The sequence below is a fragment of the Candidatus Leptovillus gracilis genome (assembly GCA_016716065.1).
In the GTDB taxonomy this organism is placed as follows: Bacteria; Chloroflexota; Anaerolineae; order Promineifilales; family Promineifilaceae; genus Leptovillus; species Leptovillus gracilis.
Genome location: JADJXA010000001.1, coordinates 1 through 57671 on the forward strand (window position 1 = coordinate 1; position 57671 = coordinate 57671).

The window sequence follows — 57671 nt, forward strand, 5'->3', positions numbered from 1 at the left end:
AAGCCGACTTCCGCTGTATAAAATGGACGTTGATAACCGAGATCACAACTTGAATTGAAGCCAAGTCAGAAAAAATTCGGTCAACTCTAAGCTGTAATCACGCCAACCCATTGCCCGATAACAAAGGTAACTTCCTGATCAGGGTCACGACGAGCGTGCCGCTAGTGGCGAAATCACGAAGGCGAGGGAACCAGGTTCCAGGGCGGGTTATGGCCGTTGGGGCCATGTAACACCAATGGATAGGGCTGTTTCAAAGTATCAAAGCCCCATGGTATCCAGGGCTTTGTATGGGTCAGCAGAAAAAGCATCAATCGATTCAGTAACCGAATCGAAGCCGGACAACCGGACGAGACTAATCGCTATGTTGCGACAGGCCGCCCGCACTTGTGGTGCACCCGGTTGACGAGTAATGGAAGCATCCTCGCCCATAACAACATCCCTGACCCAGTGGAGACCATTCTCAATCGCCGCCCAATGGTCGCGGGTTATCTCGATAATTTCATCCGGTGATGCCTCAGCCGCTGACAACGACGTGACCCCATAGACAATAGTTTCCGTGGTTTTGTTGGGTTTTACTTCCTGTCGGGTGCGTTTCAGACAAAAGACTTGGGCGACATCCGGCCAGTCAAGGTAACCATTCAGGTTCGTCGAAACCCAGATTTCCCGTATTTCAATCCGACCATGTCCTTTTTTGACCTGCCGGGCATGGTCAAACGGGGCTACGCCAGGGCGGCGGGGTGGCGTAAACAGTTGGACCAGTGCCTGAAGCATTTTGGGCCGATTGCCTTTGACATACATCACATAATGCCCCCCTGCTCGCCGAATCTGGGTAGCAATCTGTTGTTGCGTTAACAGGGCATCGACGGTTATAACCAGCCCTTTGAGCAACAAATGTTCCAGCAAGGTAGGGACACAGGTGATTTCGTTTGTTTTGTCAGCCACAGCCACCTGGTTGAGGACAAAACGCAGTTGGTGACAAACAGCCGCCACTAAAAGGCATTGGGACTACCCAAGGAAGCAGCCCGACGAATGCTTTTGCCGTCCACGGCTACCCACGAACCAGGCCGGCCAGGACAAGTTGTTGATGCACCTGGGTGGCCCACTCTCTGATTCTCGTTTCAGTACCGTCGCTTCTATGTGCCAGAAAACACGACATAACATAGCTGGTGAAGGGTGGCGCTCCAGTTCGATACCTAACCGCTTTTTCACGCCTGCCGGAAGGTGTTTTCCCCAGCGAGACGCAGCCCGGGCGCTGTTCTTCCCGCACAAGATAGCCAAAACGATGAACTCGATCAAATTCTTCAAGCCGTACCTTTTCCCTTTTGCCTTGCGCCAATCAGGAATTGAGTCGAAAAATAGTGTACACAGGTGGAATTTCGATTCGCATGTTTCCTCGCTTTTGTAGAATTTAGGAAACTTTGCATCAATTCCACCTTGTACGCCACTTTTTACTTTGAAACAGCCCTAGGCGCGATGCCTCGGACGGCTACCGTTTTGGTGAATGGCAAAGGCGTTGGTCAACCGCGCCAGCGCACCTTACGGCGGCGTTAGGGCGGGCTTGCCTAACGAAACAAATATTTAGTTATCAGTATTAACCCTTGACGATAATATCCCAAAAGGTTTACAATCTCTTTCATGATCAGAACGTTCAAGGATAAAGAAACTCGCAAAGTATTCGATGGACGTTTCTCGAAAAAACTACCCCACGATATTCAACCTATCGCCGAACGGAAGCTAATCATGCTTCATCGCTCTTTCAATCTGAACGATCTCCGTATACCACCGTCGAACCGGTTAGAAGCTTTGAAGGGCAATAGACACGGGCAACACAGCATTCGCATCAATGACCAGTGGCGGATTTGTTTTGAATGGCGTGAAGATGGTGTTTATGATGTCGAAATTACTGACTATCATTAAGGTGTGATTATGAGAGATTATCCCCCTATTCATCCTGGTGAGATACTGCAAGAAGAATTTCTAAAACCAATGGGAATTAGTCAGTACCGTCTCGCCCAAGATATTGGCGTACCTGCAATGAGAATTAGCAAAATCATTCGTGGTGAGCGAGGCATCAGCGCCGATACAGCCCTTCGGCTTGCTCGCTATTTTGGGATGTCAATTGAGTTTTGGACAGGTATTCAGACACATTATGAGATTGAAAAAGCAAAAATGGGTTTGGGCAACCGTTTAGAAACAGAAGTCAAGGTTTTTACGTCGGCGTAAACTAAAGTAATGTCTTTACTACAAGGTGTTGGGAATTGTTGCTCATAAAGGCAAAGAGACCTAACAACCCTTCCACTTGACGCTGGCGCGAGTCCTGAATGGGCCAGCGTTTTGGCTGCGGTTGAGGCTCTGGGCGACCGCGCCAGCGCAAGTGAAGGTGGCGTTAGGGCGGGCCGCTACGAGGCGATTTTTTAAGGTTTTTGGTCGTAGTTCTATTCTAAAGTGATGGCCGGTTCTCGTGGTGCAGGTTGGGCGAGGTTTTGCAGAGTGGCAAAAGGTTTGGAGAGGAAACGGCCGTGCGCCTTTTCACTATTTTCTCGTGGCGTAGGTTTTGGTCGGAAACGGCCGTTCACTTCATCGTCAATTTCTGGAAATTGTGAGTCTGGCTGCTATTTAGACAAAGCGGCGCAAAGTTGAGGCCGGTTGACCGGCCAGGTTGAACATTGAGAAAAGAAGTTGGTGGGCGAGAACGGCCGTTTTGTTTCCCCTACCACTGGCAAAATGAGTGCATGGTCTCGGCAAAGCGACCTGGCTGCGGCAGAGGTTTGCGGTTCTTGAGTGGCAGGCTGGTCGTTGAAGTTGTTGGGAATGGCGTAGGGGTTGGATGGGAGACGGCCGTCTCGCTCAGCAAAAGTTGTGGACGTGAAACGCTGCCGGCTGGTTAAGGTTTTGGGAAATCACGAGATGTTGGGTGGGAACGGCCGGTTGTGATGGCAAAAGTGGTGGAAGGGAAACGGCCGTTTTCTGTTAAAATGATTTCCACTAGTCAGCAACTTTGTCAGCAAAGCCAGTCCATTATGGCTTAACGCATTAACGATTTTCGGTTAGATCAGTCAGTCAAGTCCTTGGTCAGGCAGCCCGCCTAACACGCCGTCAAGCTGACGCTGGCGCGATGCCTCGGACGGCTTGCTATTTGGTGATTGGCAAAGGCGTTGGAAACCCGCGCCAGCGCAGCTTACGGTGGCGTTAGGGCGGGGCCGCTATCCAGTCATTTTTGCAGGTTTTTGGTCGTAGTTCTTTGCCAAAATGCTGCCCGGTTCTCGTGGTGCAGATTTGGCAAGATTTTGGAAAGTGGCAAAAGGTTTGGAAGAGAAACGGCCGTGCGCTTTTTTACTATTTTCTCGTAGCGTAGATTCTGGTGGGAAACGGCCGTTCACTTCCTCGTTGATTTCTGGAATTTGTAAGTCTGGCTGCCGTTTAGACGAAGCAGCGCAAAGTTGAGGCCGGTTGACCGGCCAGTTTGTACGTTGAGAAAAAAGTTGGTGGGTGAGAACGGCCGTTTTGCCCCCACCCGCCTGGCAAAATGAGTTCAAGGTCTCGGCAAAGTGGTCTGACTGCGATAGAGGTTTGGGGTTTTGAGCGGCAGGCTGGTTGTGGAAGTTGTTGGGAGTGGCGCAAGTTTGGAGCAGGGAACGGCCGTCCGGCAAGACAAAAATGGTGGACATGAAACGCCACAGGCTGTTGTAAGTTTTACGGAATGAAGAGATATTGGGTGGGAACGGCCGGTTTGGATAGCAAAAGTGGTGGATAGGAAACGGCCGTTTTCTGTTAAAATTCTCGGCAATAGCCAGCGCCCTAAACTGCCAAATCAGTCGGCTTCGGCACAGGTTTTAACAATTTTCGCTCAGGCACAAAGGCCAGCGTCAGGCGGGCAGCCCGCCTAACATTCCATCCTGAGAAACTTCCCATGAGTTAGCCCGGGGCCAGGGCCTTGACCCAGCGAGTTGGCGCTGCCAAACGCGGCCCAAAGCATCTCGACCGCACAATTTCGTCAAAACATCTTCGGAATGACCCAAAAATGGGATTCCAGGCACGGCAAGCACAGGTCCATTCGAAACGCCTTAACAACCCGCCGATTTAGCCGCCGCCAACGGCGATTAAGCCGCCAGTTCGACCGCCGGTTCCACCACCGTGAACCCCAGTTTGGCCGCTTTCCGTTTCAGCGCCGCTACTTCCCGCTCGCGCTGCTGCATTTCATACGTCGCTGCGTCAATTCACGATATGGCGTTTTGTACCTGAGCATATGGTAGACAGTACGGGAAATCTTGCTGGGCCGTGGCGCAATGCTTGCATCTTGCCCAACTGTCCCCGTTTGCGCCGATAGAACGCGCCATAAGCAGAATCAGACGCGCCACCGCCGCCGCGGCCTGACGGAAGGCCTGCCCGGCTCGACTGTCGGTCTTGAGTGTGTAGGACCGCAGCACTTTGCCGCCCGAAATATCGTTGTGCAGCGCCAACCCCAGCCACGAGCAAATGCTTTTCCGTCGGAAAACGACTCATGTCCGTCCCCACTTCCGACACAATTGTCTGCGCCATGCTGACGCTTAAGCCCATAACAGCGCAAATCCACCCCGTGATCCGGTACAATTCCTGCCGCGTGCTTTCCGGTGGTTTGTTCTTGGACCGCGACCCCTGCTTGACCGGTGGCAAAGCGGGCAACTCTTCCAGTGCGTCCCAACGGGGTTTCATCATCGCATACTGCTGCTCAACTACTCGGTCGCAATCGGCAATCTGCGCCGTCGTGGTCGTCGTGGGGATTGCAGCGATTGTTGCAGGACAAAGAGGTGTTCCGCCTGCCAGGTTCCGGTCAGGGCGCGGACGATGGTGGCCTCGTCGGCCTTACAGGTTCGCTGGCGAAAGGCAGCCAGAACCTTCAGGGTCGCGTTGGCCGGCGACGATGGCGCGTAGAATGCCCATGCCCGTGACGCCAGTGATGTCTGACAGGACGTGATGTAGTTGCAGGTTCATATGCTGCATTGCCTTCTGCATATGCAAAATATGCGGGGCGCGGTGTTCGATAAGTTGTTGGCGATGACGCAGATAGGTGCGCAAGGTACGCATTTCAGCGTCGGGACGAAATGAGGCGTTGAGCAGGCCGAGGGTATGCAGTTTTTGCAGCCATTGGCAATCCACCAGGTCGGACTTGCGACCAGGCTTTATGCGATATGGCGGGCATTGACCGGAAACAGACAATGCCGCGCGCTTCCAGGAGTTCAAAGATGGGGATCCAGTAGACGCCGGTCGATTCCATGGCCACGGTGGTGACGCCGTAGCTGAGCAACCACTCGACCAACGCTTCCAGGTCCAGGGTGAAGGTGGCGAAGCAGCGGACTGTCTCGCCCTCATGATGAGGCGAGACGGCGGCTAAATCTCGCGGGCGCCGATGTCTGAGTCCCGGCTGCATGGGGGTTGACCACGACCAGACTTCCGGGTTCGGCGACCGACTTGATACGGCGGGGCTGGGTGGGAGTGGTACGGGACTTGTTTTGTTTACGCATGATAACCTCCGGGGTAAAGTTGTAATGTCACGCCAACCCATTGCCCGATAACAAAGGTAACTTCCTGATCAGGGTCACGACGGAGGCGTGCCGCTAGTGGTGAAATCCAAGAGCAAGGGAACCAGGTTGCAAGGGCGGGTTATGGTCATTGGGACCATGTAACACCAATGGAATGTACGGTCTTGCTTTTTGGCGTGATGGGCATAGGATACCCGTTGATGGCTGGCGTGGCGAGGAGGTTTCTCTGGTGGGGGAATGCCCCGCCAGGCATGGGAGGTTCCAGGTGACGCTGGCGCGAGTCCTGAATGGGCCAGCGTTTTGGCTGCGGTCGAGGCTCTGGACGACCGCGCCAGCGCACCTGATGGCGGCGTTAGGAGAGCAAACTTAAGCATTGACAACCGTCACGTGACAGGGTACAGTTAGCATATGATTAAGTCATTTGCGGATCGACGCACCCAGGAATTGTATGCTACAGGCAAAGCGAAAAGATTCCCACCAGATGTCGCAAAACGAGCAGCGCGCAAACTTGAGTACGTAGACCTGGCAACCAAATTAGATGATCTGAGAGTTCCGCCAGGAAATCGGCTTCACGCTTTAGAAGGGGACCGAAAGGGACAGTATTCCATCTCCATTAACGACCAATGGCGCATCTGTTTTCGGTTTGTTGATGGTGACGCCTATGATGTTGAAGTTTGCGACTACCATTAAGATGAGGTGTAACATATGAGTATTCCTAACACAACCGGATTAAAGCGCAAGCCAACACACCCAGGGGAGATGTTGCGTGAAGATTTTCTACCAGATTATGGTCTAACGGTTTCCAGTCTAGCAGCCGCGATTGGTGTTTCTCGCCAATCCATCAACGAAATACTACGGGAACGCCGAAGTGTCAGCCCGGAAATGGCCCTGCGGCTGGCGCGTTTGTTTGGGAACTCGCCAGAGTTTTGGCTAAATGCACAGCGGGCGGTTGATTTGTGGGAAGCCACGCAAGTGACTGAAAGCGACGTGGCGCGTATTCAGCCGCTTGTGGTAGCTTGACAACGATCTGAACAAGTAGGCGGTTTGCTTTCTGCAACAAGTCCAGTCATAGCAAAAGGTGTTGGAAATTGCTGCTCAGAAAAGAAAAAGTCCTAACAACCCATGCAGCCGACGCTGGCGCGATGCCTCGGACGGCCAGCGTTTGGGCTGCGGTCAAGTCATTGGTGACCCGCGCCAGCGCGGCTGATGGTGGCGTTAGCCCGCCATTTCGGAGAGCCACTGTGATTTACTTGGTAGGTGGAGCGCCCAGAGCTGGAAAGAGTCTCGTTGGTCAGCAAATCGCGTCTGACCTGAAAATTGGTTGGGTCTCGACGGACTTTCTGGTTGAACTCCTGCGGGTCAAAAACGAGCAGGACGTAAAAACAGAATGGAATGCGGCGCCGGAAGCTATCCTGGCTGACGCCGAATGGTTTCTGCCCTATCTGGAAAGATTTATCTGGGGCGTTAGCTCCCAAGCTGAAAATTATCTGATCGAAGGCGTCGATTTTCTTCCGGCGCAGGTGATGGAACTCTCCAAGAAGTATCAGATCCGCTCAGTATTCCTGGGGTGCTCTCACATGACCTTGGAAAAGCTGGATCAATATCCAGGACGCTCACCGGGTTACGGCGATTTGCCTGAAGCGTTGCGCCGACAGATAGCGCAGGACGTTCCGCGATGGAGTAGGCTTATTCAAGCCGAGTGTGAGCGTTTGGGGTATCCGTACATTGATATGGCGGATGACTTTTCGGAACGTCTGCGTCAAACTGCCAAGACGCTGACAAACCAGGCATGACAAAGCGGCGCGAATAAGACCCATGTGTAGAATACACGCCTAGACACTTACAATGGGGCAGGCTAACAACACGGCTCCTGAGAACATACCCGCTAATTGGGGCAAAACACTCCTTCAAAGGACGGGTAGGTTCTCCGGTGGGGGAATGACCCGCCGGGCATGGGAGGTTGCAGGCGACTCCGCTGCGCTCGCGGTGTTCGCTGCGCGGAGCGCCTGAAGCCCACCGTTAGCCTGCTTCAACTCCACCTGTGCTAACCCAAAATGCACGACTTATGATATAGATGGTACTGTTAAGTCAATACGTTTGGAACAAGAGTTAGTCATGAACATAGCCAGTCAATCACGCTTTGCACTTGCTAAAAACCTCGCCCCTATCTACGCTTCTAACCCTCGCGTTGCTGCTGTTCTGGTTGGCGGTTCAACTGCTCGTGGACATGCGGACCGGTTTTCCGATATTGAGCTTGGTGTGTTCTGGCATCACCCACCAACCGACGCTGACCGCGAGATAGCGGCACGCCAAATCCAGGCTGATTTCGTTCGGCTCCATCCCTACGACCCGACAGAAGAAGTATGGTGTGATGATTACTTACTTGGTCGCCATGCTGATCAACCGAAAACCGGCCTTCTGGTGGAGGTCGTCCACTACACAACCGACTTCCTCAGTCGCACCTTCCACGATGTTCTGGAGCTACACAATCCTGACCTTGCAAAACAAAACCTGATTGCAGGTGTACTCAGTAGTATCCCACTGTACCAGATCGAGACAGTTGAGGAGTGGAAAAGTCGCGCCTCTCCTTATCCTGACCCGCTCGCCGTTGCGATGATCAAACGCCATGCCCAGATTGACCATTTCTGGCGGTGGCAAATGTGGATCGAGCGAAGTAACAACCTGATGCAATTGTATCAATCGTACACTCAAGTACAGCAGCAACTCTTGCATGTGCTGCTAGGTGTCAATCGGGTCTATTACTTCGGCTTCAAGTGGCTTGATGTGGTGGTTAAGCAGTTGGAACACAGGCCAGATGATCTGTTACGACGGCTCAGGCAGGTGTATGAAGTTGCGCCCGCGGAGGGCGCACAAGAGCTATCAGCGTTAGTAGAAGAAACATATATAATAATTGAACAACAGTTCCCTCAAGTGGATGTGAAGTGGCTACGGAATGTCTTTTATCATCAACGTTCCCTATGGAATGAAGCACCAACGTGGTTTAAGGAAAGCATGTTGTGACAGTTCGGACCGGAAGGCGGGCTAACAAAGCCTTATACCTGTGCAAATTCTGCCCACTTTGTGCTGCGTTGTGTCTGCGCCAGTTCGCCGCACAGCGATCTGGTTTTGGCGCAGGTTTTCGCGGTTTTGGCGTAGGTTGGTGGTTGAGGCTTTTGGAAATGGCGAGTGGTTTAGGTTGGAAACGGCCGTCTTGCAAAATGAAGGTGGTAGAAGGTTAACGCTGCCGGCTGGTTGAGGTTTTGGGGAATCACGAGAGGTTGGGTAAGAACGGCCGTTTGCGTTGGCATAAAGATGTGGAAGGGAAACGGCCGTTTGCCAGCAAATTTTCGGCCAACAGCAAGCGCCCTACCCAGCCAAGTCAGGCGGCTTCGGCGCAGGTTTTAACAAATTTTACTCTGGCAAGAAGGCCAGCGTCAGGCGGGCAGCCCGCCTAACATTCCGTCAAGCTGACGCTGGCGCGAGTCCTCGGAAGGCTGGCGCTTTGGCTGCGGTTGAGGCTCTGGCTAACCGCGCCAGCGCGGCTGATGGTGGCGTTAGGGGCGTCAAATCGTCCAAGAATTTGGCTTCGTCCTTTTCTGTTTTTCAGGCTGACCGAGGTCTATGGTCAGAAGGTTGGAAGAGATGGAAACAATTGAAATGAGCCAGGATATCCCCGCTTGGGCAAAGCGACGAGTCCTCCCAGATGATCCCGATTTTTTAGAAGCACGCCAGTTGCATCGTCAAGGTAGAACGCAAATCCAGTTACCCAACCTTAAAGAGCTAAAAGGCTGGGCTAAGTCTCATGGCTGGCCGACACCCATGTTTGGTTTTAAGGAATTATTTATCACCAAGCTGTTCGAAAGTAATGAGACCTTTTCACTGGCGCTCAGGGAAAGCGGCATCAACATTCATATTCCCATCAAAGAACACATCCTTACGATTGAAACGCTCAAGGAATTGGATGCGTTGTATGAGGAAAGGGAAGACAGTGGGCCCCTTGGAGGACGTCCTACTGGCTGGGGAACCCTGGTCAGTAAGCTGCGGGAGATACGTCACCTTGTCGAAGCGGGCGTTAAGGTGAACGTTGAAGGAACCCAGACGGTTCTGACCACGTGGCAGAGCTTCTACGACTGGGCGCACGGCCGTTACCATATGCTTGAAGATGGTTACGACAGTTGGATAGGTGATGACGTGTCGTAAAGGCCAGAGGGATAACTCAAACCTTAGGCGCAGTTATTTCCCAATAGCAACAGCCCGCGCCATAGCCAACAAACTCAACCCGCTTGGGCGCAAGGCGTTAACAACGTTGACTCAGGCAAGTCGGCCAAGGCGTTGGTCAGGCGTCCCGCCTAACACGTGTTGGTGCGACCTGAAAGTCACTTGTTTAGCTGTTGCACTTTCAAAACTGAATGATGCAACCCGATGTTCTGCCATCGGTACTCTAGTGGAGCGTGCGTCGCTGGTAACGGCGGGGTGCGAGGCTTCCACGACAATGCGTCCTCATCACACAAGGGAGGTCACGAAGGCGTGAGCCGGAGTGACGACTACCAGCCTCAAGGTGGTCAAGGGGTTAGAGTTCCGTGGCACGGTGAACAGGTGTGAATCGTCGTAAGCGTTCGTGAGTTAGAACAAGCGGAAGGGGCTATTGTCGCAGGACAAAACGCTTGGACCAAAAGGTATGGGGCCAGGAACAGGCACTCAAGCTATGCCTGTCGCAGATGATGTGCCCTCGGCGTAGAGACGACATGCTTCGGCAGCCTTAGCACAGGCTCTAAACCACGTGGGTAAACAAGCGGAACAGGGTAAGCCCGATGCGCTCCCCCTGGGTAGGGCGGTCGCAAGACCAACCGAAGGCGCAGCGGGTAAAGGCATGTCCTGAGCTTGCCGAAGGGATGCTGGAGAAAGCGAAGGCCGCGCTGTAATGGCGGGGATACGGGTTCAAGATTTGCCCGGCACGAAAGCGAGCAGACTTCCGGCAGGTCTTTCATCACAAGAGCGTTTGAGAAATCGTTGGAGGCAGGAAAGCAGATGGCGGTCATGAAACAATTGGCGATAACGAGAGCCAGCCTCGAATCCCAATCATGGACTGGTGCGCCTGCCCGCAGCGCGGACGGTTGGCATGACATCGCGTGGCACAAAGTCACCCGCGCCGTGAAACGACTGCAAACTCGTATTGTGAAGGCCATTCAGGAAAGGAGATGGGGAAAGGCGAAAGCCCTGCAACGTCTCCTGACCCGCTCGTTTAGCGGCAAAGCACTGGCCGTGCGACGAGTGACCGAAAACCAGGGCAAACGTACCGCTGGCGTGGATGGTGTCTTATGGTCAACGCCAGAAAGTAAGAGAAAAGCGATTGAGACATTGCAACAACGCGGCTACTACGCCCAACCACTGCGGCGAGTGTACATCCCCAAGAAAAACGGTAAACAGCGCCCATTGAGTATTCCGAAGGTGCAAGGACACGGTTTTGAACCATGCCCTTTTTTCTTTCCCCTCACATGGTCAAACTCCAACACGGTAGGATCCGACTCGCCACAGTCAACACAAGGATGACTGGAAAGATAATCCCAAACATATTGCCGGGCTTCTAAAATCATCCGTTGTTTGGTTTCTCTAGTGTTGGCAATATGGGTTTCTTTGTTCCGCTCACACCAGTCATGGAGCTGTGTTTTGACATTCTTTGCATGTTCCCCATCGTTTTCCCTGAGATTGATCGCGCCAATAGTATTCAGATTCCGGTTTAAACTCCCCACAAGTAGCACACTTTTTCATGTAAACCAACCTTAAAGCCCAATTAACTGCCACCCATTTGCTACCCTTTGATTTTTAAGAACAAAAACAATGGAAAAGCAAAAGTCCCAAACCAGAAGATTTGGGACTTGGTTAGGGATTTACCCCTACATATTCTGGTGGGTCATGAAAGATTCGAACTTTCGACCAATGGATTAAAAGTCCACTGCTCTGCCAGCTGAGCTAATGACCCAACGCGAGGGGGATTATAGCCCTCCCACTGATGCTGTGCAAGAAAGTTACCTCTTAAGCCTGGCATCTTATAATTTGATGATAGAGCTACACCTTGTTTGCAACACCTATGTCGCTCGTCTATAATTCGTGCAAAATCAGGGGTTTGCATACCCGCTCAGGTTAATTCTTTATGGCCGTTGTAGAATCTGGCGCTCCAACACCACATCCGCTACCAGACCAAATTTCCGAAGTTGCGCTGCGCCAACCGACGCAGCTAGTCATCCGCGAAATTATCGAAACGCTGCTGCTCACCTTTTTCATTTTTTGGCTGGTGAACAGCCTGGTAGGTCGCTACCGCATTGATGGCAGCAGCATGAATCCCACTCTGCAAAACGGGCAATATCTCATCATCAACAATATCAGCTATTACCTGAATGAACCGAAACATGGCGATGTCATCGTCTTTCACCATCCGCGCAGCGACCTCAATCTGATCAAGCGCGTGATTGGTTTACCGGGTGACCAAATTGACATCGGCAATCAGCAGGTTCGGGTAAACGGCGTGGTATTAGACGAACCGTACATTTCGGAAGAACCCCAATATACCTTCAGCGGGGTCGTGCCGGAGAATCAATACTTTGTGCTGGGTGATAACCGCAATAATTCGAGTGACTCTCATTCATGGTCATTTTTGCCGCGCGAAAATATTGTGGGAAAGGCCATGGTTATCTACTGGCCGCCTGGTGATTGGGAAGCCGTGCCACATTATGGATTCCAAAACGACAACTGAGACACCCATCGAGTCATGTGAGCAATGTCGTATTGGTCATTGTTTGCCAACAACAGCGCCGTACATTTATTGGATTGGTAAGCGGGTGTTGGTAATGCCCAAGGCGCCGGCTAATTGCTGCGATATCTGCGGTCAATTACAGTTTGACGGCCGTTTTCTGAACATGATTGAGCTGCTTTTGGACGAATGGGAGTTTGAAATGATGCCCGAAAAGCAACCCCAAAGAATCGTAAAATCGGAACAGCCAGCACAATGGCCTCCGTCGCGAAGCCGCTAACACCCTATCATCCTCAATCTTCATAAAAGTCGCCCGATGAAGGTTGTGGGTAACCACTCAGACCTTACAGTTCTTAAAACGTCTAATGGGCAAGCCTGGTGGCAAAACTGTCAGGTCTGAAGAGTTACTTTTCTGCTATCATAGAAGCGTGGGCCAATTGTTGGCGCAAAGGAGTCAAACATGGGCGGTACGCACTTTGGTCGTAATCAACTCATCAGTGTAGACCTGTTTACCGATGCTTATCGTGTCACCGGGCGCGTATTGGTGGCAACTGGCGGTATCCATGCGGAATTGGCAAACCCCAATTCAGATTTTCTGGAGCTGCAAGATGCTTACGTCTCACGAATTCATTTGCCAGGGGAGATCATTTCGCATTACAAAGCAGCCGCTTTCCGTAAGGACAACATCAACTTCATTGTACTGCAAGACCGGCGCGAGGGGATTCCTGTGGGCACGCAGCACGGCCGTTCCGTGTTCACCCGCGGCCGTTCCCTAACCATTTTCCTCACCGTACCCTCCTTTGAAATCGTCGGCGAAATTATGCATGATGGCAAAATTGCCCCCAGAGAGATATTGGTGCAATCTATCGGCCGTTTTTTGTTGGTGTTTTCGGCCAAAGCATCGGCCTCGCTCTATCCCGATATTTCATACAGCGGCGACCTGATTCTGATTCACAAAGAGAGGATTGGCCTCTTCTGTCTGGGAGCCTGAATCCGCCAACTTATTCAATTGGAAGCGCATAAGGCCAAAAACCGGTCAGGTCTCCAGCGGGACTAAACGCTTACCTTATTCCCACACACAGATAACTGTGTTATGATGCACATACACTGAAAAACCTGAGCAACACTTTTTCGAGGAGTCTATTAGGGTGGCGCGAATCTATGTGATTGACGACGACGAGCAGTTGTTACGAATGGTCGGCTTAATGCTGGATCGTGGCGGTCATACAACAACGCTCATCAACGATCCTATTGGTGGCCTGGAACAACTAAAAAACGATAAACCAGACCTGCTGGTCCTCGATGTGATGATGCCAGACATGAGCGGACACGACATTGCCCGCCAGATTCGTGCGTACAAAGGCCTGGAGAACCTGCCTATTCTTATCCTCACGGCGCGCTCTCAGGAAGTGGACCGGGCGACGGCCATTAAGAGCGGGGCCGACGATTATTTGAGCAAACCAGTCACGTCGCAAGAACTCATTGAACGAGTGGATAATTTACTGCACAAACGAGACAACCGCACCGCCCCGGAAAAAGGCATTTTGATTGCCCTGTTTGGGATGCGCGGCGGTGTGGGGCAAACAACATTGGCCGTTAACCTGGCCAGCGCGCTGCGCCGCCTGTCTCAGGAAGAGGTGTGCCTGGTAGATTTATCACCCGCTGGCGGGCAAGCGGCGATGCACCTACGGCTGCAAACCCGCACCACGTGGGCCGATTTACCAACCGCCAACGACCTGGAATGGTCGGAGTTTAAGGAGCGGTTAACCATTCATCCATCTGGTTTGCGACTGTTGGCGGCGCCGGTTGTGCCGCAGTCGGCTACCGAGCCATCACCGGAGTTGACTGAGGCGCTTGTATCGCTGCTGCGCAGCCAGATGACGTTTACTGTTGTAGACATGCCGCGGGTGTTTGGCCCAACGTTTACGGCCGTCTTAGAAGCCTCAGACATCGCCCTACACGTTTTGGCGGCGGACGTGGTTTCAGTACAAACGGCCGTCCAAGTAGACCGCCTGATTAGCAAAACCGGCGTTACCCTGCGGCAAAAAAGCTACGTCCTCAACCACATCCAGCCGGAAACAGAACTCCCCCAATCAACCGTCGAACGCGGCCTCAATGCCCGCGTTGCCTCCAAAATCAACTTCGACCCCAACCAGTCCCGCGCTCTGTCCCAGGGCGTCCCCCTCACCCTGACCTCCGCCAAATCCCCCTTGCCCACCATGATGAACCGCATGGCCGAAGTAATTTACCAGCGCGTCGTCCAGGCGGCCGGCAGCAAAAAACAGACCTAGCACGCCCTAAGCGCTCAATTTATCGCTGATGGTTGGCTTCCGCTACCGGTTTCGCCGGCGCGGCATTCTCTACCCGAACAGTGACACTGACCGGTTGGCTGGCAACTTGCGCCGTGTTTACGGCCGTTACCCCCACCGTATACTCCCCAGCTCCAGGCGGCGTCCATGCCAACCGCACCACCTGAAAAGAGTCACCGGCCAGCGTTTGCGTCACCGCCTGGCCGCCGCGCACCACCACAATCTGCGCCAGACCCAACGGATCGGCCGCCACAACCACGATTGTTATCGGCTGGCCGACCTGTACCACACTGCCGGACACAGGTTCGATAATGGCCGCCTGCGGTTCGCTTAACACCGGCGCCGCCAATGTGGCGATGACACTCTCCTGAGTATAGACGCGGGTCAGCAGCAGGTTGTTTGCCTGCTGTTGGGCGATGGTTTCGCTCTCGGCGATTTGGTGATTCACAATGGCTGTGTCGCGTTCCAAAGCAACGGCCGTACCGGTTGCTTGCACGGCCGTTAACGCATCATCTTTTTGGCGCAGTTCCTCCTCCAGCCCGACAACGCGCGTCGCCCGCGCATTGGCCTGCTGCGCCTGCTGCTCTAATGGCCCCCAGCCCCGATACAAAAACCAAAACAGAGACAGCAGCACCAAAACCACCATCAACAAGACCAACACCAAACCGCGCAATGCAGAAGTGGAAGATTTCATAAGAGCCTCTTGGCGTTGTCTTTGCCCATCAGCCAAAATGCTGCGTCTAACTCTAGAGACAGTTAAACCTGACTGGCAGTTAACAACGGCTGCTTGAATGCTACACGAGGAGACAACAAGGGTCAAGGCAGGCACAAATCGTTAAGGCCCTATGAGAGGCCGCCGTCAGGGCCACAAAACCATCACCTTGTTTTACTCTGGTGGACGGCCGTTTCCCGCAGTTCAGTCGCAATCCGATAGCTTTTGACAGCAAAGCACAGCTATAAATAACGTGATTCAAGACCTGCCATGTTTTTTAAACCTGGCAGGTCTAATTTTGCAGAAGGAGACAGGTGTGACTGATAAATCTTCCCGTTTACCGGGCTTCTACAAAAAGACGTTGGCCGAGCGCGCCGCCGAAGTCGCCCAATGGGCCGACCTGACCGCCGAGGAAATAGCCACCATCACCAGCAAAGGCTTGCAGCCAGAACAGGCTGAGTTGATGATTGAAAACGTTATCGGCACCTATGCCCTGCCTTTTGGCGTGGCGGCCAATTTTCAGGTGAACGGCCGTGATTACCTCATCCCCATGGTCATCGAAGAACCCAGCGTCGTCGCCGCCATCAGCCACGCCGCCAAACTCATCCGCGAGGGCGGCGGCTTCACCGCCTCCACCAGCGATCCGGTAATGATCGGCCAGATTCAGGTACTAGACATCCCGGATATGGACGCCGCGGTGGTGGCGCTGCAAACCCACAAAGCCGAACTTATGGCCCAGGCCGACTGTTGCGACAAATTGATGGTTTCTCTGGGCGGTGGCGCGCGCGACATGGAATTTCGCCCCTTCCCCAACACGCCGGTCGGCCCCATGCTCATTGTCCACCTGCACTACGACTGCCGCGACGCGATGGGGGCTAACGCGGTGAATACGGCCGTCGAAAACCTGGCCCCCCTGGTGGCCGACCTCACCGGCGGGCGTACCAACCTGCGCATCCTCTCCAACCTGGCCGATCAGCGCACCGCTACCGCCAGCGGCCTTATCCCCGCCGCCGCCCTGGAGCGGGACGGCTACACTGGCGCAGAAGTGGCCCGCCTCATCGAAGAGGCCAACGCCTTCGCCATCGTAGACCCCTACCGCGCGGCCACGCACAACAAAGGCATCATGAACGGCATAGACGCCGTGGTCATCGCCACCGGCAACGATTGGCGGGCGATTGAGGCTGGGGCACATGCGTATGCGGCACGGAACGGCCGTTACCAGGCCCTCACCGACTGGCGCGTCACCGAAAACGGCGACCTGTACGGCGAAATTACCCTGCCGATGGCCGTCGGCATCGTCGGCGGGGCCACCAAAGTTCACCCCACGGCCAAAGCGGCCATGAAAATTCTGGGCGCTAAATCCGCCTCCGAACTGGCGATGGTGCTGGCCTGCGTTGGTCTGGCGCAAAACCTGGCAGCAATGAAGGCTCTGGCCACCGTTGGCATCCAAAAAGGCCACATGCGCCTCCATGCCCGTCAGGTCGCCATCGCCGCCGGCGCGGCCAACGACCAGGTGCAGGCCATCGCCGACCGCCTGACCGCCGAAAAGAAAATCAACATCGTCCGCGCACAGGAACTGCTGGCGGAGATGGGGAAATAGTTGATAGTTGATAGTTGATAGCGGCATCTCTTGTACTAACAACTATCCACTAAAAAAGGAAATTATGAACACTTACAATTCATCACCCGGACTTATGAAACCCGACCGTCCGGTGGGCATTGTGGGTTATGGGGCGTATGTGCCCCGTTACCGCATTCCCGCCGCGGAAATCTCGCGCATGTGGACCGGCGGCACGGCCGGCGTGCCCATTAAGGAAAAAGCAGTCAACGGACTCGACGAGGACGTGGCAACCATGTCCATTGAAGCGGCGCGCAATGCCATGCTGCGGGCGCAAATCAACCCGCAAGAGATTCGCGCCGTGTGGGTGGGCAGCGAAAGCCACCCCTACGCCGTCAAACCCACCAGCACCATCGTCGCCGAGGCGATTGGCGCCGTACCCCACACCCAGGCGGCCGACTGGGAGTTTGCCTGCAAAGCGGGCACAGAAGCAATGCAGGCGGCTATCGCCTTTGTCGGCTCCGGCATGGCTCGTTATGCCCTCAGCATCGGCATGGACACGGCCCAGGGTCGGCCAGGTGACGCGCTGGAATATACAGCGGCGGCCGGCGGTGCGGCCGTGCTGATTGGCCCGGCCGATGAGTCGCTGGCAATCATCAACGGCTCCTACTCCTTCGTCACCGATACGCCAGATTTTTGGCGGCGCGCCCACGCCGATTATCCGTCGCACGGCGACCGTTTCACCGGCGAGCCAGCTTATTTTAAGCACATTTTAGGCGCGGCCGAGGCCCTCATGGCGGCCATCGGCCGCACCGCCGCCGATTATCGTTGGGCCGTCTTCCACCAACCCAACGCCAAATTCCCGGAACGGGTAGCCCAGTCGCTGGGCTTTGCCCCAGAGCAGTTCAAGGTCGGCCTGCTTAGTCCGCGCATCGGCAACACCTACTCTGGTTCCACCATGATTGGCCTGACAGCCATCCTGGACGTGGCCGAGCCAGGCGACCGCATCCTCATGGTAAGCTACGGCTCCGGAGCCGGCTCCGACGCCTTCGATCTGCAAGTCACCGAACGGCTGGCCGCTATGCGCGGCCGGGCCATTTCCACCGAAGCCTACATTTCACGCCGCACGGAAATTGACTATGCGACTTATACACGCTATCGGGACAAACTGAAAATGTAGATTTGTGATTTCCGATTTCGGATTGTCGCTTTCAAATCCGAAATCCGAAATCCAAAATCCAAAATCACTATGAACGTATCAATCATCGGCGTTGGACAAACTGAAGTTAAAGAGATGTGGGAAACGTCTATCCGCCATCTGGCGTGGTACGCCATTGAAGCGGCGCTGGACGATGCCCATGTGAGCAAAGTAGACGCCCTGTTTGTCGGCAATATGCTGGCTGGGGAATTAAGCCAACAAAACCACCTAGGCGCGCTGGTGGCCGATTTCGCCGGGATGCGCGGCATCGAGGCGGTGACGGTGGAAGCGGCCGACGCTTCTGGGGGTATGGCGCTGCGGCAGGCGGTGTTGGCTGTCAAGAGCGGCCTGGTGGAGACGGCGCTGGCTGTCGGCGTGGAAAAAATGACTGATCAGACCGGCTCTATCGTGACCGCGGCCATGGCCTATGGCCTGGACGCTGATTACGAGGCCATGCAAGGGTTGACGATGGCTGGAATGGGCGCGCTGCTGATGCGCCGCTATCTGTTTGAGCATCACACCGAAATAGCCGATTTTGCCGGTTTTAGCGTGAACGCCCACGCCAACGGCGCTGATAATCCGCTGGCGATGTTCCGCAACCGCATCAAAGCGGAGCGCTTTGCTTCGGCGCCGCTGGTGGCTGACCCGGTAAACCTGTTCGACATGGCGCCGGCGGCCGACGGCGCGGCCGCAGTGATCGTAACCCGCCGGGAGAAAGCGATGGACATGGTGCCGCAGCCGGTGGAAATTATCGGCTCGGCAGCGGCTACGGACACCATTGCCCTGCACGACCGCAGCGACGTGTTGCGCCTGCGCGCCGCCGAACTGAGCGCGCAAAAGGCGCTGGCTCAGGCGGGGCTGTCGCCTAACGACATGGATTTGTTTGAGCTGCACGATTCCTTTACCGTGCTGGCGGCGCTGTCGTTGGAAGCGGCCGGCTTTGCGGCGCGGGGCGAGGGGTGGAAGCTGGCCAGAGATGGGGAAATTGGGCGGAACGGCCGTATTCCCATCAGCACCTTTGGCGGCTTGAAGGCGCGAGGCAATCCCATGGGGGCGACAGGCATGTACCAGATCGTCGAAGTGGCGCGGCAGCTGCGCGGCCAGGCGGGTGACAATCAGGTCGCCGGGGCGAAGATCGGCATGGCGCAAAACCTGGGCACAAGTGGGGCAACGGCCGTGACGCACATTTTACGCCTGCGTGAATGAAATTATTGACAATTTCCGTTCATTACATAAACAAAATATGATAATTGACCTCCAAAACGGCCGTATGATAGTTTTTGACAGTTCGTCTGGGGTATCTTGGCAGTGAATGGGAGTTATTGCGTGGATAATTCTTACTGGATGCGCAAACATCCCACAAAAATTAATTTTCGACAGATTAAGTCGGAGGCATAAAATGGAAGTTTCACGTCATTGGCGTTTACAGGCACAGCGGTATCAACTCGTAGGCGAGACCTGCGATTCTTGCGGCGTTAAATTATTCCCCCCGCGTGACGTTTGCCTGGTTTGCGAAGAACCGGCACAGGAGTTGTACACCTTTACCGGGCTGGGCGAAATTTACTCTTACACCACGATTTATGACGCGCCAGCCGGTTTTGAGCACAATGCGCCGTACATGGTGGCATTAATTAAACTGGAAGAAGGCCCGATGATCACCGCGCAGTTGACGGACATGGCTCCTGGCGAAGCGGAGATTGGCATGCCGGTAGAGATGGTGACGCGCAAGCTGCGCAGTGATGGGGATGAGGGCATGATAGTGTATGGGTATAAATTTAGGCCGGCTGTTTTGGAAACGGTCGTTGCCTAACCCCACCACCACGTTATAAAAGCCAAAAGCCCGCCTGAAATCAGGCGGGCTTTTTTGTTGGGTGGGAAAAGGAGCTAACGGCCGTTCTCAACCCAAATTCGGCCAGTTGACCTTATCTCTGTTAAAATCAAGCAGAAACGTTCAAGGAGCGAAAATGTCTTCACAAACCGAGAGCAGCCAACAACCGGACGCACCGCAGCGCTTTGAAATCGGCCTCTATTCCTTTGCCGAACTGACGCCCGACCCGCGCACCGGCCGGCAAATCAGCCCGGCGCAGCGGCTGGGCAACCTGCTGGAAGAAATCGAACTGGCCGATCAGGTAGGGCTGGACGTGTTTGCCCTCGGTGAACACCACCGGCCTGACTTTGTCTCTTCATCCCCGGCCGTGATTCTGGCGGCGGCCGCCGCCCGCACCCATTCTATTCGCCTCAGCAGCGCCGTCACTGTCCTCAGTTCCGATGACCCGGTGCGCGTCTTTCAAGATTTCGCCAGCCTGGACCTGCTCTCCCAGGGTCGGGCAGAGATCATGGCCGGGCGCGGTTCGTTCATCGAATCCTTCCCCCTCTTTGGCTACGACTTGCGCGATTACAACACCCTGTTTGCCGAAAAGCTGGAGCTGCTCTTGAAGCTGCGCGCCGCAGAGCGGGTGAGTTGGTCGGGAAAGCACCGGCCAGCTTTGCAGGATCAGGGGGTTTATCCACGGCCGTTTCAGGCCCAACTACCCATTTGGGTCGCCGTCGGCGGCACGCCAGAATCGGTGATACGCGCGGCGACGTTGGGGCTGCCATTGGCCATTGCCATTATTGGCGGGCTGCCAGAACAGTTTGCCCAACTCGTGACGCTCTATCGCGGCGTGGCGCTCCAGAACGGGCACGACCTGAACAACATGCCAGTCAGCATTAACTCCCACGGCTTTATCGCCGACAATTCGCAGCAGGCTGTCGCAGAAGCATTTCCCGTGTTTCAGCAGACTATGAACAAAATCGGCCGAGAGCGCGGCTGGCCGCCGATGACCCGCCAGCAGTTTGACGCCTCCTGCACGCTGCGCGGAGCCAATTTCATCGGCAGTCCGGCTGAGGTGATCGAGAAGATTCTCTTTCAGCACAAGATATTCCGCCATCAGCGTTTTTTACTGCAACTGAGCGTCGGCACGATGCCTCATGACAAGGTGCTGCGGGCGATTGAACTGCTGGGCACAAAAGTCGCGCCGCTGGTCAGGGATGAGGTAGCCCGCCAGACTGCGGCCGGGTAACACGCAGTCAGTTGGCGAAGACAGATGGACAATGGGAATTGGGGGTAGTACCGTATTCAGTATTCAGTATTCAGTATTCAGTGCGCGTTTTCCAGAGTTAATCATTCACCCCGCGCTCTGAGCTTGTCGAAGGGGGATCGGTTTCGAGAGGCTCAACCGGCGGGGGATAAACAGTTACTCCAGAGGTAATGCCAACTGAAAACTGGTCACTGAATACTGACAAAAATGTCAGCTTATGACCCTTGCGAGTACAACAACTTGGGGGGCCTTTGTCGCCGTTTTATCAATTGGCGGGCAGTTCCATGACCAATTGCAGCGCTTCAATCTGAAGATTGCCGGCATCATCCACCAGATCATCCAATGCAATAGGCGCAAAATAGGCGCAGCCATAGGCATTGAGCAGTGTGGTTGCCCGGTAAGCGCCCCAGCTCAAGAACACCTGTAAAGGCGGCATTTCGTTTTCGCCAACGGCCGTCACCTGCAAACGTAAAACATCTGGTTCGGCTACCGGCTTTATCGCTTCCAGAAGGGTCTCTATATGCTGCTCCCCAATGGTCACCACATCATGCAGCAAGACGATACTTTCATCTTCCCACAAAGGACCATCCCCACGCCAGGCCAGATTTGGCGTCGGAAACAACAACTGCTGCATCCGCGCCGCGAGAAGTTTCCAGGTGACAGACCAGGTATCCGGTGTAGATCGGGCGACCACCGGGTGTGGGTCTGGCGCTTTTTTCAAGAAGGCCAGTTCGCTTTCGGTGGTGGGCGGAACAGGCAGCAGTTCCTCACGGCCGTCGGCCGTCAACATCGCCACCGCATCCAGAAACATCTGATAAAGCGAGACATCGGCGATCATTCTTTCGTAAAACGCGGGGTAACGTTCGCCAACATCTACCCCGGCAAGCATGTCGTTTACGACCAGAGAAAGCATTTCCATATCACCTTCGTTGGCTTCTGGCAGCGGAGTGACCTGCGCCAATACCATCAATAAGTGATCGGCCGTTTCCGGCCACTCTTGTGAATCTACAGCACAACGCCGCAGGAACGCCAGTTTCTGCTGAACCCAATCAGACAAAGAAGCGTCATGATCCTGTCTACTCATATTTATCCCACGAGCTGCCCCAAATCTTTCTCAGGTTGTTCAGGGCATCAAAATGTAATTTATGGATGGCGCTGTCACTTCGCCCCATTTCCCTGGCAATCTGCTGCAAAGACATGCCTTCAATGTAGTGCAACAAAATGATCTGCTTGCGGGCATCAGAGGCTAACTGCTCAATAGCCGACGATAACGCCTGACGCAGTTCGGCTCTATCCCGCTCTCCTTTGGTAGACAGATGCGGCAGCAGACTCTCCCATTCCTCCCAATCGTCCACGTTCTGCACACGCGCAACCTCTTCCCGGTATTCCTTGTATTCCCGGTGCAAGGATTTCAACATCACATTTTGCAGCAGCATATAGACCCAGGGATCAAAGTCGGTATCATAAGGAAAACGGGCATTCAACAGCCGGGTCGCCGCCATAGCCGCGCAGTCGGTCGCCAATTCTAGCTTCTGGGCAGGTGTGGCAAAGTAGTTCTTGCTTGAGAGGTAGTTGTAGGCCCAACGCTTTAACTTCTCGTAAAGCGGCAGCCAATATTCGGCGCAGCGTTCTTCCTGGATTTGATAAAGATAGGGCTGCCACTTCTCATAGAAGGCAAACACACGCCAGACATACGCTTCAGGATGCGCGTCTTCATGCCCGTCGAGAAAATAATGAACACGCCCTCTATCCAGGTTCGCCATGACAATGGGGGCAATGGTTCGGGCAATCGGCTCTCCCTTTTGTGCAGCCACCAGTTGCACGGCGTGTTGCAGCGCCGCTGCCAACGATTCATCATCCCAACTCATCACGTTGCTTGCCTTTGAGGTGTCGATCCGGTAACTGCTAACCACAAAAGGCCACAGATTTAACCCGGTAAGCCTCCGTGGTAAAATCCTGAAGAGGCCCGATAGTTGCATGTCCCGGTGCATTATAGGGGATACGGCCGTAATTGAAAAGAATTGCTACTGGCTCATGTAAGGTTTGCTGTATCTCAACGGATAGTTATCAATGGAGGGCGGTGAGGTGTTTCAGTCAACACTTTCAGCGGGCCGTTCTAACGTAAGTTGGAACGGCCCGCGCCAGGGGCAATTTACACCACCAACCCAAGTCTGCCGATTTTGCGCCTTTTTCGAGAATAATTTAACGCAAAGGCGCAGAGATAAATCTGCGCGATCTGTTGATTTTCATTTTGTCAGATGCCTCTTGTCACCATGTCACCTTGATCTTCTCCGACAGGTGGATTACCATTGCCGGCAATGGTTACACCCCCTGTTTCCCCACCCAACATCCACGCCTACCTTCGCATCGCCGAAGAAGTGTTCCAACAAGGTTTAAACCCAGACAACCTGCCGGCCATCATCGTGGGTCTACCTGGCTTAGATCGCGCGCTTTTGGCTGAATTGGTACATCAGGCAGACACGGCCGTTCCCTCCCAACCCGCCTACGCCTACGCCCTCCTATCCGTCGCCGATGCCGCCGCCGAACAGAGCGACAACCTGTTTATGCGTGCTCTGGCCGCCTGGCATCTGGCGCGCGCCGCCAACGGTTGGGTGCAGCCGCGCTTGGTAGAAACGGCCGTCACACGCGCCCGCACTCTCTTCGCCCAACTAGACGAACCCGGCTGGCTGGCAGCCTGCGATTGGCAGCTAAATGCCCTGCCCTGGACCCGCCCCAACTTCACCCAGGCCGCCGCCGAACTGGAACAAGCCCTGGCCGCCCTGGTGTCCGCCGGATTCGACGACTGGTCGCCCTGGTGTCGCCTTTCCCTGGCCTACGCCTATCTGCTTCTGGGCCGTTTTGCCGACGCCGAGCGGGAAACGGCCGTCGCCCAACAAACCTTCCAACACCACCACAACGCCCTCGGTCTGGGGCACTGCCTTTATACCCGCGCCAGCGCCCTGCGCCGCCAAACCCATTTTGCCGCCGCCACAGACTGCTTCAACGACGCCCTGGCGCTGTTCCAAGAGGCCCGCGCCGCCGTTCCGACTGCCATGACAACACTCCAATTGGGCCTGATCCGCTGGTGGTCCGAACATGATTGGCCCGTCGCCGAAGCAAAACTGCGACAGGCCGCAGCCCAGTTTGCCGCCGCCGACCTACCCCTGTGGTTGGCGCAGTGCCATTTTGGGTTGGGCCAAATCTACCAACAAACCGGTCAACTGACTGCCGCCACCGCCGCTATGCAGTCCGCCAGAGACACCTTCGCCCAATTCCAACTGCGCGGCCTCTGGGCCGACAGCTTGCTGGAGAGCGGCTGGCTGGCCTTTTATCACGGCCAATTCCCGGCCAGCCTCGATTTTTTCCAACAGGCTGAAGCGCTTTACCAGGCGATTGGCGCGCGCTGGCAGCACGCCCTCATCCTGATGCACCAGGGCGAAGTATACGTGCAGATGGGCTTATTCCAGCGCGCCCTGCAATGCCTGGAAGAGAGCCACACCCGGCTGCAAGAATTCGGTTTCCCGCAGCGCCTCGCCGCCTGCGAGATGCGCCTGGCGCGGGTCTATCTGCACCTGAACAACATTCCCCGCGCCCACAGCTATCTGGACCAGGCCATCGCCCATTACCGGCAGTCTGCGCCTACCGAAGAGTATCCGACGGTCCACATCTTGCGCGCCGAGCTTTTGTTTCGTGAAGGCAAAGCGGAAGAGGCTCTGTCGTTTTGGCGCAGCGCGCTGGCCGCGGCGCAGCTGCAGGGCGATCAGGTGCAGACGGCGCGGGCGCAGCGGCTGTTGGGGCAGGCTCTTTGCGCCGCCGGCCGTTTCGCTGAGGCGTGGGACGATTTGCACACGGCCTTTACCCAATTCGCCGCCATGGGCATGGTGATGGATCAGGCCGCCAGTCAAGTGAATTTAGGTCAGTACTACGCGCAAACTGGCCGCTCAGACGCCGCCCGCGCCGCCTGGGAAACCGCCCTAGCCCTGGCGCACGGGGCAGCGCCTGAACTGGCGTGGCAGGTTTACGCCGGTCTGGCGCAGTTGGCCGCCGCGTCTGGCGAGCCGACCCAGGCGCTGGCCGATTACCGCCGCGCCATCGCCGCTCTGGGCAAAATGCGCCGCGCCCTGTGGCAGCCGGCCGTCGCCGGCGCTTACCTGACCCGACCCCGCGCCATGCTAGATCAGGCCGTCACCCTGGCTTTTGACCAGGCAGCCAGCGAAGATGCGCTTTATTTCATCGAAGAAAGCAAGGCGCAAACGACCGCCCACCAGTTGGCCGCGCCCGCCCCCATCAGCCCAGCCCTGCCTGAGCAGACAGCCGAACTGGTCTCAGAAATTCGCTGGCTGCAGCAACGGATCAGCGAAACCCATTCCGCCGGCCCAATTGCTCTGGCTGCCAGCAGAGATCTGCACCAACAGTTTGTGCAAAAAGTACGCCAGTACGATGCGGCAATCAGCCGCCTGGAACGGGCCAACCGGTCCACCGACCCGCTGAAGTCACCAGGCAGGGCTTTTGATCTGGCGCAGTTCCGGCAGCTTGCCCACACCCAACTCGGCGCAAAATGGTTGGCGCTCGACTATTACCAGACCGATCAGGCCATCGGTTGCCTGGTCATCGCCGCTGATGACTGTTATTCGTGGCAGGTTCCCATCACAGCGGCAGTGAGATTTGCCCTAGATGTATGTTCCAAGGCGGGACACGGCCGTCCGCTCTTTGCCCGCCATCTCACCACCCTGGGCCGCGCCTTGCTGCCGGATGCTGTGCGGCAGCAGCTAACGCCGGCGACCCACCTGATCATCGTTCCGCACCGGCAGCTGCACCGCCTGCCCTGGGCCGCGCTGCAATTTGCCGAGCAGGGGCCGCCGTTGGTGATGGCCGCCATCCCGTCCATTGCCCCCTCGCTGGAAAATCTGGCGCTGCTGTGGCAGCGTCCCCAGGCCAGCCAGCCGGCCAACCAGAAACCCGGCCTGCTGGTAGCGGTGGCCGATTTTCAGGGACGACATGCAGCGTTGACGGCCGTTTCCCGTGAATTAACCACCTTGCTCAAGCTGTTCGGCGCTGGCGTGCAGCCGCTTACCGACGACGACGCCACCTCGGCTAACTGGCAGCAGCTTCGCCAGGCCGATGGGCTGGCCCGCTTTGGCTTCCTCCACGTCGCCACCCACGCCTTCGCCGAATCCATGAGCGGCCGTCTGAGTGGGCTGGCTTTATATGACCGAGACCTCTGGCTGGACGAACTGGCGACCCTGGCGCCACTGCCGCCGCTGGTGACATTGTCGGCGTGCAGCGGGCTGCGCACCTTGTTGTTTGAAGGCGACGAGTCAATGGGTCTGCCGGCGGCCTGCCTGGCGGCCGGCGCACAGCGTGTGGTCGGCGCTCTCTGGCCCGTTTTGGATGAAAGCGTGCCCGAACTCATGGCCGATTTTTACCGCTGCTTGCGTTCAGGGATGGGCGCAGCCGAGGCGTTGGCCGGGGCGCAGCGCACCGCTGTGCGCGCCAACGGTGAAGCAGCCCATTGGGGCAGTTTCCTGTGCATCGGCCAGCCATAAAGAAGACAGAGAATTGGGTTCGCCAGGAGCAGTATTCAGAAGTCAGTGTTCAGTGCGCGTTTTCCAAATGTATCTTACATTTTTCGTAACTATACAGAAGCGGATTGGGAACACAGAGCTACACAAAAAAAGCAGGCCAACTCATTCAGTTTCCCGTTCACTATGTTTGCACTTTTGGCTCAAAGAATAAGAGTTCAACTCGAACGGCCATGTTGTCATTCTGAGCGGAGTCTTCGGAGCGAAGAATCCCTACGGTTTAGTCAGGTGAACGGGATGCTTCACTCCGAAGACTCCGTTCAGCATGACATAACCTGCACTTGCGTACCGAAAAAGTAAATCGTTCTTAAACTGCAAAGATAGTGCCGTTGAAATGGCCTGAAGATCGCTTTAAAACGCAAGAAGTCCAACTTCTTCTGAGAAGTTGGACTTCTTCACACAACCCCACTGCCACCCACCACGCTGACTATCTGGCGGGCACAGAGGTCCTGACGGCCGTTTCCCCAGGCAGCAGCAGTGGTTTGTCTGCTTTGGTCGGCGGGGCGGGTTCTCTGACGGCCGTTACCGGCGTCATTGGCTCATACTCCGGAATCAGGTTTTGCAGGCCGCGAATGATGGCCGCCGCATCATTGCGCCAGGCCGATGCTTCCAGTCCGTCCAGACTATCGTCCAGGTCTCCCGGCACAAAGCTGCTGGCATTGCCAGCGATAAACACCTTTTCGTGGCAGGTACGATGGTATTGTTCGCCGGTGACAAACAACTCTTCGTACATTTTCTCGCCGGGGCGCATCCCGGTGTATTGAATTTCAATATCACGCCCAATCTCTAAACCAGAAAGTTGAATGAGGTCTCGCGCCAGGTCCACAATTTTTACCGGTTCACCCATATCTAACACAAACACTTCGCCACCGCTGCCCAACACGGCCGCTTGCAGCACCAACTGCACCGCTTCGGGAATTGTCATAAAGAAGCGAGTCATATTGGGATCAGTCACCGTCACCGGACCGCCGACGGCGATCTGCTTCTGGAAGGTGAGGACCACGCTGCCCCGGCTGCCCAGCACATTGCCAAAACGCACCGCCACGTAGGGTTTGCCGCTGCGCCGCGCCGCCTGGTGGACCAATAATTCGGCCGTTCGTTTGCTGGCTCCCATGACGCTGGTGGGATTCACCGCTTTGTCGGTAGAGATCATGACAAAATGGGCCACATCAACCGACTGGGCGGCCCGCAGGAGGTTGCGCGTGCCCAGCACATTGTTGGTAATGGCTTCGGCCGGGTTCATTTCCATCAGCGGCACGTGTTTGTGGGCGGCCGTGTGGAAAACGATTTCCGGCCGGTACCGGTCAAAAATAGCCTGGATACGGTCGGCAAAACGCACATCGGCAATGACGGCCGTAATCTTCACCTCAGCTTTGGTAATGCGGCGCAGTTCATGGTAAATCTCGAAGATGGAATTTTCGCCATGCCCCAACAAAATGAGTTCCTGGGGGTTAAAGCGCAGCACCTGGCGGCACAGTTCGCTGCCGATAGAGCCACCACCGCCGGTGACCATGACACGCCGCCCGGCGACCAATTCACGCACGGCGGCGATATCTGTCTCAATGGGTTCGCGGCGCAGCAAGTCTTCAATGGCGACGTTGCGCAGCTGCTTCACGGCTACCGTGCCCTCAACCATCTCATGAATACCAGGCAGTATCTTGGTATCTGCCCCCAGTTTTTCACAGACAGCAGCCACTTCACGGATAATTTTGCCGGGCGCCGTGGGCATGGCGATAATGACCCGGTTCACCTGATACTTGGCGATCAACTGGGGCAAATCTTGCCGCCCACCCAACACCGGCACACCGAGAATTTGCATGTTGTGTTTATCGGGGTCATCGTCAACAAAACCGACCGGCGTCAGATCAAGTTGGGGGTTGTGTTGAATTTCGCGCACAATCATGGAACCGGCGTTGCCGGCGCCCACGACCAATACACGACGACCGTAGCCGCTGCCTTTTGTTTGCCGCCGCTGGGCGTTCAGACGGACGCTAAACCGGCTGCCACCGACAAACAGCAGCACCAGCAGCGTATCAATCACAAACACCGAACGCGGCAGCGAAACCGCCAGCACAGCGTTCAGCACCGAAACCAGCAGCCAGACACAGAGGGAAGAGAAAAACACGGCGTTGGCGATCTGGGTTAGTTCGTTAATGCTGGCGTAACGCCAGAAGCGCTGATACAGGCCCAGAGAATAGAAGGCGATGAAACGGACGATGAGGGAAACGGCCGTATAGACCATCACCCCTTGCCAATACATCGGCGGCACGCCCAACCGGTCCAGACGCAGCAGGATCGCCAATGTAGGCGTCAGGCACAGGATAAGGCCGTCCAGCAAGAGAAAATGTCGGTTGCGTAATTTTGTCAGATACATGTGAATTGCCTATTCCTTATCATATTGTGCGGGTCAGTGGTTGTGCGCCCCCTTTAGAATTTAAAGGAAAGTGGGATTTCAGGCAATAGGGCAAGAGTTCTATCACTTTCTGGACTGCGACCTTTTTCGTCACCCTGAGTGCGGCGCGATTTGCCAAACGAATGGTACATGCAGTCCAGCTATCGCGTTGCAGCATCAAAGATCATTTGAAAAGTTGCCAGACTCCCACACCCTTTTTATTGCCGTTAAAACAGACACGAAGGGAGAATAGCAACCCAAAGTTACACATTACATTACAATATGCAATGCCCGGCGCGTCGCCCATTGACTGACACGGACGCCAGGTTTAATCTCTGTGCCCTCCGTGTCTCCGTGGTAAGTAGTTACAATTGATACACGGATGACACAGATTTAACAGCTTTACACCGATTTTCTGGTGATTTATCTGTGAAAATCCGTCCTATCCGTTCAATCCGTGTACCTATCTTAAGTTCTCCGACAACCTGCTAGAGGTGGGACAGGCGAAGACCATCGCGGACAAGGCGGCGAACACCTCCGCACTGCGAAAACTGAATTACAAAGTGGCGGTACAGCGCCGCCCGTCGCCGCTCATAACCAGGCTGCCGCTGAGGCTGTGGGAGACGGCCGTTCATCCAACCCGGCCGTTTGAATCGTCGCGCCCATGCGCTGCATATCGCGGAAAAAGCGCCGCGGCTCGACGATGTGTGCCTGAAGCCACAGCCCAGGCCGGCGTAGGTCGCCATCCAGATATTGCGCCAGGCAGGCCGCCGCCGGAATGGCCGTCAGCATGTAACCATCGGCGTGGGCGATGGTTATTTCGGCCGTGTGGGGCGCGCCATGTTTCACGCCCGTGGCCTCCAATTTGAGCAGGGTACCATACGGTGGGCGCGAGAAGGTTTTTAAGCCCCAAAACAGCAGTTTCGCCAGGGGTGGTCTCCCGCTCTTTGGGAAAAGTTTCAGGCCAATCAGAATCAGCGGGAAAAGAAACCAATCTACAAACCAGTTAAACCCGCCCACAAAGAAGCCCGTCTCCCGCAGAGAAGGGTGCATTTCCGGCAGGCCGCGCATCTCTTCCAGGAACATCGGCAGGCAGTACTGGCGGCCAAACTCGTCGCCAAAATCCATGAAGCGGGGGAACATCATCCCCAGGGCGCTCATTTCCTGCCAGCGGCCATCTTTGAAATGCAATGTCTGGAAACTCATGAACTCGGCGACAAACTCCTGCATGGTGGCGGGCGAAAGGTCGAGACTGCCCCAGTCAATTTTGATGACACTGCCCACATTGGCCGATTCGAGCCGGTCGAAGTGCGCCGCAGCGAAGCGCACCATCGCCGCCGGCAGGCCGGGGTGAAAACCGCCATCGGTGATAAAGCAGCGATTGGCCCACTCGATTTCCCCGGCCAACGATTGCAAGTTTTGCATTTTGGCTGTGGCATATTGCACATCCAGGTAATCCGCGCCGCTCTCCAGCGCGGCGCGGACGACGTTTTCGGCGTATTCTGCCGTGCTGGAGGCGACAACGACCATGTCCATCCCCTGGAAGGCTGCCCGCAGCGATTGGAAATCGGCTGCATCAGCGCAGGCGGCATGGACGCGCCCGCCGCCATCTGTTGCATTGAGATGTTGTGCGGCCTGCTGCGCTTTTGCCAAATTGCGCCCGGCCAGTGTGAGGGTACAGTCTGTATGCGCCAGGAGCAGGCGCGCCAGCGGAAACCCGGTGTTGCCGTATCCGCCGAGGAGAAAAAGGTGTTTGGGAGTCATTGGTTTGATATCATTCCCCTAAATTTAGGCGCAGCGCATGGGCTGCGGCTGGAGATCGTTCAGCGAGCGCAAAAGCCGCTCGGTGAGGCCGGTTAGGCGGCTGCCAGGTGAGATTTGGTGCGCCAGGGTTTATGGATTACACGGTAAAAGCTACGGTGAATGCGGCGCAAGTTTATCGAACTCCTTTTGCTGGAGGTAGTGATAGGCGAGGAGATGACCGTCTAACACGATGCCAAAGACGCCGTAGGGGCTGGGAGATTTCTCCCGCAGCTCTTGCGCCGATTGGAAGGTCACGACCTGTGAAGGGATGCCTTTTCCCGCAGCGATTTCTAGAGCGATAGTCGTGGCATCCTCGATGTAGGGACACTGCGGCGTGCGTATGACCGTCAGTCCTGCGCCGAAGTGGGCCTGGCGCGCTTCCCAATCAGCGGGAAAGGTCGGAAGAGGCGCGTTGTCGAAGCGCTGCACCAGCAGGCGAAAAGACGGCGGGGCCTGCGCAATCTCCTCGAAGCCGTGTTTCAGAAAGAGGTCCTTCTTTGCCAGCCACACACCGTCGCTGGCGACCATTACCACACCATGTTTGCTCTGGGCGCGCGCGTCATCCAGGCAAATCTGAAGCAGGCGCGAGCCGTACCCCTTACCTTTGCCCTTGCCCACCACCCATAAGCAATGGATGACCATATAACCCGCAGCGTGAACCGCCCGCCAGGCAAACTCGCCGGGGATGTATTCGATAAACCCGACGGTTCGCCCGCCAGTCTCGTGAACCATGTGCAATTTCAGCCCTTCGGCAAAACGCGCCGCCAGCCACTCGCGCTTCTGTGTGTAACCCGGCGCTTTGCGCTTGCTCATGTAGCAGAAAAAACCGTGCTGCTCTACGTTGTCGGCATCCACCGTGATGATTTCAACGGCCTCGTCCATCGGTACCTCCTTAACCTGGCCCCATCATCCAGACCAGCGATTGTTGGATCATAGCGTCCCAATAAGCCCAGGTATGTTCCCCTGGCCCTTCCTCGTAGGTCAGGTCAAAGGACAAATCGCGCAGAAAATCGCGGAAGCTCAAATTGTTCTGGTACAGGAAATCTTCCGTGCCGCAGCATTGGTAAAGGCGTGGCTTTTCTCTGGCTTGGGTGGCCTGCCGCGCCAGCGTGCGCAGGTCATGGTCGCTGTCGGCCACTTTTGTCAGGTCTGGGCCAAAGATATTGCGCATCCCCGCCAGCCAGACTTCGTCCCGGTCTGGCCGCTCCTCGCTCACCAGATAACGAATGTCCAACGCGCCAGATAGACTGGCGGCGGCGGCAAAACGGTCCGGGTGCGCCAGGGCCAGTTTAAACGCGCCGTAGCCGCCCATGGAGAGACCGGCGACGAAATTATCGGCGCGGTCGGTGGAAAGCGGGAAGATGCGCTGCACAAGCGCCGGGAGTTCTTGGCTGATAAACGTCCAGTAACGGCCGCCATGCGCCATGTCGGTGTAAAAACTGAGATGGACATCTGGCATGATCACGGCCAGGTTCAAGCCCTGCACGTACCGCTCAATCGAGGTCCAGCGCTGCCAGGCGGAATGGTCGTCCGAGTGGCCGTGCAGCAGGTAGAGGGTGCGGTAGTTGGGTCGTGGGGTCTCGTTCATGGCCGGCTGAGGTAGAAGGACATACATCCTGGAACTCAGGCCGAGAACTTCGGAGAAAAAATGGATTTCATTCAGGATCATGATAACTCCTTTCGTCGAAACGATTTAGCGCCCGGGGCGAAACACAGGATCACAATTTTACTATCATTCGCACGCATTTGCCGAGACAGCAGGCGCGGCAGACAAAGGGGTATTGGCTGTTCCGCAGACTCCGCTCAGACTTGTCCTGAGCAACACCGAAGGAATGACAATTAATTGCTGTCAGCGCCTAACAACGGCCGCTGACGAGTTAATAGGATGTTTACAAAGTGATAACGTGCGCTTAACGGCCGTTTCCCCCGACAGTGGTAACATGGTCATCATCCGCCACTCTGGCGGGTTTTGCTATGAGCGCACACGCCATCACCCCGCCATCGCACCTGGCCGGACGACCCGGCTGGCAGCCGACCAACCTGAATGGGTGGGCTGTACTGCTGTCCCCTGGGATGGAACTGACGCCACCGCCCCCTCTGCCACGGCCGTTCCGCCTGAAAATCCTCCACCTCAACGACCTGCATGGGCACATTGCCTATCTCACCGCCGCCGGTCACGAGCCGTTGTTTGCCCGCATCGCCGGGCGACTGAGCCATCTCCGCCAGCGATACGCCAACGACCCGCAAACGGCCGTTCTCTTCCTTTCTGCCGGAGACGACACGGCCGGTTCCGTTTTTGACGAACTGTGGAGCGAAAGTGGCGAACCGGGCGGCATTCACGCCGGTTACCGGCTGTACAGCGCCGCCGGGCTAGACGCGGCCGTCTTGGGCAACCACGATCTGGACATGGGCGCGGCGCGGCTGGCGCAGGCCATTCAACGCGAGGCCGCCTTTCCCCTGTTATCGGCCAACCTACACGCGCCGCCTCCCCTGGCGCAGCACGTATACGCCGCTGCCATTTTATGCCTGAAAGGGGTGCGCGTCGGCCTCATTGGCCTCACCACCCCGGCGCATTTGAACTGCGCCCAGGTGACCATTACCGATCCGCTGGCGGCGGCGCGGGAATTAGTGGCGGTGTTACGGCCGTTTTGCCACGTTCTCATCCTTCTCAGCCATTTGGGTTACAGCCTGGAGTCAGCTACAGCCGCCGTTTCCGGGGTGGGCGACGTGGAACTGGCGCGGCAGTTAGCGCCCGGCAGCCTGGACCTGATTATTGGCGGCCATACCCATTTGCCTCTCAATGAGCAAGGTCTGAATCGCCGCCACATCGTCAATGAAGTGCCCATTGTCCAGGCCGGGGCGTTGGGCCGTTTTCTCGGCGAAGTGACGCTCACCGTGCAAGAGAAAGCAATGGTAACGGATGCGCGGCTAACGCCAACCGCCCTGCTGCCGGTAGACGATCTGTTTGAAGCAACGGCCGTCGCCCCACTGCTGGCCCATATCCGCCCCTTTTTCCAGCGCCGCCTGGGGCAGGTGATCAATCATCCCGACCTCAGCCCGGAAGCGGTGCACAACGACTTTGCCGCCGGGGAGTCGGCGCTGGCGAATTTCATCACTGCCGGGCTGATGGCCCGCGCCCAGGCCCACAACCTGCCGGCTGATTTCGCCCTGATAGACGCCTCCGTGGTGGGCGACGGCCTGCCCGTTGGCGACCTGACCTTCGCCGACTGGTTTGCCCTGATGCCCTACGCCGATACGTTGCGCCTCTGCCGCCTGACGGGCTGGCAGGTGTGGGCGCTGCTGCAAGACAATGCCCGCCGCCTGGATATGCCCCGCGAACATCATGTCGAGCGCGGCTTTCTCCACTTTAGCGAGCAGCTTCGTTACACCATCTATACCGGCCCCCAGCGAGGCAACAACCACGCCGATGATAGTTGGCTGAACGGCCGTCCCTTGCTGGCGCAGTTGGAGCAGGTGTTTACGGCCGTTGTGCCCAGCTTTTGGCGGCAGTTGGCCCGTTCTTGGGAAGGATTTGCCCGCTCAGAGGGAGTGCCGCTGGTCAACCCGGCCGGCTTTGCCCATCAGGATACCGGCCTTTTTTTACGGCGGGAATTGGTCGCTTACATCGCCGAGATGGATGGGGTGAATGAAATGGGCGGCGCCAGGCGAGACGGCCGTTTGCGCATCCTGCCCGCCAGTCAACCGACCGAATTCTGGAGCATTCATGCACATCGTCATGTTTTCCATCAACCCGCTCTTCCCTGATCGGGTCATGGGCGGCGCGCCCAAACAGTTGCAGAAAGTTGCCATTCACCTGGGCGAATCAGGACACAGCGTGACCGTGCTTTGCACCCGACCGCTAGACAGCCCTGCTCCCTTTCGCTGGCAAGAAAACGCCCTGGTCAAGCCCATTTTGCGCTTCAAGCAGCCCTTCCCCCAACCCTACGCCGCCCCTGCCTACGACATCGCCAACGCCTTCCATGACGTGGCCGCTCATTTACAAACGGCCGACCGCTTCTACATGCACGATGGCGAATTCCTCTTCCCGTTTGCCTACCAACATGTGCCCACCGTCGTCTCCCTGCGCGACAACGTCTACCCGGAGACGATTTTGGGCGGCTTTCTCTTTCAGGGGGATACACTCATCGCCATCTCCGACTATTCGCGCCGCTTCTACCTGCATACCATGGGCCGCTTCTTCCCCGACCTGGCCGAACGGCTGATTGTGGTCCCCAACGGCGTGGATTGGCAGCAGTACCACCCCACGCCGCCCGACGAAATTTTGCGCCTTATCCCCGTCAACCCGGCCGACGATCTGATCCTGCTGCATCCCCACCGGCCAGAGCCGGACAAAGGGCTGGCCGAGACCATCGCCCTGGCCGATTTGCTGGTGCATCACTATGGCCTGACAAACTTGAAGGTGCTGTCGCCGCGTTGGTTGGCTGCCGGTTTGTCGCCAGAAGTAGCCGCTTTTTATGCCAACAGCCAGCAGGAGATCGCCGGACGCGGTCTGGAGGGCCATTTCTTCTTTCACGACTGGGTTCCCCAGGCGTTGATGCCGCAGTATTACAGCCTGGGGCATCTCACCGTTTCTCTGGGCAGCTTCGTGGAGTCGTTTGGCAACACGGTGTATGAATCGTTGGGCTGCGGCACGCCGGCGCTGGCGACGCGCGTCTCGACTCACCGCGAACTGCTGCCCGATGATTTGCTGCCCAAAGTCCATGTCGGCGATATCGCTGCGGCGGCCGCCCTGGCGGCGGACATTTTACGGGAAAGGCGGCGAACGCCCCCAGCGACGCTGGCTTATTTGCATCAGCACTATGGGATGGAGGGTCAATTGGCGGGGTATGCGGCGGCCATCTTAACCGCCCAACGGCGCGGTCCGCTGCCCTATCGCTTCACGCCGCTGACGGAGGATACCCGTTACCGGCTGTCTCCCTGGTGCTACGAGTGGGCGGACGGCTTTTACCATGACTTTCTGGCCCGCCACCAGCCCATCCCCCGTTTAAGCGCCTTGCTGCGTGATTTCCCCGATGGTTTTACGGCCGTCCAGTCTGGCGTCTCTCCCGCTGAATTAGACGAATGGTACCGCCTGGGCTATGTGACGCCAGGTGTGCGTGAAGAGGAACTATCGGGAGGCCGTGTTCCGTGAACGAGCCAACACCGGGGGCGACAATTGCCTCCGGCGCCCAATAATACGCGCCCCGGCCATGTGGCGCAGACTGGACAATCGCCAGCACATCGCGCAAAAACGCCGCCTGTCCGGCGAGCGTGGCCGGATAACCTGGCAGCAGCTGCTCTTCAAGGCCGACCAGATTATGGGTGTCGTCTTGCCAATCGCGGGTCCAGGGATAGGCCGCTTCGACCAGGACAATCTCTTGCGGATAGCGCCGGCTCAGGTCTTGGAGATTAGTCGCCAGGTCTTCGAGGCTGCCTTGGCACCAGGGGTAATAGGACAGACCTAAGACATCAAAGGTGACGCCCTGAGCCTGGAGATTGTCGAGGAACCAGCGGCAAACCGCATTGTTGGCTCCCGCGTCCAGGTGCAGCATGATTTGTACCTGCACACCAGAAACGCTGGCGTGTTCGGCGCACGGTTGCTTCGCCAATATACAACAGCGCGGCAATTTCTTTGTCAGTCTTCCCTTCGTCGCTTTTTAAGAGAATGTGGGCGCGGGTAATCACTTTTGCTTTATTGCTGCCCACGCACACTATTTTCTCCAAATGCGGCATGGTTCAGGGGAATGCCTCAAACTCGTCAAGCCTCGTCCACGCTTTCTGTTATAATTCAGTCAGATGCGCGTCGCATTAAAATCAATGGTAGTATCACTACGCATGGAACAGTTGAGCAGCCCAGGCGACAAACCGACAAAAACCCGATCAGGTTGGACATCCGCCCACCTATCGGGTTTTTTTATCTCTGCCACTTTTGTCCCTGAATGTCTTTGAAAATAATTCTTACCAGAGGAGGAGGCCATGCCCTTAAACATTATCATCGGCGCCCAGTGGGGTGATGAAGGCAAAGGACGTTACACCGATTTATTGGCCGCTGAAGCCGATGTAGTAGCCCGCTTTAGCGGTGGCGACAACGCCGGGCACACCGTCACCGTGCAGGGGGAAATCTTCAAACTGCACCTCATCCCTTCAGGCATCATCCATGACCAAACGGTTTGCCTGATCGGCAATGGCGTGGTGCTGAACCCGGCCGTGCTGCTGCGTGAGATGGACGCTTTGGCGGCGCGCGGCGTGGATGTTAGCCCGGCGCATCTAAAAATTAGCTACAATGCCCACCTGATTACCCCAGCGCACATCGCCTTGGACAAAGCCAGCGAGGCACAGTTGGGCCAGGGGGCCATCGGCACAACGCAGCGTGGCATCGGCCCGGCCTACACCGACAAAGCGGCCCGCGAAGGGCTGCGCGCCGGTCTATTCGCCGCGCCGGAGGAACTGGCGGAAGCCATCCACCAGCACATCCAAAGCAAGAACGAGGTGCTGCAAAAAATTTATAACGCGCCGACGCTGGATGAAACGGCCGTATCCGCCGAATACGCCGCCTATGCCCAACGTCTGGCCCCCCACCTGGTAGATGGCTCAGTGCTGCTGGACGGGTATTTGCAAGACGGCCGTTCCGTCCTGGCCGAAGGCGCACAAGGCACATTCCTGGACATAGACCACGGCACCTACCCCTTCGTCACCAGCTCCTCGCCAACAGCCGGCGGCGCGCTGACCGGCCTGGGCGTGGGGCCCAAAATGGTAGACCGGGTGATTGGCGTGACCAAAGCGTTCACCAGCCGTGTGGGCAGCGGGCCGTTCCCCTGCCAGTTGGGCGGCGAATTAGCCCTGCGCTTGCGCGGCAGCGGCAGCAATCCCTGGGACGAATATGGCACGACCACCGGCCGTCCCCGGCGCGTCGGCTGGCTGGATGTAGTCATGCTGCGCCACGCGGCGCGCATCAACAGCCTGACCGAACTGGCCCTGACCAAAATGGACATCCTCAGTGGGCTGGCTGAAATTCCGGTGTGTGTGGCTTATGAATGCCAGGGACAGCGCACGGAGCATTTCCCCTCCAGCCTGGAAATGTTGGCTAACTGCACGCCCATCTATGAGACATTACCCGGCTGGCATGAAGACATCTCCGGTGTGCGCACCTGGGCCGACCTGCCGCCCAATGCCCAGGCTTACATCCAATTCATCGCCGAGGCCACACAGACACCCATCAGCTACGCCTCCGTCGGGCCAGGCCGGGACCAGTATTTGCAGGTGATAGGATAGGGGATAGTGTTCAGTGTTCAGTATTCAGTGGTTGGACACTGAACACTGAACACTGGATACTGGATACTGAACATGCCCCCACTGACCCCATTAAGCTACCACGAAGTGATCGAGGCGTGCGCCGAAGCTGGTTGCCCGATTTGCCGGATTGGCACGCGGGCGGCCGAGCGTTACCTGGCCGGGCTGATCTATGACAGCGTTAACGATGTGCCGACGCGGGCCGGGCTGCGACAGTCGTTGGGCTTTTGCCACGAGCATACCTGGCGCGCGCCGGAAGCAGGCGAGAGCGCCCCGTTAGGCATCGCCTCCATCTATCGGGACGTGGTCAACACCCTGAACAAACGGCTGAAGCTGCTGGAATACCAAGCGCAAGGTCCAGCCATCTGGCGGCAGCTTAGGGGTACGGTGGGGATGGAGGGCAAAAATCCGTCGGTGGCCAAGCAGTTGGAGGCTACGGCCGTTTGCCCAGCTTGTGCGCGGCGGACAGAGATGGAAGGGTTGGCGATAACGGCCGTTACCGATGCCCTCAGCCAAAACGACCCGCGCCTCATCGAAAAATTGCAGCAGTCCGGCGGCCTCTGCCTGCCCCATCTGCGCCAATCGCTAGACAAAGCCAGCAGCCAGACCGCCTTCGACCACCTGATCCGACTGACCGGCGACAAAATGGAAGCCCTCATCGCCGAACTGGACGAATTCATCCGCAAGAATGATTATCGCTTCCAGCACGAAGGCTTTAACGAGGAGGCGGACAGTTGGCTGCGGGCAATTCGGTTGGTGGCGGGCAATGAACGGCCGTAGACCCACCTTCCCGGAAATTCAGAACTTCCGGGAAGGTTATCACGCTCAATCCTGCCGGTGCAGGCCCAGTTTAGAGGCCACCACCCGGTCCAACCAGCGGTCCGGCAGCCAGCGGGGAACAAGCCAGCCCGACAATTTTTTACGTGGGATGGCATAGCGCGTTTTGGGGTGCTCCATTTCCAACGCCTTCACAATCACATCGCTTACCTTTTCCACCGGAATGGCCGATTCGCGCCGTTCGGCGACTGAGCCTGCCTGCATCTGGGCGATAATCTCGCCATAGGGGGTGGCGGCATACTGCCCCGCGCCCTCGCTGGCCTTTTCGATGATCGGCGTGCTGGTTGTGCCCGGCTCCACCACAACAACATCAATGCCATACAAAATCAGCTCGCGGCGCAGCGCGTCGGACAGCCCTTCCAGGGCGTGTTTGGAAGCGGCATACGCGCCAAAAAAGGGGTAGGCAATTTGCCCGCTGACCGAACTGACATTGACGATGCGGCCGCGCGGCTCCGGCGCGTTCGGGCGTGCGCCCAACAGCGGCAGAAATTGTTGGGTCACATCCAGCAGGCCAAACAGATTTACCTCAAACTGATAGCGAAAATCGGCCAGGGGCATGTGCATCAGCGGGCCGAGGGTGGAGATGCCGGCGTTGTTAACCAACCCGGCCAGGTTTTGCCCATTCAGACGTGATTGAACCAGGGAAACGGCCGTTTCCACTCCCGCATGGTCCGTCACGTCAAATAACAGCGGTGTGAACCGCTGACCTAATTCCGACTGCACCCGGTCGCCGTCCGCCTGTTGACGCACGCTGCCATAGACGTTGTAGCCATAGCCCACTAACTGGGCCGCGGTGGCGTAGCCGATGCCGCTGGAAACGCCGGTAATCACAATAGATTTGGTCATGGGCTGATCCTCCGTGTCTGTCCCATTGCCGTGATGTCGTAACCGGGGAGGGCGGCAACGGCCGTTCTGAATCCCTCGTCAGCCAGCAAAGCCAGCAGCGGTTGCAGCAGATCGCTCTCATGCGCCGCCTGTGTCATCACCAGATCATACCGTTCGTGGGCCAGCGGCACAAAATCCAACTGCAACGCCCGCGCCGCCGCCCGTATGCCCAGCCCGGTATCGGCCGTGCCCGAAGCAATAGCCGCTGCCACGGCCAGATGGGTATATTCCTCACGCTCATAACCCGGCACATCAGCCGGTTGGATGCCGCGCCGTCCCAATTCATAATCTAGCAGCACCCGCGTGCCCGCGCCACGCTGCCGGTTCACCATGTGCAGATCACCGCGCGCCACGTCGGCCCAATCGGCCAGGCCGCACGGATTGCCCGGCGCTACCATCCAACCCTGCTCCCGCTCCACCAGCGTCAGCAAAACCATTTCCTGGCCCGGTAGATAACGGCGCACGTAGCTTTCATTGTAAACGCCGCTGTCGGGGTCCAGCAGATGGCAGCCGCCAAAGTGGGCTTCGCCGCGCCGCAGGGCCATCAGCCCGCCCAAACTGCCCACGTTAGCCGATGAAAGCCGCAGCCCGGCCCCTTTTTCGGCCAGAAATTGTGCCAACAAATCCAGCGTCAGGTCGTGGCTGCCGATGGCGACCAACGTGCGAGCGATGTCGCGCTCTGTGCGGTAAAGGTGGACGGTGACGTCGGCCCCGGCGGGCAGCCCTTCGCTGAAACGGGGCACATGCAGCAGCCCATCGGCCCGCACCAGCGAGGTGATGACGCCGGCGCCGCGGCTCATCGGGGTTGCCATCACCCGGTCGCCCACTTTGCCAACGGCCACGCGCACAAAGTCGTCATCGCCGGTGGGCGAATTGAGCTTGCGCGTCAGGGTGGCGGCGATGGTCGGCGGTTCGTAGGCCGGTTGGCCCTGCCAGCGGGCCAACAGCGGCTCGACAAAAATTTCGCCGGTGAGCGCGGCGCTGACGGGATAACCTGGCACGCCGATGATGGGGATTGGGGATTGGGAATTTGGGATTTGGGATTGGGGATTTGGACTGATGAGGCCGAAGATGACCGGGTGGCCAGGGCGGACGGCGACGCCGTGGAAGAGGAGTTGACCCAATTCGGCGACGACGTGGGCGGTGTAATCTTCGCTGCCGGCCGAGGAGCCGGCGTTGAGTAGGATGAGGTCGTGGGTTTGGGCGGCTTGCTGCACGGCCGTTTTAATGGCAGCAAATTCATCTTTGACAATGGGCCAACGGGTGGGCAGCCCACCCCAGTCGCTCACCTGGGCGGCCAACACCAGGCTGTTGTATTCGATGATCTGGCCGGGGGTGAGGGGGTAAGCAGCGGCCGTTTCCACGGCCACCAGTTCTGAACCGGTGGGGATGATGGCGACAGACGGCCGTTGGTAAACAGTCACCGTGGCATGGCCGGACCCGGCCAACGCGCCCAAATCCACCGGGCGCAGCTTGTGGTTGGCCGGCAGCACCAGCTCGGTGGCAACCATGTCTTCGCCCATGGGGCGGACATGCTGCCAGGGCGGCAAGGCGGCGCGGATTTCGATGGCCGGTCCGGCGGCGGCGTCGGCGACCGATTGGGCATGTTCGATCATGACGACGGCGTTGGCCCAGAAGGGCAGCGGGTGACCGGTGTTGACAGCTTGCGCCGGGCGGTGGGCGCGTTCGGCCGCTTCCGGGTTGTCCACCAGGGTCAGGCGCAGCGGAGTGGTTTCCATGGCGCCGGCCGTGTCCTGGGCGCGCACGGCGTAACCATCCATGGCGCTGGCGTGGTAGTGGGGCGCGGATAGTTTGGCCCAAACGGCGGTGGCGGTGATACGGCCGTTGGCCTCCGACACAGAGATCATTTCAGCGGGAAACGGCCGCCACAGACCAGCTTCAGTCAGCGCCGACTGCAATACTTCCCTGGCTTCGGCCAGCGGAATATCTTCCAGGTAAACATGTCGCTTCATGCCAATCTCCAGTTTACGCTCAACAAAAAAGCAGAAGGGCGAAGGCAGAATGCTTTCTGCTTTCGCCCTTCTGCTTTCATCCTTGTTAGTAATGGGTCATGAAGGATTCGAACCTTCGACCAATGGATTAAAAGAACGAGGGTGGCAGCAAAGAATGACACATCTTTTGAAGCGTCCACAGGAGTAATTTAAAGAACTTCAAGGCGATTTAAAGGCCAAAATGTGCATTATTCCCATTGAATTTCATTCTAACTGCTTGCCAACTGCTACCCTTTTACGACTTAAACAGACCATCCATTTTGTCTGTAGCCTCTTGCTGCATACTCGGCATGACATGGCTGTACGTATCCATCGTGAGGGTAATACTACTATGCCCCAGCATTTCTTGCACGATTTTTGGATGGACATTTTTCTTGAGCAATAACGCAGCGGCCGTATGGCGAAGGTCATGGAAACGAATTCGGGGTAAGCTGGTCTTATCAAGCGAGACGTAAAAATGGCGGCTTAAATTCCGCTGCGAGATAGGATTGCCGGTTGCGGTGATAAAGATTAGCCCGCGCATCGCGTGCGTGATTTCCTGGTATTCCTTCAATGATTGAACCATATAACCGGGCATGGGTAATGGTTAATTTACGCGATCCAGCTTGCGGGGCTTGGACCGCACCTTTGGTGTCTGCCGCCAAACGGTCGCCCAATGGCTTAAAAAAAAGCCGAGCAACTGCCTCCTTTAACTGAATCACTGGTTGAGAGTCAAGCTGATGATGTCTTGGAACTGGATGAATTATGGTCATTTGTCGGCCAGAAAGAGAATAAGCGCTGGATTTGGATTGCCCTCTGTCGGCGTACCCGTCAGGTCGTTTCCTTTTTCATTGGCGACCGTGGTGAAGAAAGCTGCTAGCGGCTTTGGCAATGGATTCCCCCGGCCTATCGTCATTGCCACACCTTTAGCGACTTCTGGGAGACCTATCAGCAGGTCTTTGGTCTGTTAGGCCAGAACCACCAATCAGTGGGCAAAGAAACAGGTGAAACTGCCCATGTGGAGAGGTGGAACAATACCTTACGGCAGCGACTGGCCCGTTTTGTTCGCAAGACCTTGTCCTTTTCTAAGTCCGACGAGTATCACGAAATTGCTCTCAGGCTATTTATTCATGAGTATAATTCAGCGGTTATCAGTTAACAGTAACCACTACCACAATCTGGTCGCCGTGTTCATCAGAGGAGATCAAAACAGGGTGGCAAGAAAAAAGGCCAGGATCGGCGTGATTCCTGGCCTCTTGCGGCAGTTGTGTGGTGGACGGCCGTTATGGGTAACGGCCGTTCCTATTCTCTCCATCCTCTAACGAGAGCCTAAACGGGCAGCAAAACCTACTTCAGTGAATCCCGCAAAGCGCCCATCTGCCCGGCAACACTGTCATCAACAACCTGATCACCCACACGAATGATCAAGCCGCCCAGAATGCCAGGATTTACCTGAAACGTCACGTCAGAGACATTCAAAGCCGCTTTCGCGTGTTTCTTTTCCTCATCCGTCAAGGGCAAAGCGCTGGTAATCACCGCTTTATCGCCGCTGAGAGATGAAACACTCGCCGGTACTTTGGCGAAGAAATCGGCAATGAGCGCCCGCTGACGCGCATCGTCCAAAGAAGCGCCAACGATTTTGTTGGCCGCGGCAATCGCAATGGCCGCAACCTGACCACGCAGGTCAGCCAAAATACGGTTCCGTTCTTCCTCAGCATCTTCGCGGGCAGCAGCCACAACCGATCTGGCGTCTTCATTGGCTTTAGCCAAAATGCCAGCGCCAGTCTCCTCCGCCTGCACGGCCGCATCCGACCGAATCTTAGACGCCTCAGCCCGCGCCGCATCCAAAATTTTCTTCGCTTCGGCGTCCGCATTGTCGCGGGCAATCGCCGCCTGCCGCGCATCTTCAAGACCCTTCGCTATACGCGCCTTGCGCTCATCCAAGACTCGCAAAATAGGGCCAAAAGCGACGCCTTTCAACAACAGCAGCAGGACAGTAATGCCCAAAATCTGCATGATGAGATAACCAATATTTATGCCTAATGCTTCCATTCTATTCTCCTTACTTGTCTAACCAACACCTGAACAAGATGTTTTGTATTGACCTAAACCACGAACAGAATGATGAGAGCTACAACCAACGCATAAATAGCAACGGCTTCGGCGAAGGCGATACCCAAGATCATGTTCGTCTGGATATTACCACTGGCATCAGGATTACGGGCAATACCTTGCACCGCACCATTCACCAGAATACCAATACCAGCGCCAGCGCCAATCGCACCCGTCATGGCCAAACCTGCGCCAATTGCCTTCAAACCGTTCGCCAATGCCAAAGCAGCTAGTTCATCCATTATGTCTAATCCTCCAACTGTTTCTAATTTTTCTTAAGGAATTAGTGATGCTCTTCATCGCCATGATGACCCTCAGTAGCGCTCACCATGAAAATCAACATTAACAGCGCAAAAACAAGCGCCTGAATCAGACCCACGAAAAACTCGAGGCCAAAGAAGACCACGTTAATCACCGGCAGCAGGTAAGCCATCACAAACAGCAGCACCATACCGGCAAAAATATTACCCAAAAGACGGAAGGCAAACGAGATAATTTTGGAAACCTCGCTGATCAACTCAAGGATGCCCACGGCTGGATCAATTGCCTTGATGGGGTTCTTAGCCACCTGCTGACCCCACCCCTTACCAATAAAGGGGAAGAATTTAGAAAGATAGCCGCGCCCGCCTAGATATTTGAAACCAAAATATTGAACCATCACCATAGCTACCAGGGCAAAAGCCAGTGTAAAGTTCAGGTCTGTGGCCCCAGGTCGCAGCAGCGGCACAATGGTCCAATCGGCTGCCTCGGGATTTCGGCCAACTTTCGCGTCCTTGGCTCTCCTGTTCAATGCTGGCATCTTCCTGGGCATTGGCATCGGCGCGGATCAAAAAGAAGGGGGAAACCCGTAAGTCACCAAGGTTGGCTTCATCCGCCGCATGTTCAACATCGTGGAAATCTTCTTCGGTAAACGCCAGCCCCTTGGCTTTTGCCTCTTTTTCAGCATCAAGAGCCGCTTTGTGAGGCTTCCATTCATAAAAACCAATGCTGTCCCAACCAGGAATCAGGCCCATCCAGTTGGTCGTAAGGATAATCAATATGAAGGTCATAAACCAGGGGAAGAAATTCTTCACCTTGGGTCCGGCAATGCCCTCAGCAAAATTATAAGCAGCTTCAATGATCATCTCAAAGAAGTTGTAGAAACCGGTAGGGATTTCATCGGCCGTGCGCGAGCGCGCTTTCAGGGAAAAGGCCAATATCGCCACCACGATCCAGGCCACCACCGTAGACACAAATGTGTTGGTGATGCCACCCAGAACAGGTATTCCCTCAGTGCCCGGATACACTTCACCGGGCAACTTGAATAAAGGGGCGCACCGGTCTGGGAAAGCCACAAACGATCCGAAAATAAGCATCAAGAGCGACACAGATCAAAATGACATATCTTTTTCATCTATGCGCTTCCCTCTTTTTTCTCTATGTCATTGTCGTTATTTTTGGCTTTTTTTGCGTCCAATTCGGCCATGCGCGCCTGCGCTCTGGCGACCATCATCAAACTTAGACGGACCATCGCAAATAGGGTAACTGGAAAACTACCTAACATAAAGACGACAGTAAACACGCCGCGGGTTTCCAGGGTGGTGTCGAGATAACGCCCGGCGCCAAAGGCGACACCAATAATCATCAGGGCGACAAACCCGGTCACACAACCAACCTGGCCTACCAAATTGGTCATGACTATCGTCTGGTTAATGTCTGATTTGCGGGACACAATATTATTTATTAATGCGCGGTTTGCGCATTATATCACAATTCATTTCGGTGACAATGCGTGTCTAAAGGACAGAGTGTTAACCGGTTAAGGTAAAAAAGGCGTTGGCCGCTTCGCGTGTCCAATCAAAAGCAGGACCCGCGTAAACGCCCAGGAAAATGATTAAAAAGACGGATACGGCCAGACCAATTTGTGCGGCCCTGGACACCGGAATGGGTACGTCCTCATGGTCGGAGCGGTACAAATACATGTATTTGACGATGGAAAGGTAGTAATAGAGGGCCACAAACGCATTAAGAATGCCCAATAAAGCCAACCACCAGTAACCGGCATCAACGGCCGCTTTAAACACAAAGAACTTGCCAATAAAACCGGCCGTCGGTGGAATGCCACCCAACGATAGCAGCGCAAACAACATGACCAGCGCCAGATAAGGGGAACGACGGTTCAAGCCATACAAATCACGCAAATCGTTCGTGCCGGAGACGTTATTGATTAAGATGATGACGCCAAAGGCGGCGATATTGGTGAAGACATACATCAACAGGTAGAACATGGCCGCGCCGGAGCCATCAGGCGTAAAGGCCACCAGGCCAATCAGCACATAACCAGCCTGGGCAATGCTGGAGTAAGCCAGCAGGCGCTTGATATCGTTTTGGTAGATGGCGGCAAAGTTGCCCAACGTCATGGTGATGACACACATGGAGATGAGCAGCGCCCACCACAACGATGCCTGACTTGGCGCACCAAAAGCTCCGGCTGTCAGGACGCGCAAAAAGATGGCAAAACCGGCCGCTTTGGAAGCTGTGGAAACAAAAGCGGTAAAACTGGTTGGCGCGCCGTTGTACACGTCGGGGGTCCAAAAATGGAAGGGAACGGCCGAAATCTTGAAACCAAAGCCCACGATAATCATGGCGGCGGACAACAGGATGACGCCGTTGGCTTCTGGAGGAATCGTGCCAGCGTTGGCTAAAACCAGGCCCATCTGGTAAATGTTGGTGGAAGGAATGCCAATGCTGCTAAAAATTCCATGCAGCAGACTCATGCCATACAACATGATGCCAGTGGCTACTGCGCCATAAACAAAATACTTCATACCCGCTTCGGACGATTGTTCATCTTCCGTAATGAAACCGGCCAACACATAGGATGAAATACTGGCCGTCTCCAGAGCGATATACAGCATGATCAGGTCGGCCGAAGCGGCCATCAGGCTAAAGCCAATGGTGGCGGCAATGAGCAGCGCATAAAACTCTCCACGCTGTAATCTCTCTACGTCCACACTGACCAGGCTGGTGACAATGAGCGCCGACAAGAAGATGACCCGAAAAACTAGCGTAATGAGGTCATTCCAGATCATGCCGCCCCAAACCAGGCTGCTCGCAGATAGAGATTGCTGATTGTCGGGGACGTTAAACAAAAGCCATAGGCCCAATGTCACCAACAAAACGGCAAAAGAACCCCAGGCGGCAAAAAGCCCAACATTGCGTCGGTTTGCCGGCGTCAGGGAGCGATCATAAAAGAGGATGGCCGCTAACAAGATAACCAGGCTTATTTCGGGTATAAGTACCAGAACCCAATCAAGGGTGAGAGTCGAGCTCACTTATGCACCTCCCAGCCAAGACAGCAAATTGGCTGCCACGAGTTGTACACTGTCTAGAACTGTCATAGTCTGCTGTGCTTCTTGAATACGCTGAATAATGGGGATCATGCCAGACTCCACGATTGGGCCAATGATTGACGGCAAAACGCCAATGGCAATGAGAATGGCGCAGAACATGACCAGGGTGAATTTATCTATGGCTAAAATCGGGCGCATATCGTGCCATTTTTCGCTATGGTATTCGCCAAAAAGACGGTGTTAACGGCCCGCAAAATGTAGGCGGCCGTAATGATGACGCCCAGAATGCTGAGGACAGCCACAATCTGGTAGTAGTTGGCCGGAACCAGGTTGAGGAAGGCGGGTGTCGCCGGCAGGCTGCTGCCTTGCCAGACGCCCATAAAGATGGGGAATTCAGCGATGAAGCCGGATAGTCCGGGCATACCCATGGAGACCAGACCGCCGATGATAAAGGGAACCACCAACCAGGGCAAAGCCTGGCGCATCCCGCTGAGGTCGTCCATGCTGCGGGTATGGGCGCGATCATAAATCATGCCGACGACAGAGAAGAAGAGGGCAGTCATGACGCCGTGACTGACCATTTGAATACCGGCCCCGGTGAAGCCGACCAGGGTCATGGTGGCAAAGCCCATGGAGACTAACCCCATGTGGCTGACGCTGGAGTAGCCAATGAGATACTTCATGTCGCGCTGGCGCATGGCGATGAAGGAGCCGTACAAGACGTTGATCAACGTGAGCAAGATGACAAAGGGCATCCAATAGATGGTGCCTTCGGGCAGAATCTGGATGCCAACGCGCATGGAGGCATAGGCCCCCAGTTTCATCAGAACACCGGCGTGAATCATGGAAACGGCCGTGGGCGCCGCCACATGACCATCCGGTGACCAGTTATGGAAGGGGAACAAACCGGCCAAAATGGCAAAGCCCAAAAACAAAGGCATAAACCAGATGCGCTGCATGTCAAAGGGGAAGTTCACCTCCGACCAGACCCGTAAATCAAAGGTCGGTTCTACGCCGGCCGCCGGCAAATTAAAGTACAAAACCAGGAAGGCGATGAACGAGATAAAGCTGCCGATGAGCAGGTACAGCGTCAGCTTCATGGCAGCGTATTCGCGTCGTTCCTTCCAGCCCCAGATGACGATCATGACGTACATGGGCAGCACGGCCAATTCGTAGAAGAAGAACAACAAGAAGGCATCTACCGCAACAAACACGCCATGAACACCGGCCACCAGCAGCATGAAGAAGGCAAAAAACTCACGCGGCCGGTCCTCAATGCTCCAGGAGATTAAGACACCGCCCAACCCCACAATAGAGGTCAACAACACCAATGTCGCGCTCAGACCATCCACACCGACGATATAGCCGATATTGATGGCCGGAATCCATTGGTATTCCTCCAGAAACATCAGCGTATCGGCCCAGCGCGCCTGCGCATCCGGCAGATTTTGGTAATAGGCGATATACACATATAGAGACAGTATCAGCCCCAAGATCATGGTGGCCAGAGCCAGCATCCGGGAATTTTCGCCCCGCTCTTTGGGCATCATTAAGATGATGACGGCTGCTACTATCGGCGATAGGGCAATGACTGATAAAAATGGGAAATCCATAAACCCTCTTCCAGCCTCAGATACTTAAGAAGTCAGAGATTAGAGAACAAAAGCAAAGTTAGCGCTTTATTCTCTCAACTAAATAGCTTGGTGACGGTGTCGTTGATAAAGACCAACAACCACTGCGGCCAAATTCCCAATGACAACATCAGGGCCATCAACGGCCAGATCACCGCGTGTTCGCGGAAAGTCATATCTTTCAGACCGCGCCATTCTTCTTTGATGGGGCCATGCAGCGTTTCGCCGATGCCCTTGAGGATGTAGGCGCCGGTCATAAACAGGCCGAGCATGGAGATAGCAACTTGCACGGTGAAGATATTCCAACTGCCGCGCACGATCATAAATTCGCCGACAAAGCCATTCAGACCGGGTAAACCCAGGGAAGCCATGCTGGTGAAGATAAGAATCGCGCCAAACATCGGCATAATAGACCACAAACCGCCAAACGCCTTTAAATCGCGGGTATGGGCGCGTTCGTAGATGACGCCGACCATGAAGAACATGCCGGCCGCCGACAGGCCATGATTGAACATTTGCAAAACCGCACCGCTGGTGGCCATGATGGCGTCGGTGGTTGTGCCGGGATCGGCGAAGGATTGGGCACGGCCGTAAGCATAGGCATACACAGCAATGCCCAATACCACAAAACCCATGTGGTTAATAGACGAGTAGGCCACCAATCGTTTAAAGTCCCACTGACCAAACGCCGCATAGCCACCCATCACAATGCTCAACATGCCAAACGTCGCCAGAATACCGGCCGTCAGATTAGCCTGTTCCGGGAAGAAAGGCACAACCAAACGCAAGAAGCCATACGCGCCCAGTTTCAGCATAACCCCAGCCAAAATCATAGAACCGGCGGTGGGGGCCTGAGTATGGGCATCTGGCAGCCAGGTGTGGAATGGAAAAACCGGCACTTTCAGGGCAAAGGCAATCACAAATGCCCAGTAAGCAATCGCTTTAACGGCATCAACTGGCAAATTGACGTTGGGCAAAATGCCGCCAGCTTGTAAATTCACCCATTTATCCATGAGTTGGGGAATGTCAAACGTCCCCATTGAAAGACCGATAATCTGGATAGAAAGCAACAAGCCCAAACTTCCGGCCATGGTGTAGACAAAGAATTTGAAGGAAGCGTATTCACGGTCCTTCCCACCCCAAATCTTAATGAGAAAATACATGGGAACCAGGCCAAACTCCCAGAACACAAAGAATAGGAGCAAGTCCAGAGCAGAGAACAAACCCAGCATCGCCGCTTCCATAATTAGAAACAGGAACATAAACATGCGCGGGTTCTCTTCGATCTGAAAAGAAGCCAGAATCGAAAGGGGTGTCAGAATGGTGGTCAACAAGATCATAACCAGACTAATGCCATCTATGCCAATATGATAATTGGCGCCAATGGCTGTAAACCAGGGCGCAATCGTCTCAAACTGGATACCGGCATCTACCCGATCGTAGTTGAACCACATGATCAATACGAGAGCCAGGGGAACCAGGCTGAAAATCAGCGCCAGCCAACGAACGGTTCGCTTCGCGTCGCCGGGCAGCAAAAAGATGACTGTGGCCGCCAGCAGCGGGAAGAAAATGACCAGGCTCAGGAGATTGTCTTGAATAAAGTCCATCGGGTCTCCTACTTAATTCACGAATAGAGCTATCTGAGAAAACCACTCAGTTACAGGGCCATAGTAATTGACGGCAAGAACAAAGGCCGTTAACACCGCAATAATCAACACCGACACCAGAACGTATTCTTGAATCTTGCCGGTCTGCAATTGGCGTGAGATTTTAGTCATCGCCAGGAACTGGTCTTTCACCCAATCCACCGCATCGCCAAAGACCAACTCCTCGGTGCGCTTCATATAACGACCAAAAGCGTAGAAACCCCGGGCAACCGCGTGCAAAGTGCCATCAATCAGCCCCTTATCCACAACCTCATAAACCACCTTCTCCGAGATGAAAACGGTTGGGCGGATAAAAACAACCTGATACAACTCATCCCAATACCATTTGTGGTTCAGGAAAACGTGCAGCGGACCCAACGGGGCCACCAGCGGATCTTGCTGCCCAGACGCCAATGGCTTGCGCGCATAAACCAGCCAGCCCAAGAAAAGACCGCCCAACGCCACCACCACAGACACCACCAACGGCACATAGTTCTTAGGCAGCGTTTGGATGGGATGAGACACCAGACCCGCGGCGTACAATTCCTTCATCGGTTCGTAAATGGTCGCGCCAACAAAATGGTGGACAAAATTATTATTTACCAACGGACCTAACACCGGAAATTCTTCTGGAATACCAAACCAACCGGCCGAAACAGCAAATACAGCCAACAAAATCAGCGGCACAACCATAAAGCGACTGCTCTCATGGGCATGTTCCGCCAGAGGCGAGCGGGGTTGGCCCAGAAAAGTCAGGCTGATCTGGCGCATGGTGTAAAACGCTGTCAACAAAGCAGCCACCGAAAGCATGATAAAGACTATCAGCGGCAAAATGGCCCCATCGTGATTCCAACCATACCAGGCTTCCGCCAAAATCTCGTCTTTGGACCAAAAACCGGCGGTAATGAGGGGGAAACCGGAAAGCGCCAGACCACCAATCAGGAAAGTCCAGAAAGTACCGGGCATCTTGTGGCGCAGGCCGCCCATAAAGCGCATATCTTGTGGATCAGTGTGGTGGTCATGAACGTGGTGCGCCCCGTGTTCCATACCGTGAATGACAGAACCGGAAGCCAGGAAAAGCAGCGCCTTAAAGAAGCCGTGCGTGATCAAATGGAAGGCGGCGGCCACATAGCCGCCAATGCCGATCGCGGCAACCATAAACCCAAGCTGCGAAATAGTCGAGTAAGCCAGAACCCCTTTTACATCGTATTGGGCGACGGCAATTGTTGCGGCCATCAGCGCGGTAAACGCGCCAATCCCGGCGATGGTCAGGCTGACAGCCGGGCTGCCCTCAGGCCCCATGCCCACCGCAATCAGCGGGAAGATGCGCACGATCATGTACACACCGGCCGACACCATAGCTGCGGCATGGATGACGGCGCTGACCGGCGTGGGGCCTTCCATGGCATCGGGCAGCCAGACGTGCAGCGGCCACTGCGCCGACTTGCCCACCGTGCCGGTGAACAGCAGCAAAGCCATGATGCCCAGGGCCGGCGCGCCAATGCGCAAGGCGGCTTGTTCTAAACTATGGGCGCTGAGGGCTTCGCTAAAATTTAATGTATCAAACGCCCGGTAGAACCAGACGATACCCAACAGCATGACCACATCGGCGACGCGGGTGGTGAGGAAGGCTTTGATGCCGGCCAGTCGGGGCGGAATGCGTGGAATATCATCGGGACCGAGGTGATACTCGCGGGCGTGCCAAAAGCCGATGAGCGAATAGGAGGTAAACCCCATAATCTCCCAGCCGACGAAGAGCAGTAGCAGGTTGTCGGCGACCACCAGGATGAGCATCCCACCGGCGAACAGACTCATGTAGGCAAAAAAGCGGGAGAGCAGCGGCTCCTCTTGGAGGTGATTGGGCACGCCGAGGATTTTGCCCAGCGGCGCGCCCCAGTTGTGGTAGCCGACGCTGTAGACAAAGATCATGGTGATGGCAAAAGTGACCATGAGGAGCATGACGGCCGTTAACGGGTCCACCGCCACCCCCATCTTAAGCCACGTCCCGTCAAAATAATCGCCCACCGGCAGCCAATCTACCGCGCTGGCGATGACTACCGGATGTTCCTCCAGATGGTGTACATCTTCGGCCGCCACGTTCAGCGCCACCGTCCAGCCTAAGATCAGGGCGGCAAACACACCGGCCCAGGCCACCAGCCAACTGAGGGTGCGGTTTCGATTTGTGAACAGCACGATGACAAAAAACGCCAGCAGCGGACCGGCTGGAATGAGCCATGTCATTAAGGTAAGGGTTTCTTCACTCATAAGGTATTACTCAGGCAATCAACGTTGCGCGCTTTAGTTTCTTAACGTGTCCAATTCTTCGGCGATCACCGAGTCACGGCGACGATAGATGGAGATGATCAGCGCCAGACCAACGGCCGCTTCCGCTGCCGCCACCGTTAGCACAAACACCGCCCACACCAGGCCCACAGGCTGGTTGGGCGCCGTATACCGCCAAAGGCGACCAGATTGATGTTAACCGCGTTCAACATCAACTCGACAGCCATCAAAATAGCCACAGCGTTGCGCCGGGCCATGACCCCGTACAGGCCAATACAAAACAAGAGCGCCGCAACAATGAGGTACCAAGATAAGGGAATCATGCCTTATCCTCCGCTTTCGGCCAGGCTACGATAATTGCCCCTACCAGGGCAGCCAACAAGAGAATCGAAGCAATTTCAAAAGGCAGCACGTAACCCGCAGGGTCTACAAAAGCGCGCCCCATCATGGCGACGGAGTCTTGGATCATTTCTTGGGGGATTTGGGTGCGGGAAGCCAGCGGTACGGCCGCGTTCGGCACAACGGGCCAAAAATCGCGGAACATAAAAAACACCCAAAATAGAATGCCAAAGCTGAGGACGGCCGTTACCAGTGCAAATCCAGCTTGCGAATTAAAGGCTGGCTCATCTGTCTGCATCAAGCGGCGCGTCATCATAATGGCGAAGATCACCAGAATGGAAATAGCGCCGATGTAGACCAATAACTGCGCCGCCGCCAAAAATCCGGCGTCGAGCATGGCGTACAGGCCAGCAACGCCTAAGAAGGTAGCCATCAGGGCCAGCGCCGCATGAAACAAATTGCGCTTAGTGACCACAACGACCGCCATGCTTAACGTGAAGGCGCTAACAAGAATAAAAATTATTTGCTCAACCATGTGTTGAACTTCTCCCTAAAAAACAGGTTTACTATGGGGGGGCGGTCCTGGGGTACCAGTGGGAGCCGCCGTCAGGCTTCGTGGGCTGCAACGGCCGTATCATGATGTCCATGATCGCCGCTACCGGCTGCTGCTTCTGGATCGGATGGACCACCGGCCAACCGCCGTTGGCGACGGGCATGAGCGCGCAAAATCTCAATGGTGATCATGGCGATGACCACATTGGCCGTCAGGTGCGCGCCGGCGCGGGCAAAGTCGTTGAATGTGGCGGGTAAGAGTTTGTCTAAAACGGCCGTTACCAACACCAGCGCCAACGACAACGGGACCAAAAACTTCCAGTTGAAGTCCAAAATCTGGTCCACACGCACGCGGGGCAGCGTTCCACGAATCCAGATATACACAAAATAAACGGCAAACATCTTCACAAAAAAGATGACCAGCCCCAACAAATTACCAATCGCCCAGCCATCGCCAATGACCAGCGTCTCCAGACCAAAAAAGCGATACCCGCCTAAAAATACCGTCGCAAAAAAGCCCGACATGAACAACGTGCTGACAAATTCCGCCAGGAAAAACATGCCAAACTTCATGCCGCCGTACTCAACGTGAAACCCAGCGACAATTTCCGACTCCGCTTCGAGCAAGTCAAACGGCGTGCGGCCAGTTTCTGCCAGCGAAGAAAGAAAGAAAATAAAGGCGGCCAACGGCGCTACCAATAAATAAGGAATGGTTTGCGCATCCACAATAGCTACTGTAGACATCGAACGCGCCAGCAAAATCGGCACCAACAGCGCCAATATCATCGGCACTTCATAGCTGACAAGCTGGGCAACAGAACGAAACGCACCCAACAGCGCGTACTTGTTGTTGGAACCCCAGCCTGCCAGCAGCAGCGCCACAACCGAGACAGAACTAACCGCCATAAAAAAGAAAACGCCAATGTTTAAATCAACGCCAATCACCCCAGGCGCAAACGGCATAATGGCCCACACAATCAAGGCGGCCATAACCGTCAGAAAAGGAGCCAACAAATAAGCCACGCGATCAGCGCCGGTCGGGGTAATATCCTCTTTGATCAGCAGCTTGATGACATCGGCTACGGTTTGCAGCAGGCCATAGCGCCCGCCGACACGATTGGGGCCGATACGGCGCTGAATACGGGCAATCACTTTCCGTTCTAGCCAGATGAGGAAGATCACAATGAGCAAACAAAACGTGGAGATGATGACGACGCCTAAAATATCCATCACCACATTCACCCACGGCTGGTCGCCCCAGAGTTCTCGCAAATAACTGGAAACTGTCAGGCTTACCAGACTCTTTAAAAACTCGAGAAAATTAAAGCTCATATGGTTACTCCCTGCTCTGCCAATCCCAATTTCAACTATGCGCAGGCGCAGAAATTGGCGTACAGATAAGATGTCAAAATCATCAGCGTATTACCTGTTTCGTCTTGGCAAAAGGTGAAATACAGTAAAAAAGATAGAGTCTGGTTCAAACTCTATCTCTTAACGTACCGAACAATGCCGTTTATGTTAAACCCACTCGAGAGCGCCCCGATTCCAGGCGTAGGCCAGACCATCGGCTAATAGGAAGATAAACAACACTGCGGCCATAACGCCAAACAATGTTAGTCGGTCATAAGCCACCGCAATGGGGAAAAGGAAGACAGCTTCAACGTCAAAAATGACAAATACCAGGGCATAAATGTAATACTGAACCTTAAATTGCACCCAAGAACTACCCACCGTCTCAATACCACATTCGTAGGTTTGTTGTTTGATGGGGTTTGGCTTTTTCGGGCCGAGTAGATGGTTCAGAATGACAGGAGCCGCCGGGAAAATGGGTGACAATATGAAAAACCATGCGACAAATTGCCAATCTTGCGACACTAAACGTCCTCCTGTTCCTTTGCAAAAATGAGTGTTTGTGAAATCTGTCCCATTTATAACACATGCAAAGAACATGGGCAAAAGTAGATTCGATTTTGCACAGCTTATTCTTGGCAAGCGCAACCCCTTTAATTTGTGATATGATTTGAGTATACTTTTTGGCACGAACCAATACCCCAAAGAGAGAGGCTCTTATGCTTGAAACCGATCTAGAAATACAACGGATACTGGCGGTAGATGACAACACGTTTACACTGCGCATTGTGCAACACACTTTGGAGCAAGCAGGTTTCCAGGTAACAACGGCCGTTTCTGGCAAAGACGCCCTCAAAGTGATCAACCGGCATGGTATCCCGCACCTGGCAATTGTGGATTTGCACATGCCGGTGATGAGTGGGTTTGAGTTTTGCCACGCCGTGCGTGAATTTAGTGACATGCCCATTATTATGTTGACGGCCGTGAACAGCGAAGACACCATCATTCAGGGTATTGAACAATACGCCGAAGATTACATCATCAAACCGTTTAACCCCAATGAACTGGTTGCCCGCGTCAAGCGTGTTTTACGGCGCATGGGTGACTACACCTACACTCTGGATTCTACAACCCGCATTGACGAACGGCTTCTGATCAACTTTCCCAACCGCGAAGCCCTGGTGGAAGGAGAAACAGTCTCCCTGACACCCACCGAAACCAAATTGCTCTACATTCTGGTCCGCAATGCCGGCCGTATTGTCACCACCGAGTTTCTGCTGAACCGTATCTGGCCCCTCCAAGACGCCCAGGAAGACCGCCTGCACGTCCACGTCCACCGCTTGAGACGAAAGATCGAAGTCAATCCCAACGAACCCAGTTACATTGTGGCCGAGCGTGGCGTTGGCTATCGCTTTAACGCCATTCTGGAATCTAAGCCCAGCGGTTTAGCCAATGCGGCGCTTGATTAGGCGGCGAACGACAAAACGGCCGTATACGCGGCAGCATACGGCCGCGAACCCCCAACCAACCAACCCATTACCAATGCCAACACAAAGGTGGGCACGGCGCACACCCTGTCTGACGCGCCACACCAAAGGACGCTCGTGTCTAAACGAACAAATGAGCAATGGCTGCATGATCTAACCACCCATGGCCCGCCCTATGAAACGGCCATCGGTGATTTACAACACCTTCTGCTCTCTGGTTTACAACATGGCCTGCTCAATCAGGTAAATACATCTGCGCCTGAGTTTGCCACTCAGGCGGAAGATTTCGTGCAAGAAGCCCTGCTCAAAATTTTGGCTAATCTGAACAGCTTCGCCGGCCGCAGCCAGTTCACCACCTGGGCGCACAAAATTGCCATCTCGGTTGCTCTGACAGAACTGCGGCGCAAACGATGGCAAGACAGTTCGCTGGATGGCCTGACTGACACAGAAAGTGGAAACTACACCCCTAGATTGATGGCCGACCCATCGCCACAGCCAGAAAGCGCCACCGAACGGGCCGAAATGATGACCCTGGTGAACCGCCTGATTGCCGAGGAGTTGACGGAAAAACAACGCGAAGTGATGGAAACGGCCGTTATCAAAGGTCTATCCACCCCAGAAGTTGCCCGCCAAATGAGCATGAAACCCAACGCCGTCTACAAAATGCTCCACGATGCCCGCCTACGCCTTAAACAACGTCTGGCCGAAGAAGGGCTGACGCCAGAAGAAGTCATCGCCTTATTCGAGTAAATTCATTCCTTAACAACAGGTAAGAAGTTTAGAACCGGCTGCATCAAACATAGCAAATGACAAACTTAATTGTAAGGCTCATCCATTTACTAAAGGCAAACGGCCGTCGCCGGGACACACCAACGCCAGCAAACCCGCCAGTCGCCAACCATCCAGAGTACAAACCCGCGTCAGGTGACAACCCTAGCTTAAATGAAGAACATATCAAACACCTGATGCACATGCTGGAACAAACCAACTCAGGCATTTGCACCTGCGCTGAAACGTTCGACTTTCTCGACGAAT

55 protein-coding genes, 1 tRNA gene and 1 pseudogene (1 of these 57 running past the window's edge) are annotated in these 57671 nt (G+C 55.5%); 27 read left to right on the forward strand and 30 right to left on the reverse strand.

The features are described from left to right. Nucleotides 1–258 precede the first annotated feature (258 nt). Both IPM39_00005 and IPM39_00010 read right to left on the reverse strand, forming a co-directional pair. Nucleotides 259–990, reverse strand: coding sequence for an ISAs1 family transposase (locus IPM39_00005; protein MBK8984458.1), 732 nt, complete (start codon nucleotides 988–990; stop codon nucleotides 259–261). A gap of 15 nt (nucleotides 991–1005) precedes the next feature. Then, on the reverse strand, nucleotides 1006–1428 hold the full coding sequence (locus tag IPM39_00010) for a transposase family protein (GenBank protein ID MBK8984459.1): 423 nt from the start codon (nucleotides 1426–1428) through the stop codon (nucleotides 1006–1008). 207 nt (nucleotides 1429–1635) lie between these two features. Here IPM39_00010 and IPM39_00015 point away from each other — a divergent pair, with 207 nt between their 5' ends. Both IPM39_00015 and IPM39_00020 read left to right on the forward strand, forming a co-directional pair. Then, entirely contained in the window at nucleotides 1636–1917 is a 282-nt protein-coding gene (locus IPM39_00015; protein MBK8984460.1) for a type II toxin-antitoxin system RelE/ParE family toxin, read from the forward strand. A gap of 9 nt (nucleotides 1918–1926) precedes the next feature. Beyond that, the gene (locus tag IPM39_00020; protein ID MBK8984461.1) at nucleotides 1927–2223 is read left to right on the forward strand and encodes a HigA family addiction module antidote protein; all 297 of its coding nucleotides are present in this window, start codon (nucleotides 1927–1929) and stop codon (nucleotides 2221–2223) included. Nucleotides 2224–3203: 980 nt separating this feature from the next. Here the strand turns inward: IPM39_00020 and IPM39_00025 are convergent. Further along, a complete protein-coding gene (locus IPM39_00025) occupies nucleotides 3204–3668 on the reverse strand; it encodes a hypothetical protein (protein MBK8984462.1) in 465 nt (154 codons plus the stop codon). Between the two features lie 1174 nt (nucleotides 3669–4842). Then, nucleotides 4843–5196 (reverse strand): hypothetical protein, encoded by a 354-nt coding sequence (locus IPM39_00030; GenBank protein ID MBK8984463.1) that lies wholly within the window; start codon nucleotides 5194–5196, stop codon nucleotides 4843–4845. A gap of 731 nt (nucleotides 5197–5927) precedes the next feature. On the opposite strand from IPM39_00030, the gene IPM39_00035 reads away from it, so the two are divergent. The 6 genes from IPM39_00035 to IPM39_00060 all read left to right on the forward strand — a co-directional run bounded on the left by IPM39_00035 (nucleotide 5928) and on the right by IPM39_00060 (nucleotide 11069). Then, nucleotides 5928–6209 carry a type II toxin-antitoxin system RelE/ParE family toxin gene (locus IPM39_00035; GenBank protein MBK8984464.1) on the forward strand — a complete coding sequence of 94 codons (282 nt, stop codon included), beginning with the start codon at nucleotides 5928–5930 and terminating at the stop codon, nucleotides 6207–6209. Between the two features lie 15 nt (nucleotides 6210–6224). Next, entirely contained in the window at nucleotides 6225–6539 is a 315-nt protein-coding gene (locus IPM39_00040; protein ID MBK8984465.1) for a HigA family addiction module antidote protein, read from the forward strand. 221 nt (nucleotides 6540–6760) lie between these two features. Then, nucleotides 6761–7312: a hypothetical protein gene (locus IPM39_00045; protein ID MBK8984466.1), complete on the forward strand. Its 552-nt coding sequence runs from the start codon at nucleotides 6761–6763 to the stop codon at nucleotides 7310–7312. 322 nt (nucleotides 7313–7634) lie between these two features. Continuing rightward, nucleotides 7635–8540, forward strand: a complete 906-nt coding sequence (locus IPM39_00050) for a hypothetical protein (GenBank protein ID MBK8984467.1) — start codon at nucleotides 7635–7637, stop codon at nucleotides 8538–8540. Nucleotides 8541–9161: 621 nt separating this feature from the next. Beyond that, entirely contained in the window at nucleotides 9162–9719 is a 558-nt protein-coding gene (locus IPM39_00055; GenBank protein ID MBK8984468.1) for a hypothetical protein, read from the forward strand. A gap of 837 nt (nucleotides 9720–10556) precedes the next feature. After that, nucleotides 10557–11069, forward strand: a complete 513-nt coding sequence (locus IPM39_00060) for a reverse transcriptase N-terminal domain-containing protein (GenBank protein ID MBK8984469.1) — start codon at nucleotides 10557–10559, stop codon at nucleotides 11067–11069. Nucleotides 11070–11423: 354 nt separating this feature from the next. On the opposite strand, the gene IPM39_00065 is transcribed toward IPM39_00060, so the two are convergent. Next, nucleotides 11424–11499: transfer RNA gene (locus IPM39_00065), tRNA-Lys, on the reverse strand. Nucleotides 11500–11670: 171 nt separating this feature from the next. On the opposite strand from IPM39_00065, the gene lepB reads away from it, so the two are divergent. The 3 genes from lepB to IPM39_00080 all read left to right on the forward strand — a co-directional run bounded on the left by lepB (nucleotide 11671) and on the right by IPM39_00080 (nucleotide 14558). Continuing rightward, nucleotides 11671–12270, forward strand: coding sequence for a signal peptidase I (lepB, locus tag IPM39_00070; protein ID MBK8984470.1), 600 nt, complete (start codon nucleotides 11671–11673; stop codon nucleotides 12268–12270). A gap of 457 nt (nucleotides 12271–12727) precedes the next feature. Next, on the forward strand, nucleotides 12728–13258 hold the full coding sequence (locus IPM39_00075; protein MBK8984471.1) for a hypothetical protein: 531 nt from the start codon (nucleotides 12728–12730) through the stop codon (nucleotides 13256–13258). A gap of 157 nt (nucleotides 13259–13415) precedes the next feature. Beyond that, nucleotides 13416–14558, forward strand: a complete 1143-nt coding sequence (locus IPM39_00080; GenBank protein ID MBK8984472.1) for a response regulator — start codon at nucleotides 13416–13418, stop codon at nucleotides 14556–14558. Between the two features lie 19 nt (nucleotides 14559–14577). Here IPM39_00080 and IPM39_00085 read toward each other — a convergent pair whose 3' ends face one another. Then, on the reverse strand, nucleotides 14578–15270 hold the full coding sequence (locus tag IPM39_00085) for a hypothetical protein (GenBank protein MBK8984473.1): 693 nt from the start codon (nucleotides 15268–15270) through the stop codon (nucleotides 14578–14580). A 334-nt stretch (nucleotides 15271–15604) separates the two neighbouring features. Here IPM39_00085 and IPM39_00090 point away from each other — a divergent pair, with 334 nt between their 5' ends. The 5 genes from IPM39_00090 (at nucleotide 15605) to IPM39_00110 (ending at nucleotide 21106) form a co-directional block, all read left to right on the forward strand. After that, the gene (locus tag IPM39_00090) at nucleotides 15605–16888 is read left to right on the forward strand and encodes a hydroxymethylglutaryl-CoA reductase, degradative (protein MBK8984474.1); all 1284 of its coding nucleotides are present in this window, start codon (nucleotides 15605–15607) and stop codon (nucleotides 16886–16888) included. A gap of 64 nt (nucleotides 16889–16952) precedes the next feature. Then, a complete protein-coding gene (locus tag IPM39_00095; protein MBK8984475.1) occupies nucleotides 16953–18026 on the forward strand; it encodes a hydroxymethylglutaryl-CoA synthase in 1074 nt (357 codons plus the stop codon). Between the two features lie 69 nt (nucleotides 18027–18095). After that, complete coding sequence (locus IPM39_00100; GenBank protein MBK8984476.1) at nucleotides 18096–19250, forward strand: thiolase domain-containing protein; 1155 nt, start codon at nucleotides 18096–18098, stop codon at nucleotides 19248–19250. Nucleotides 19251–19443: 193 nt separating this feature from the next. Beyond that, the gene (locus tag IPM39_00105; GenBank protein ID MBK8984477.1) at nucleotides 19444–19854 is read left to right on the forward strand and encodes a Zn-ribbon domain-containing OB-fold protein; all 411 of its coding nucleotides are present in this window, start codon (nucleotides 19444–19446) and stop codon (nucleotides 19852–19854) included. Nucleotides 19855–20008: 154 nt separating this feature from the next. Continuing rightward, complete coding sequence (locus tag IPM39_00110) at nucleotides 20009–21106, forward strand: LLM class flavin-dependent oxidoreductase (GenBank protein ID MBK8984478.1); 1098 nt, start codon at nucleotides 20009–20011, stop codon at nucleotides 21104–21106. 283 nt (nucleotides 21107–21389) lie between these two features. Here IPM39_00110 and IPM39_00115 read toward each other — a convergent pair whose 3' ends face one another. Then, on the reverse strand, nucleotides 21390–22208 hold the full coding sequence (locus IPM39_00115; protein MBK8984479.1) for a hypothetical protein: 819 nt from the start codon (nucleotides 22206–22208) through the stop codon (nucleotides 21390–21392). Beyond that, nucleotides 22201–22992: a sigma-70 family RNA polymerase sigma factor gene (locus tag IPM39_00120; GenBank protein MBK8984480.1), complete on the reverse strand. Its 792-nt coding sequence runs from the start codon at nucleotides 22990–22992 to the stop codon at nucleotides 22201–22203. Before IPM39_00120 ends, IPM39_00115 begins: the two co-directional genes overlap by 8 nt. A 450-nt stretch (nucleotides 22993–23442) precedes the next feature. Here IPM39_00120 and IPM39_00125 point away from each other — a divergent pair, with 450 nt between their 5' ends. Continuing rightward, entirely contained in the window at nucleotides 23443–26670 is a 3228-nt protein-coding gene (locus IPM39_00125) for a CHAT domain-containing protein (GenBank protein ID MBK8984481.1), read from the forward strand. Between the two features lie 463 nt (nucleotides 26671–27133). On the opposite strand, the gene IPM39_00130 is transcribed toward IPM39_00125, so the two are convergent. The 4 genes from IPM39_00130 to IPM39_00145 form a co-directional block, all read right to left on the reverse strand. After that, the gene (locus tag IPM39_00130; GenBank protein ID MBK8984482.1) at nucleotides 27134–29080 is read right to left on the reverse strand and encodes a polysaccharide biosynthesis protein; all 1947 of its coding nucleotides are present in this window, start codon (nucleotides 29078–29080) and stop codon (nucleotides 27134–27136) included. 609 nt (nucleotides 29081–29689) lie between these two features. Continuing rightward, complete coding sequence (locus IPM39_00135; GenBank protein MBK8984483.1) at nucleotides 29690–30862, reverse strand: saccharopine dehydrogenase NADP-binding domain-containing protein; 1173 nt, start codon at nucleotides 30860–30862, stop codon at nucleotides 29690–29692. Nucleotides 30863–31012: 150 nt separating this feature from the next. Further along, nucleotides 31013–31783, reverse strand: coding sequence for a GNAT family N-acetyltransferase (locus tag IPM39_00140; protein MBK8984484.1), 771 nt, complete (start codon nucleotides 31781–31783; stop codon nucleotides 31013–31015). A 10-nt stretch (nucleotides 31784–31793) separates the two neighbouring features. Beyond that, the gene (locus tag IPM39_00145) at nucleotides 31794–32570 is read right to left on the reverse strand and encodes an esterase family protein (GenBank protein ID MBK8984485.1); all 777 of its coding nucleotides are present in this window, start codon (nucleotides 32568–32570) and stop codon (nucleotides 31794–31796) included. A 305-nt stretch (nucleotides 32571–32875) separates the two neighbouring features. On the opposite strand from IPM39_00145, the gene IPM39_00150 reads away from it, so the two are divergent. Together IPM39_00150 and IPM39_00155 are read left to right on the forward strand one after the other, a co-directional pair. Further along, nucleotides 32876–34666, forward strand: coding sequence for a bifunctional metallophosphatase/5'-nucleotidase (locus IPM39_00150; protein ID MBK8984486.1), 1791 nt, complete (start codon nucleotides 32876–32878; stop codon nucleotides 34664–34666). After that, on the forward strand, nucleotides 34626–36053 hold the full coding sequence (locus tag IPM39_00155; protein ID MBK8984487.1) for a glycosyltransferase family 4 protein: 1428 nt from the start codon (nucleotides 34626–34628) through the stop codon (nucleotides 36051–36053). Before IPM39_00150 ends, IPM39_00155 begins: the two co-directional genes overlap by 41 nt. On the opposite strand, the gene IPM39_00160 is transcribed toward IPM39_00155, so the two are convergent. Continuing rightward, the gene (locus IPM39_00160) at nucleotides 35941–36453 is read right to left on the reverse strand and encodes a glycosyl hydrolase 53 family protein (protein ID MBK8984488.1); all 513 of its coding nucleotides are present in this window, start codon (nucleotides 36451–36453) and stop codon (nucleotides 35941–35943) included. The genes IPM39_00155 and IPM39_00160 overlap by 113 nt on opposite strands. Continuing rightward, on the reverse strand, nucleotides 36371–36634 hold the full coding sequence (locus IPM39_00165; GenBank protein ID MBK8984489.1) for a helix-turn-helix domain-containing protein: 264 nt from the start codon (nucleotides 36632–36634) through the stop codon (nucleotides 36371–36373). Before IPM39_00165 ends, IPM39_00160 begins: the two co-directional genes overlap by 83 nt. Nucleotides 36635–36877: 243 nt before the next feature. Here IPM39_00165 and IPM39_00170 point away from each other — a divergent pair, with 243 nt between their 5' ends. Next, nucleotides 36878–38173: an adenylosuccinate synthase gene (locus IPM39_00170; GenBank protein ID MBK8984490.1), complete on the forward strand. Its 1296-nt coding sequence runs from the start codon at nucleotides 36878–36880 to the stop codon at nucleotides 38171–38173. A 72-nt stretch (nucleotides 38174–38245) separates the two neighbouring features. Next, nucleotides 38246–38971 (forward strand): hypothetical protein, encoded by a 726-nt coding sequence (locus IPM39_00175; protein MBK8984491.1) that lies wholly within the window; start codon nucleotides 38246–38248, stop codon nucleotides 38969–38971. A gap of 45 nt (nucleotides 38972–39016) precedes the next feature. Here the strand turns inward: IPM39_00175 and IPM39_00180 are convergent, their stop codons facing one another. From IPM39_00180 to IPM39_00190, 3 genes are all read right to left on the reverse strand, one after another. Then, nucleotides 39017–39874, reverse strand: a complete 858-nt coding sequence (locus IPM39_00180) for an SDR family oxidoreductase (GenBank protein MBK8984492.1) — start codon at nucleotides 39872–39874, stop codon at nucleotides 39017–39019. Next, a complete protein-coding gene (locus IPM39_00185) occupies nucleotides 39871–41886 on the reverse strand; it encodes a molybdopterin biosynthesis protein (protein ID MBK8984493.1) in 2016 nt (671 codons plus the stop codon). The genes IPM39_00180 and IPM39_00185 overlap by 4 nt, the downstream gene beginning before the upstream one ends. A gap of 274 nt (nucleotides 41887–42160) precedes the next feature. Next, on the reverse strand, nucleotides 42161–42502 hold the full coding sequence (locus IPM39_00190; GenBank protein MBK8984494.1) for a tyrosine-type recombinase/integrase: 342 nt from the start codon (nucleotides 42500–42502) through the stop codon (nucleotides 42161–42163). Between the two features lie 28 nt (nucleotides 42503–42530). Here IPM39_00190 and IPM39_00195 point away from each other — a divergent pair, with 28 nt between their 5' ends. The 3 genes from IPM39_00195 to IPM39_00205 are packed head-to-tail and all read left to right on the forward strand — an operon-like array spanning nucleotide 42531 to nucleotide 43063. Then, nucleotides 42531–42617, forward strand: coding sequence for a hypothetical protein (locus IPM39_00195; GenBank protein MBK8984495.1), 87 nt, complete (start codon nucleotides 42531–42533; stop codon nucleotides 42615–42617). Between the two features lie 35 nt (nucleotides 42618–42652). Beyond that, complete coding sequence (locus tag IPM39_00200; protein MBK8984496.1) at nucleotides 42653–42784, forward strand: hypothetical protein; 132 nt, start codon at nucleotides 42653–42655, stop codon at nucleotides 42782–42784. Between the two features lie 15 nt (nucleotides 42785–42799). Next, entirely contained in the window at nucleotides 42800–43063 is a 264-nt protein-coding gene (locus IPM39_00205) for an IS1 family transposase (protein ID MBK8984497.1), read from the forward strand. Between the two features lie 188 nt (nucleotides 43064–43251). Here the strand turns inward: IPM39_00205 and atpF are convergent, their stop codons facing one another. The 13 genes and pseudogenes from atpF to IPM39_00270 form a co-directional block, all read right to left on the reverse strand. Continuing rightward, the gene (atpF, locus tag IPM39_00210; GenBank protein ID MBK8984498.1) at nucleotides 43252–43956 is read right to left on the reverse strand and encodes a F0F1 ATP synthase subunit B; all 705 of its coding nucleotides are present in this window, start codon (nucleotides 43954–43956) and stop codon (nucleotides 43252–43254) included. A gap of 53 nt (nucleotides 43957–44009) precedes the next feature. Then, nucleotides 44010–44258, reverse strand: coding sequence for an ATP synthase F0 subunit C (gene atpE / locus IPM39_00215; protein ID MBK8984499.1), 249 nt, complete (start codon nucleotides 44256–44258; stop codon nucleotides 44010–44012). Between the two features lie 41 nt (nucleotides 44259–44299). Further along, on the reverse strand, nucleotides 44300–44674 hold the full coding sequence (locus tag IPM39_00220; GenBank protein ID MBK8984500.1) for a F0F1 ATP synthase subunit A: 375 nt from the start codon (nucleotides 44672–44674) through the stop codon (nucleotides 44300–44302). Then, nucleotides 44622–45374: a F0F1 ATP synthase subunit A gene (locus IPM39_00225; protein MBK8984501.1), complete on the reverse strand. Its 753-nt coding sequence runs from the start codon at nucleotides 45372–45374 to the stop codon at nucleotides 44622–44624. The genes IPM39_00220 and IPM39_00225 overlap by 53 nt, the downstream gene beginning before the upstream one ends. A 35-nt stretch (nucleotides 45375–45409) precedes the next feature. After that, nucleotides 45410–45661: a hypothetical protein gene (locus IPM39_00230; protein ID MBK8984502.1), complete on the reverse strand. Its 252-nt coding sequence runs from the start codon at nucleotides 45659–45661 to the stop codon at nucleotides 45410–45412. A gap of 145 nt (nucleotides 45662–45806) precedes the next feature. Then, the gene (locus IPM39_00235; GenBank protein ID MBK8984503.1) at nucleotides 45807–47330 is read right to left on the reverse strand and encodes an NADH-quinone oxidoreductase subunit N; all 1524 of its coding nucleotides are present in this window, start codon (nucleotides 47328–47330) and stop codon (nucleotides 45807–45809) included. Between the two features lie 200 nt (nucleotides 47331–47530). Next, nucleotides 47531–48961: an NADH-quinone oxidoreductase subunit M gene (locus tag IPM39_00240; protein MBK8984504.1), complete on the reverse strand. Its 1431-nt coding sequence runs from the start codon at nucleotides 48959–48961 to the stop codon at nucleotides 47531–47533. Nucleotides 48962–49035: 74 nt separating this feature from the next. Beyond that, complete coding sequence (locus IPM39_00245; GenBank protein MBK8984505.1) at nucleotides 49036–50586, reverse strand: NADH-quinone oxidoreductase subunit M; 1551 nt, start codon at nucleotides 50584–50586, stop codon at nucleotides 49036–49038. A 12-nt stretch (nucleotides 50587–50598) separates the two neighbouring features. Further along, nucleotides 50599–52890, reverse strand: coding sequence for an NADH-quinone oxidoreductase subunit L (nuoL, locus tag IPM39_00250; GenBank protein ID MBK8984506.1), 2292 nt, complete (start codon nucleotides 52888–52890; stop codon nucleotides 50599–50601). 33 nt (nucleotides 52891–52923) lie between these two features. Beyond that, nucleotides 52924–53228 (reverse strand): annotated as a pseudogene (nuoK, locus tag IPM39_00255) (NADH-quinone oxidoreductase subunit NuoK). Then, nucleotides 53228–53782 carry an NADH-quinone oxidoreductase subunit J gene (locus IPM39_00260; protein MBK8984507.1) on the reverse strand — a complete coding sequence of 185 codons (555 nt, stop codon included), beginning with the start codon at nucleotides 53780–53782 and terminating at the stop codon, nucleotides 53228–53230. Before IPM39_00260 ends, nuoK begins: the two are co-directional and overlap by 1 nt. A 71-nt stretch (nucleotides 53783–53853) precedes the next feature. After that, entirely contained in the window at nucleotides 53854–55131 is a 1278-nt protein-coding gene (nuoH, locus tag IPM39_00265) for an NADH-quinone oxidoreductase subunit NuoH (protein ID MBK8984508.1), read from the reverse strand. A 186-nt stretch (nucleotides 55132–55317) separates the two neighbouring features. Then, nucleotides 55318–55749, reverse strand: coding sequence for an NADH-quinone oxidoreductase subunit A (locus IPM39_00270; protein ID MBK8984509.1), 432 nt, complete (start codon nucleotides 55747–55749; stop codon nucleotides 55318–55320). Between the two features lie 119 nt (nucleotides 55750–55868). Here IPM39_00270 and IPM39_00275 point away from each other — a divergent pair, with 119 nt between their 5' ends. The 3 genes from IPM39_00275 to IPM39_00285 all read left to right on the forward strand — a co-directional run. Beyond that, nucleotides 55869–56618, forward strand: a complete 750-nt coding sequence (locus tag IPM39_00275; GenBank protein MBK8984510.1) for a response regulator transcription factor — start codon at nucleotides 55869–55871, stop codon at nucleotides 56616–56618. Between the two features lie 135 nt (nucleotides 56619–56753). Beyond that, on the forward strand, nucleotides 56754–57386 hold the full coding sequence (locus IPM39_00280; protein ID MBK8984511.1) for a sigma-70 family RNA polymerase sigma factor: 633 nt from the start codon (nucleotides 56754–56756) through the stop codon (nucleotides 57384–57386). A 56-nt stretch (nucleotides 57387–57442) separates the two neighbouring features. After that, nucleotides 57443–57671, forward strand: the 5' portion of a protein-coding gene (locus IPM39_00285) for a hypothetical protein (protein MBK8984512.1). The gene runs 134 nt beyond the window's last position; the window shows 229 of its 363 coding nt (coding positions 1–229); its start codon is at nucleotides 57443–57445; its stop codon lies off the right edge, out of view.

What these genes read in the sequence shown, in the direction of transcription:
- IPM39_00015 (MBK8984460.1), top strand. Translation starts at nt 1,636, where the DNA reads ATGATCAGAACGTTCAAGGATAAAGAAACTCGCAAAGTATTCGATGGA.
- IPM39_00020 (MBK8984461.1), top strand. Translation starts at nt 1,927, where the DNA reads ATGAGAGATTATCCCCCTATTCATCCTGGTGAGATACTGCAAGAAGAA.
- IPM39_00025 (MBK8984462.1), bottom strand. Translation starts at nt 3,668, where the DNA reads ATGTCCACCATTTTTGTCTTGCCGGACGGCCGTTCCCTGCTCCAAACT.
- IPM39_00035 (MBK8984464.1), top strand. Translation starts at nt 5,928, where the DNA reads ATGATTAAGTCATTTGCGGATCGACGCACCCAGGAATTGTATGCTACA.
- IPM39_00040 (MBK8984465.1), top strand. Translation starts at nt 6,225, where the DNA reads ATGAGTATTCCTAACACAACCGGATTAAAGCGCAAGCCAACACACCCA.
- IPM39_00050 (MBK8984467.1), top strand. Translation starts at nt 7,635, where the DNA reads ATGAACATAGCCAGTCAATCACGCTTTGCACTTGCTAAAAACCTCGCC.
- IPM39_00055 (MBK8984468.1), top strand. Translation starts at nt 9,162, where the DNA reads ATGGAAACAATTGAAATGAGCCAGGATATCCCCGCTTGGGCAAAGCGA.
- IPM39_00060 (MBK8984469.1), top strand. Translation starts at nt 10,557, where the DNA reads ATGAAACAATTGGCGATAACGAGAGCCAGCCTCGAATCCCAATCATGG.
- lepB (MBK8984470.1), top strand. Translation starts at nt 11,671, where the DNA reads ATGGCCGTTGTAGAATCTGGCGCTCCAACACCACATCCGCTACCAGAC.
- IPM39_00075 (MBK8984471.1), top strand. Translation starts at nt 12,728, where the DNA reads ATGGGCGGTACGCACTTTGGTCGTAATCAACTCATCAGTGTAGACCTG.
- IPM39_00085 (MBK8984473.1), bottom strand. Translation starts at nt 15,270, where the DNA reads ATGAAATCTTCCACTTCTGCATTGCGCGGTTTGGTGTTGGTCTTGTTG.
- IPM39_00095 (MBK8984475.1), top strand. Translation starts at nt 16,953, where the DNA reads ATGAACACTTACAATTCATCACCCGGACTTATGAAACCCGACCGTCCG.
- IPM39_00100 (MBK8984476.1), top strand. Translation starts at nt 18,096, where the DNA reads ATGAACGTATCAATCATCGGCGTTGGACAAACTGAAGTTAAAGAGATG.
- IPM39_00105 (MBK8984477.1), top strand. Translation starts at nt 19,444, where the DNA reads ATGGAAGTTTCACGTCATTGGCGTTTACAGGCACAGCGGTATCAACTC.
- IPM39_00110 (MBK8984478.1), top strand. Translation starts at nt 20,009, where the DNA reads ATGTCTTCACAAACCGAGAGCAGCCAACAACCGGACGCACCGCAGCGC.
- IPM39_00115 (MBK8984479.1), bottom strand. Translation starts at nt 22,208, where the DNA reads ATGAGTAGACAGGATCATGACGCTTCTTTGTCTGATTGGGTTCAGCAG.
- IPM39_00120 (MBK8984480.1), bottom strand. Translation starts at nt 22,992, where the DNA reads ATGAGTTGGGATGATGAATCGTTGGCAGCGGCGCTGCAACACGCCGTG.
- IPM39_00125 (MBK8984481.1), top strand. Translation starts at nt 23,443, where the DNA reads ATGGTTACACCCCCTGTTTCCCCACCCAACATCCACGCCTACCTTCGC.
- IPM39_00130 (MBK8984482.1), bottom strand. Translation starts at nt 29,080, where the DNA reads ATGTATCTGACAAAATTACGCAACCGACATTTTCTCTTGCTGGACGGC.
- IPM39_00135 (MBK8984483.1), bottom strand. Translation starts at nt 30,862, where the DNA reads ATGACTCCCAAACACCTTTTTCTCCTCGGCGGATACGGCAACACCGGG.
- IPM39_00140 (MBK8984484.1), bottom strand. Translation starts at nt 31,783, where the DNA reads ATGGACGAGGCCGTTGAAATCATCACGGTGGATGCCGACAACGTAGAG.
- IPM39_00145 (MBK8984485.1), bottom strand. Translation starts at nt 32,570, where the DNA reads ATGATCCTGAATGAAATCCATTTTTTCTCCGAAGTTCTCGGCCTGAGT.
- IPM39_00150 (MBK8984486.1), top strand. Translation starts at nt 32,876, where the DNA reads ATGAGCGCACACGCCATCACCCCGCCATCGCACCTGGCCGGACGACCC.
- IPM39_00155 (MBK8984487.1), top strand. Translation starts at nt 34,626, where the DNA reads ATGCACATCGTCATGTTTTCCATCAACCCGCTCTTCCCTGATCGGGTC.
- IPM39_00160 (MBK8984488.1), bottom strand. Translation starts at nt 36,453, where the DNA reads ATGCTGCACCTGGACGCGGGAGCCAACAATGCGGTTTGCCGCTGGTTC.
- IPM39_00165 (MBK8984489.1), bottom strand. Translation starts at nt 36,634, where the DNA reads ATGCCGCATTTGGAGAAAATAGTGTGCGTGGGCAGCAATAAAGCAAAA.
- IPM39_00170 (MBK8984490.1), top strand. Translation starts at nt 36,878, where the DNA reads ATGCCCTTAAACATTATCATCGGCGCCCAGTGGGGTGATGAAGGCAAA.
- IPM39_00175 (MBK8984491.1), top strand. Translation starts at nt 38,246, where the DNA reads ATGCCCCCACTGACCCCATTAAGCTACCACGAAGTGATCGAGGCGTGC.
- IPM39_00180 (MBK8984492.1), bottom strand. Translation starts at nt 39,874, where the DNA reads ATGACCAAATCTATTGTGATTACCGGCGTTTCCAGCGGCATCGGCTAC.
- IPM39_00185 (MBK8984493.1), bottom strand. Translation starts at nt 41,886, where the DNA reads ATGAAGCGACATGTTTACCTGGAAGATATTCCGCTGGCCGAAGCCAGG.
- IPM39_00190 (MBK8984494.1), bottom strand. Translation starts at nt 42,502, where the DNA reads ATGCCCGGTTATATGGTTCAATCATTGAAGGAATACCAGGAAATCACG.
- atpF (MBK8984498.1), bottom strand. Translation starts at nt 43,956, where the DNA reads ATGGAAGCATTAGGCATAAATATTGGTTATCTCATCATGCAGATTTTG.
- atpE (MBK8984499.1), bottom strand. Translation starts at nt 44,258, where the DNA reads ATGGATGAACTAGCTGCTTTGGCATTGGCGAACGGTTTGAAGGCAATT.
- IPM39_00220 (MBK8984500.1), bottom strand. Translation starts at nt 44,674, where the DNA reads ATGGTTCAATATTTTGGTTTCAAATATCTAGGCGGGCGCGGCTATCTT.
- IPM39_00240 (MBK8984504.1), bottom strand. Translation starts at nt 48,961, where the DNA reads ATGGATTTCCCATTTTTATCAGTCATTGCCCTATCGCCGATAGTAGCA.
- IPM39_00245 (MBK8984505.1), bottom strand. Translation starts at nt 50,586, where the DNA reads ATGGACTTTATTCAAGACAATCTCCTGAGCCTGGTCATTTTCTTCCCG.
- nuoL (MBK8984506.1), bottom strand. Translation starts at nt 52,890, where the DNA reads ATGAGTGAAGAAACCCTTACCTTAATGACATGGCTCATTCCAGCCGGT.
- IPM39_00260 (MBK8984507.1), bottom strand. Translation starts at nt 53,782, where the DNA reads ATGGTTGAGCAAATAATTTTTATTCTTGTTAGCGCCTTCACGTTAAGC.
- nuoH (MBK8984508.1), bottom strand. Translation starts at nt 55,131, where the DNA reads ATGAGCTTTAATTTTCTCGAGTTTTTAAAGAGTCTGGTAAGCCTGACA.
- IPM39_00270 (MBK8984509.1), bottom strand. Translation starts at nt 55,749, where the DNA reads ATGTTCTTTGCATGTGTTATAAATGGGACAGATTTCACAAACACTCAT.
- IPM39_00275 (MBK8984510.1), top strand. Translation starts at nt 55,869, where the DNA reads ATGCTTGAAACCGATCTAGAAATACAACGGATACTGGCGGTAGATGAC.